Source organism: Alkalihalobacillus deserti, from assembly GCF_020734105.1.
GTDB classification, from domain to species: Bacteria; Bacillota; Bacilli; order Bacillales; family Bacillaceae_D; genus Halalkalibacter; species Halalkalibacter deserti.
In genome coordinates this window covers 1-57,671 of record NZ_JAJAFR010000020.1, presented here as the reverse complement: position 1 = coordinate 57,671, position 57,671 = coordinate 1, and the positions used below count along the sequence as shown (strand labels likewise).

Sequence of the window (57,671 nt, the reverse complement as noted above, 5' to 3'; positions counted from 1 at the left end):
AGCAAGGTGTTATTGACGGAGTTGAAGCTCACTACTCTGCGATTTATGGAGCGAGGTTACCGGAAGTTGTTTCTTCCATTTCAAAAACTGGTCATTTCCAGCTCCTTACAGGGTTAACGGTTGGAATGAGCTGGTTTAATAGTTTACCAGGAGAATATCAAGCGATTGTAGTTGAAGAAGCAGCTAATGCAGGTGCGTTTGCAACTAATATTAATGTTGAAAAAGAACAAGAATATGAGGAGCAAATTAAAGCTGAAGGTGTCGAAATTATTGAAGTAGATATCAATGAATTTAAAGAAATGAGCAATCAATTTTATGAGGATCTACCAGAATTAGAAGAGGTACGTGAGCAAGTCAATCAAGCACTTGGTAAGTCATAAAGTAATGGGGTAAATATATGGAAAAAGTGACCAAGATTTTACTAAACATTGAAGAAGGACTAGCTAAGGTACTTTTAGTTAGCGTTGTGTTATTGGTATTCTTAGCGGCAACTGGGAGATGGTTAGGTTTCCCGGTTGCATGGTCCGTAAATATTGCACAATTATTACTCGTTTGGATTATTTTTTTAGGAGCCAATATTGCTCTGCGGAACAATCAACATATTGGGGTAGATGTGTTTACGAGTCGGTTACCACTCAGTCTGCAAAAATGTATTGAACTCCTCATACTTCTTTTAATGGCTGGCTTTTTAAGCCTTGCGATCTATTATGGTACGATGTTAAGTCTGGAAAATTCTTCGCGGATTATTAGTAATACAACATTAAGCTACTCCTATATTACGATGGGCGTTCCGATCGGCTGTTTATTAATGTTGATTACGATCATAGCTAAAATCATACGTTCCATAAAAGGTTTGAAACAGCTTGGCAAAAAGACAAATCTGACGTCGCGCTACGAAGGTGATCAAAATGCTATTGGTTAGTATTGTCTTTATCATCCTACTTCTACTCAATATGCCAATCGCTTTTACAATCGGTATTTCTAGTATTTTATTTTTTTTGCTAGAACCTAATCTTCCGACTGCGTTGGCCGTTCAAAGAATGGTGAGTGGGACCCAATCTTTCCCATTACTAGCTGTTCCGTTTTTTGTACTAGCAGGCCATATCATGAATGCGGCAGGGATCACTTCTCGGTTAATTCATTTAGCCAATGTGTTAACGGGTCATTTAGTTGGAGGGCTTGCTCATGTTTCGATTGTATTAAGTGGATTAATGGGGGGAATTTCGGGTTCTGCCAATGCCGATGCTGCGATGCAAAGCCGTATTTTAGCACCTCAAATGATGGATAGAGGATATTCAAGAGGATATTCGATTTCAGTTATCGCAGTAAGCTCATTAATAACCGCTACGATTCCTCCAAGTATTGGCTTAATTTTATATGGTTTTGTTGGTGAAGTATCGATTGGGAAGTTATTTTTGGCTGGGATTGTACCAGGAATTTTATTGGTGTTTGTCTTAATGATTACCTCATATATGATTGCTAAAAAACGAGGATATGACTCGCAAGAAATTCCAGAAAGACCGTCATTTAAAAATGTTTTAGATAGTTTAAAAGATGGTATTTGGGCGTTACTTTTCCCGATTATCTTAATTGTAGGTATTCGTTTTGGGATCTTTACTCCGTCTGAAGGTGGCGCGTTTGCGGTCGTATATGCGCTCATTATCGGTATTTTTGTTTACCGTGAGCTAACTTGGAAAAAGTTTAATAAAGTTTTAACGAATACGCTCTCAGATAACGGCGTCATTATGTTAATTATTTCAACCGCAGCCATTTTGGGATATTTGATCACCTATGCACGCTTACCTCATAATTTGTCTGGCTTTATATTAGGGATATCTGAGAGTCCGACGATCTTGCTGTTACTTGTCTTATTATTTTTAGTGTTAGCTGGAATGTTTATGGAAGCAACGGTTAATGTATTGCTTTTAACACCTATTTTCCTTCCGATTGTCACACAAATCGGTTTGGATCCTGTCCATTTTGGAATTGTGATGATGCTCATCATTACGCTAGGTGGTATGACACCCCCTGTTGGGGTAACGATGTATACCGTATGTTCGTTGACGGATACCCCTGTAGATAAGTATGTGAAGGAATCGGCGCCATTTTTATTATCTGTTATTTTCTTGGTTGTCGTTTTAACATTTTTCCCAAACATCGTTCTGTTTCTACCGAATATGTTGATGTAAAACTATTTTGTTAAAGGAGTTTGAATATGACGAGAATACCTTATGAAACAATGAAAGCTGAAATTAAACGAATCCTTATCAAAAGGGGAATGACGGAAGCGCGTGCAGAAGAGTCTGCTACATTATTTACACAAGCAAGCCTTGATGGCGTGTATTCCCACGGGTTAAACCGGGTTCCTCGTTTTGCGGATTACATTGAAAAAGGATGGGTTAATATTGATGCCGAGCCTACGGTGGTAGATAAAGTAGGGATCATCGAAAGGTATGATGGCAATCTAGGACCTGGTGATTTAAATGCAAAATATTGCATGGATCGAGCGATTAAAATTGCTAAAGAAAACGGGATCGGATTAGTAACGATCAAGAATACAAGTCATTGGATGCGAGGGGGGAATTATGGATGGCAAGCTGCTGAAGTAGGCTGCATTGGGATTTGCTGGACAAATACTGAATCGTGTATGCCGCCGTGGGGAGCCAAAAATAGCAAAATGGGGAATAACCCAATGATATTTGCTGTCCCTTACAAAAATGGACACGTTGTGTTAGATATGGCCATGTCTCAATTTTCTTATGGCAAGTTAGAAGTTACTCGATTAAAAGGTGAGGAATTACCAATTGACGGAGGCTTTGATGAACAAGGTAATTTAACACGTAACCCTGCTGAAATTGAAAAATCAATGAGGATTTTGCCCACGGGATACTGGAAAGGGTCAGGATTATCATTTTTACTAGACATCATTGCAGGTATTTTGTCGGGTGGATTATCGACTGCCAAGATCGATGAAATTAAACCGGGTCCTACTTCATCTGGTTATGGAATTTCGCAAGTGTTTATCGCGGTTGACCCTAACAAATTGTCAGGAGCCGAGTTTGCAGAACAAATTGTAAATGATGCAATCACGCATTTACACGGAGCTGAAGCGGCAGAAGGGAATAGTGGTGTTTATTATCCAGGGGAAAGAACGGCAAAAACAAGAGAAGACAATCTGAAGAATGGAATCCCTGTTGATGACAGGGTTTGGAATACAGTATTGGAATTATAGATGGATTGCGCGTGTCTGTTCGGTAGTGACAGGCATGCCTAGAGAAACGTTCCTGAATACGTTATTCCCACAGTTTTCTTTTTATTATTTGTCGTTTAGGTGTCGAACGCTATTGATTATTTAATATTCTATATTTTTTTAGATATTGGAACGGAAGCACCGTCGTATATCTACAGAAACGTACCACAGGTATGTCTTCTGCAGATATAAGACGGTGCTTTTTTTGTTGCTTTATATAAAGTGGAAAAATGATTTTTAGCTTACCTAAAAAGTGATTAAGAAGGGGGTTAATTTGGCAAAATGCCAAGGGACAGGACAAGACTCTTTTCGTTGAGAATGAATTCCCCGAGTTTGGGCTGATAGACAAGTTGCCAAAACCATCTTCAGGCAATAAGTTACTTGTATAGGCTGAAGGGGGTGAGAAAATGGGTAGACGAATAAAATATACTTCCCGTGACGTAGATTCGTTAGCGAGGCTCATGCTGTCGGAAGCGATCGGTGAAGGAGCCCAAGGGATGAGCATGGTAGGAACAGTTGTGGCCAATCGGGTCGAGGCAGACTGTGCTCCGGACTTCAAAAATTTGCGCAATATCAGGCATGCGATTTATCAAACCATCCCTGGAACTGAAATCCCTCATTTCGAGCCCGTCTTAAATGGAGCTTTGTATACACAGCGTCCCGACGAAACTGACCTCCAGAGGGCCAGGGATTTGCTACAAGGTTACAGGGAACCTCGCGCCAGAATGAACTTGTGGTTTTTCAATCCCAGTCCGGGGAAACAATTCCGAGCTCCTTGTACCGCCACGATGCCAAGATCCCCTATGACGCAGTTCGATTTTGCGCACAAAAATCATTGCTTCTATGTCGGTGTACCGGGCTACTGCCCAGAGTTTTATCGCTAAATAAAAAAAAGGAGCTGATCTTCACATGACATTTGGAGACTCCAGTTATTATCCAACGAATTATTATCCTGATTATTATCCAGCTTCCATGACCGCACAACAACCAGGAGGATTCCCTATGAATATGCCTTCTGGACCGTCATATTCCGTCCCAGTGGTTCCTATGGGGACTGGGCAGCAACTTCCGACAGGCGTGGTGGAAGAATCATTTATCGAAAATATCCTGCGCTTCAACAAAGGGAAGGTTGGTACCTTCTATTTTACTTACCAAGGGAACAGCAGATGGAATGCAATGGTTTATCAGGGGCGCGTGGAAACGGCTGGCCGTGACCACATCATCATCAGCGATCCGTCCAGCGGGAAACGTTACCTGCTTCTGATGGCAAATCTCGACTGGGTAGAATTCGGGGAACAAATCAACTATCCTCACACGGAAGTTAGTCCGGATGTCGAGGCGTCCCTGGAGACATCAGAGTGAATTTGGAAGAACGCTAAAAACCCGCTTATTTCTTTCTGATATGCTCCCCTATAGGTAGACAGATTAAAAGTAAAAAATCTGGCTACTTAAGGGGAGTATTTATTATTTATAAAAGGTCCTACTCTGTAGAAGAAAAATACGAGATATTGAAAGCTCTTGAGGATGATAAATATTCAATAAACGAAGTGGCTTCAACGTATAAGGTACACCACTCCACAAATTTTGAATAGAATTTCACAAATTTGATAAATATGGGACGAAAGGTTTAAAGGAGTCTTCCTCTTGGAAAAAGTATTCTAAGGAACTAAAGCTATCCGCCATAAGAGATTATCTGACTGGTAATTATTCTATCTATGTATGTAAGCTGATTGTTGTAGTAACAGTTCAACTTAGGCTGAATGAAGTAACAAAATGAGGGAGGATTCGATCAGTATAGCTTTGAAATAAAGTTGGACCGTTTTGAATAAGAACTAAGATTGTGAAGTGCTTCACTTAAACTAACAAGGCAGCGTGACATTAGAGTACTGAGCCATAATCCAAACAAAAGGTTTGGGGGAATGATCCTACAGATCCTACAGTTATAGCCATGTGGATTCTTATTCCGTTAAAAGGTAGAAAAGTTGTTCCAAAATAGTCGAAACGGATTCTGGTTCCGCTAATCGTGTAAAATCAATGGAAAATAGGGTTGAAAAAGACAAATAACGGAACGAGGATCCAAAAACATCCCTCAAACAAGGAATTTGTGGCAAATAGCGGAATAAGGAACCGCTCCTATTAGCCAAGCGAATATTAAGCCCACACTTTATGAAAAGAGTCCTCTTTTTACTATATCAAAAGTTTAAAACTAAAATATTGTGAAGTGTTACACTTAAACTAACGGCATCCTTTTGTTCAATAAGGCTTTGCAATGATTTTCAACAATCAGGCGCCTTTCTTAGAGGGAGGCGTCCTGATTGAATCGGGCCATATAATTGAGTAAGTAAGACCTGTATTTAAGGGACTTTTCTCTAATTAAATCGTATTTGGTAAGTGTTCCCAACCTAATAAACTGGTGGTAAATGCTTTGATGAAAAGTTCATGTAAGTCTAGTTATTAGGTTGAATTTAGAATCCAAAAAACTACGGTTTACGGGTAGGAATCCTTATAGGAAAACCTTTATTAAAAGTTCTACTTCCACATCCTTTGGAATATACAGTAAACGATACATAAATAGGATGGAGGATTGATTATGCAGTATTATTATGGGAACCAGATGCCGTTGCGTGTTCTTGATGAGGCTGAGTTTTGGAAACATCAAGAAGAGGAACATACTGTTGTTATTAGAGAGCTTGTAGGAAATCTTGAACAGAAATATGTAAAGGCATTAATGGAATGGGAAAAAGAGTTTGCCAAGGCACATCACCGAGTAATAAGGTATATTGAAACGGTCAATCGTTCAAAGGGACAAGTTTCTCAGGCACTCTATCAAGATATTATGCAGCTTATTTCCTTTTGCTTACAGCAGAGTGAACAATTTATTAACTTTTGTCGTACAATTATGGAAGAAAGTGAACCTATTAGCGCCAATCCAACAGCCAAAGTTGTTTTGAACCATATTATTGTTGAATCAGAGTATTTTATTGGAGTCGCCCAAACGATTTTATATCAGCAGTAAATTTTGAACCTAAGTTCTAAATGGGATAATTAGTTAGGTGATTACAATCTAGCAGAAAAGACATCAACCTCTTAAATCATTATTCAACAAAAGGGCGCTATTGATTAATAGACTTTGCGCCTGTTTAATACGAAAGCGATCTTTAATCATTAATTCTCTTCTATCATAAACTTGGTCCTTTTATTTTTGGTTCAAAACTAAGGTTAAAGGAATTCTATATATTTTCTTCTAAAGGGTTAACTTAAATATAAGAAAGCCAACGTTTGAAAATCGAATTTAACCCAAAACCAACCAGTCCATTGCTTGCTTCGCATTTTCAGATTAAATCTAACTTTGGATAATCGATCTAAGTAAAGGTAACCACTACAATTAAAGATTTTGTAGTGGTTTGGTGTGGGATGGTATCAATTGTGAATCAGCAGGAGCTTAGTGCGGATATAATGAGACATTAATAATATTAACCAATCATAAGTCGAGATACTTTAAAATGAAATGTTTTTGTTGTTGAATTTGTAAAACTAAAGTCAAAATAGAATCATCTATCAAAGCACGTTACCATTCCCTTTACATATACAGTTGGACCAACGAAGGGTTAATCTTACTTGGTGGATCTATCACGCAATTTTGTTAGGGCTCCATCTAATGTTAAAACAACATTTGATATCTGAACCAAGATAGATAATGGTGGTTTTTTTCGTTACCTGTTTAAAAAGGAAGAGCATGTAGATACTGATTACTCTGTTAGGATACTGTTAACCCAAATCTTACCTGTAATAATTGTTTGATTAGCTTGATTCACACCTTCAAACGAGATACGAGCATACGTTTCTTTCTGCTTAATCATTTTCCCAACAAGATGTAGGGAATCCCCAACTAAGAGTGGTTGACGAAATGAACTTTCATATTCGCTAATAATATAATCCTTTGATAACCACGGGGAAATGAGCTTTGTACTGATGCCCATTGTCATCATTCCATGAGCGATAATAGTTGGAAATCCAGCTTGTTTGGCTGCCTTTTTATCAAAGTGGAGGGGGTTGAAATCATTGGAAACGTTCCCGTAGTCAGTAATATGCTCTTCTTTGATTTCTGGGATATATATCGGTGGTAGTTTAGTTAGACCCATCATCTCACCTTACTTTTCATTTATGATTAGTGTGGTAATTGCCGTCGCATGAATGCAGTCGTTATATGCCACATTTAATTTATGATTGGATAATTGCATCATGCCATGTTTGTTTTGTTTTTTCTTAACACTTAGTAATTGAATTGAGCACACATAAGTACGGCTTGCTAAAAGCGGCTCTACATAGTGAAAGCTCTGCTTCCGGTGTATAAGAGGACCTGCATCTTGTAACCAAGGTACGTCAAAATATTGCCAAAAAATCACCGGCATAGTTGGTGGAGCAGGAATATCGTCATAACCTGCTCTTTTGGCGAATTCAATATCGACATAAATCTCTAAGTCTGTTTGAATCGAATTTGCGTAGGCCGCTATCATTTCTCTCGTTACTGTTATTTTTACAGGTTTTGTAGATTCTCCAGCCCATATTTGATCAATCATGTCGCTTCCCTCTATTCTATCAATTCTACTAAAGTCGCCAACCCTAAGCCTCCGCCTATTCCAAGAGTCGCGACTCCTCTTCTAAGGTTATTTCGCTTCATTTCTGTGTATAACCTCGTTATTAAAATGGCTCCTGATGCTCCGTACGGATGTCCAATTGCTAATGCGCCACCGTTTAGGTTTACTTTCTTAAAAGGAATCTGTAATTCATTTAAACTAGCTATAACTTGTGATGCGAACGCTTCATTAAATTCAACAATGTTGATGTCATCGATCGCTAGCTGTTGGCGTTCTAATAGTTTTGTTATCGCAGGGACGGGTCCGATACCGAGATAATTTGGATCAACTCCCGAACTTACTGCATCAACAAAGCGTAAAATAGGTTGCAATCCTAATTCTTTGCATTTATCTAAAGACATGATTAAGACAATCGAAGCCCCGTCATTAAGCGGACAAGAGTTACCTGCAGTGACGGTGCCGTTCTCTTTGAAAACAGGGGGGAGAGTGCTCAGTCTTTCAACCGTTATATTTTTTCTTGGACATTGGTCAGTCGTTTGCCCTTTGACTGGGACAATTTCTTCGTTAAAATAACCAGATTCGATGGCGTTAATAGCTTTTAATTGACTTTGAAAGGCATATTCATCTTGGGATTCGCGTGAAATCTGATAAGCTTCAGCAACATTTTCTGCAGCTAACCCCATATCTGGATCACCAATCTCGTCTGGAGAAAAACGAGCCCTCATGAATAGCTGCGGTCCTTTGGGGTCATGAAGAGAAGTAGGCTTGGTTAGTTTCCACGGAGCCTGACTCGTACTTTCGACTCCTCCTGCTAAATAGATGTCACCCGCTCCTGCTTGAACAAGCCTAGCTGCTAAATTAATAGCCTCTAATCCTGAACCGCACTGTCTATCTACGGTCACTCCTGGAACAGAAACAGGTAAACCAGCTGAGAGGGCACATAAGCGTGCGATATTGCCTCCTGGCCCAACTGCGTTTCCGAGGATGACTTCATCAATTGATGAAGGGTCTAACTGAAATTCTGCCACTATGTGTTGAATGAGGGGAGTAGCTAAGTGTTCAGGAGAAACGTTTTTAAATATGCCTCCTGACTTACCAACTGCGGTTCGTTTGGCTGTTACGATAACGGCTTCTTTCATTCGTTTCACGTCCCTTAATATTCGTTTTGTTTTTCGACTAAATCCATTACTTCTTTTCTAGCGATTTTTTGACTAGTTGTATAGGGGAAAGAGTCAAGCTCGATAAACTGTTGAGGACATTTATAAGTTGCTAGCTTTTGTTTGCAGTGTTGTCTTAACTGCTGATCGGAAAGTTTGCTTCCTTTGCGCCATTTTAGTACAGCCACTAATTTTTCACCCCAATAGGTGTCTTCTAAGCCAATTACGATGACTTCGTCGATTTCTTCGAGAGAAGATAAAACTTTTTCTACTTCCTCTGGGTAGATATTTAATCCGCCGCTAATGATCATGTTCTTCTCACGACCTGCAAGAGTGATGTAGCCGTGCTCATCAATAAAAGCTATATCGCCAACTGTTGCCCAGCTCCCAAGAAAGACCTCTTCCGTTGCTTTTGGAAGGTTGTGGTAGCCACTAAATATAAGCTTGCTTTTCACGAATAGCTTCCCTAATTCGCCAACGTCTGCTTTTGTGAAATCAGGTCTTCGAATCGAAACCTCTACTCCTGGGACTGCTTTTCCGACAGATTCGGGGTTTTCCGTGTTCCCTTTTTCGTCTAGAACACTGATTAAACTTAATTCAGAAGCCCCGTAAAATTCAAATACTTCAGCGTTCGGAATGAGGAACTTAGATTTTTTCTTTAATGCTGGCTGCCATTTAGCTCCAGCTGAAATGACTTTTTCTAAAGCATCAATTGATTTCTTGTTTTTCTCGTATACTTCAGTTATTGCTGAAAACATAGTAGGAACGAGATATAAAATTGTAATAGGAAAAGTGATTACGGTCTGATAGACAGATTCTGCTTTAAATTTCCTTGTTATGTAGACGGTAGCTCCTATATGAAGTCCGTGTAGGGCTGCATATAAGAAGTGTGAATGTACGAGTGCACCAGGTGCAAAAATAATATCTTCTTTATTAATATCAAAAACGAGATCACTAGCTGAGAAGCTATTGATCCATGAAGAGTGAGTCCGTAAATAACCTTTTGATCTCCCAGTAGTCCCTGATGTATACCCAATATAAAATAGATGATCATCTGAAATGTTGTGTGTAGGCAAGGTTGTCTTTTTCTGCTTCATTAGTTGTACGAGAGATAGGCAGAGCACATTTGTAATCATATGATTAGATAGTAAAAGATCAGGGGCGCAATCGGTCACGATAAGCTCCATATCATTATTGCTCCATTTAGGATCAATAGGAATTGCAATTGCGCCAGCTTGAATAATGGCTAAAAAGAGCACTAAAAAATAACTGTCATTATTAATTAAAAAAGCAATTTTCTTTTTATGTAGAGGACCGAGAACCGTGACAAGTTGTTGTTGGATCGAAATAATCATTTCATTTATTTCTTTGTATGTTATTTGAGTTCCATCGCAATTTACTGCGATTTTGTCTGGGTGAATTTGGGCTGTTTGTTTAATGGTTTCACAGATTAACATATGATTACGTTCCTTTCAGAGTTGTTTTAAAACTAATTTAGAGCTTCACTTATTGTTTTTTTCATATTCAAGAGGTGAAAATCTACGGTTCATTTAGCAAACTTTTATGATAGAAAAAGGGGTTGTCCAGTGGACATCCCTCTTCATCATTTGTTTTATGCAGCCTTTTTCTGTTCAACTGGTTTCTTAATAAGTGGATATGCTTTTTTGATTTGCATCGCAATAACGCCAGCGATCACGGCTTTCGTTACATCACCTGGTACATAAATAAGTGCCTGAAAAGCGGCTGTTGTCCAAGGGATTCCCGTAGTGAAGGAAAGGTAGGTAACTCCAGATGCATAAACTAGGAGGATTCCCCCAATGATGTTAAAGAGAATAAAACGGGCTGTGTTCATCTTATTCCAATACCTCTCCACTAAGGATCCAATAACAAAAGCAGCAATTGGCCAACTTAGGATATACCCTCCGCCTGGACCAAGTAATACGCCAAAACCGCCGCGGCCACCTGCAAGAACTGGAACCCCAAATGCAACAAGTGCCACAAATATTCCTAGACTGAGTGCGCCGTAACGGGCTCCTAAAATAGCACCAGCTAACATAACCCCTAACGTTTGGGCTGTCAAAGGTACTGGCGAGATAGGAAGGGTGAGAGGTGGTAGGATTCCAAGGGCACCGACAAGTGCGGCAAAAAGAGATGCATACATCATGTTTGTTAGTTTCATGTTCATTCACCATTTTCTGAATAGTTTAAAGACATTTTTTTTAGTATAAGGGGGAGATTAAGAAGTGTCAACTTTTAAAATATTTGAGTTAACAATTAAAAGAGAGTTAAAGCTTCGGTCAATTCAGTCGTCCACAAGTAGACATGCTATAGGAGCAAAACTCGCATTGCCAGAAAAACCAATTGTTTGTTTAACGGGAGATAGATGTATGTTCATACATGGAGCAGAAGTATCCGTGGCAGGAAATGAAGAAGTTCCCGTTAACATGATATCTTCGAGAAGTAATTGTGTTGTGTTCAGAAAAGGACGAGTTTTGGAACATAATATGATGTAAAAAGAAAAATAAAAAGCATGACTAAAAGTGAAAGATACACTTTTAGTCATGCTGGATTGGGAAATATTATATTTATATATATGTTGCATCTCAAATGACAAGCAGTAACACTAAAATTTTGCATTGTTGCTTGTGAAGTAGTCTAAGCGCAAAATAACACTTAAAAAATGTGCTAAATATCGGTCTGACATTTAAGGAGCCATAAAATGTTTGTTTTCGTCTAATTACTCGTCTACTCCTAATTTTAGTATAGGCGTCCAAGCAGCAAAAAGTAAAAGCTAAAAGCATACAACTAAAGGTTTCCTATTGATCTAACCCACTCTATTTTAATAGATTCACTCCATTGATTGAAATCGTGTGTAAACTTTGCTTCTTTTTCATTTAACACTTGCGCCTTACATGAAATTATTTCGTTTTTATAATGTAGTTTCACTTCGTATTTTCCAGGCGCTGGTAATGAATAAAATGGCAATAATCCATACTGGGGGCACCAATTCACTGAGTAGAATTTCCCTAATAACTTTCGGAGTATGGAAATATTCCCTTTGGCTAAAGCTTGACGAATACGTGTGGAACTAATTTTCTCTCCGCCATATTTCATTAGCTCTACGACAGACACTTGGAAATGTCCCTCTCCTTGTTTTATTAATGACTGTGTACTTCCACTACCTCGCGCTCCATAGTGAAAATCACCCCCGCATACAACATGCATTGCATTTAATCCTATCAAAAAGCTTTGTACGAAATCAGCAGACGGAATGCTTGCGATTTCACTATCAAAGTGAACTAAAAACAATGTATCAATACCAAGCTCCTCAAGTACTGCTTGTTTTTCTTCAAGCGGCATTAAATATTGAAACGAAGTTGGTTGATCTGTTAGTATCGTTTTCGGATGGGGGAAAAAGCTCATTACCGCTACTGGAACTTTATAATCACTAGCTAGACGTTTAGCCTCTTGAATGACGGATAAGTGGCCTTTATGCAAACCATCAAAAAAGCCTATAGCAACTACTTGCTGTTGAAATTGATTTTGCTGTTGCGACATATTTTTACTTGTTAAGTGAATTGTTTGCATAAAATACCCTCCCGCACCGCACTAATTTTGAACTGCTATTCTCTGAGCAACATCATAAATTAAATCCTCTTGACCACCAACAGCCTGCATACGACCTAGTTCAACCAAAATATCGCGTTCGTCAACACCAAAACGTTTAGCGGCAACCTGTGTGTGTAAAAGAAAACTTGAATATACACCTGAATAGCCCATAACCAAGCTTGAACCTGTTACTTCTTGTGGTCTTGGCATAAATTTTGCTACAACATCATTTGCTACATCCATAACTTTATAAAAATCAATGCCTGTTTGATACCCAAGACGTTCAAGAACGGCAACCATTACCTCTGTTTGTGTGTTTCCACTTCCAGCACCTAAAGCACGTAAACTACCATCGATAAATGTAGCACCTGCTTCAACTGCTGCAACCGTATTCGCCATAGCCATTGATAAATTATTATGCCCATGGAAACCGACTTCACAGCCGACTGATTGCTTTAATGCAGAAATACGATTGGTAACATCCTGAGGTAACATATAACCTGCAGAGTCTGTTACATAAATGACCTCCGCACCGTAGCTTTCGAATAGTTTTGCTTGTTCCACCATTTTTTCTATGGATGCCATATGAGACATCATTAAAAAACCAACTGTTTTTAAACCTAGCTCACGCCCTAATGCAATATGCTGAGCTGCAACGTCTGCCTCTGTAACATGTGTTGCTACACGCACCATTTTTGCGCCAGCTTTTACGGCATTTTGTAAATCACTTTTCACACCGATACCAGGAATTAACAGTACTGAGATTTCCGCCTGCTTACACTCATCCGCTGCAATTTCGATTAACTTTAACTCGTCATGTGTAGACAGACCGTACTGTAAAGACGATCCGCCAAGGCCGTCTCCATGAGATACTTCAAAATAGCGGACGCCCGCTTCATCTAGCCCTCTTGCTGTTTCACGCACTTGTTGCGGAGTAAAAGCATGCGACATCGAGTGGCTTCCATCACGAAGTGTTACATCTAATATTTCAAATGATCTTTTTTCCATTTGTCCCTCTCCTTACGCGTTTGTCGCTAATAATTCTTTTGCCATTTCATTGGCTACTTTAGCAGCTGCAGCGGTCATAATATCCAAGTTACCTGAATAGGCAGGGAAGAAATCGCCTGCACCCTCAACCTCTAAAAAGACCGATACACGCTGCCCCTCAAATTGTGGTGCCCCTCGTAAACGATAGCCTGGCACATATTCTTGAACTTCTATTACCATTTTCTCAATTGAGGCGATAATTTCAGCTTCATCGAAATTCGCATCCTTGATTAATGCATTTACTGTGTCACGCATAATAACTGGTGGCTCTGCAGGGTTTAAAATAATAATTGCTTTTCCCTTTTCAGCTCCACCAACGTCTTCAATGGCTCGTGCTGTTGTATGTGTAAACTCGTCAATGTTAGCACGTGTACCTGGACCAGCGCTTTTACTAGCAACAGTTGCCACAATTTCCGCATACTCCACAGGTACAATTCGACTAATTGCATGAACAATTGGAATCGTTGCTTGACCACCACATGTAACCATGTTGACATTTGACGATTCGAAATTAGCTTTTAGATTAACAGGTGGTACAGTAAATGGACCGATTGCTGCTGGCGTTAAATCAATCACTTTCTTTCCAGCTGATGTTAGTAAGTCGCTATGCGCTTTATGTGCATATGCACTCGTCGCATCAAACACGATGTCGACTAAATCTAATCGCTCCATTAAACCATCAATTCCATTTGAAATGACTGTATATCCTGCATCTTGCGCGCGTTTGAGTCCTTCAGAATTTAGATCAATCCCTACCATGACACTCATTTCTAGTGAATCGCAGCGTTCGATTTTATACATTAAATCCGTCCCGATATTTCCTGAACCTATTATCCCTACTTTTAATTTGTTCATTTTTTCACCTCTGCCGCTTGAAATGAAATACTTACTTCCCCTAACTCACCGAAGTCTGCCTTAAAGTGGTCGCCATTTGTAAATGGCATTGCTTTGGATAATGCACCTGATAAGACAAACATGCCTGGTTGAATACTAATATCATAACGACCCACTTCATTTGCTAACCAAACTATAGCATTTAGTGGGTTTCCTAATACCGCATCACTAGTCGCTTTGTCAGTGCATTCATCATTTTTATATACCGTCATACCTATATTAGCGATATCAACATTCGATAATAGAGTTTTTCGAGTACCTAATATTGCGCCAGCCGATGATCCATTATCTGCGACTGTGTCTTCAAACTTAATACGCCAATCTTCTATTCGACTATCAATAATTTCAATTGACGGTACTACATAGTCCGTAGCATGAATCACATCTTGTATCGTCACATTCGGTCCTTTTAGAGATTCCTTAAAGACAAAGGCGATTTCAAATTCTACTTTTGGTTGTATAAATTGTTCCTTATCTATAGCAGTATGTTCTTGAAAAACCATGGTATTTAAAATAAATCCATAATCTGGTGTATGCACATTTAACATTTCTTGCATCACTTTGCTCGTTAAACCAATTTTTAGGCCTTTTACAACGGCTCCTTCACTTACTTTTTGCTGTATTTGATGCAATTGAATTCGGTAGGCATCATCGGCAGTAATATGTGTATCTTTTTCAGTTAAAGGAGCAATGGGCTGTTTTAACATCTCTGCATCTAGTAATTTCCGTGCTATTGCCTGGAATTCCATTGTCTCACCTTCTTACGATTTTTTTGTTTCAAGGGTTGTTATTTCACAGTATTGTCCAGTATAAAAGAGGAGAGGATTTTTTTCTTCTAGCTGAATATCGGTTACTTTCCCAATAAATAATGTGTGGTCCCCTTCTTCATATACAGATGCGACATCACATGTTATTTGTGCAATTGCACCCTCTATTACTGGTAGGCCATCTAAAGTAGCAAACTGTACTTCTCCTTGTGGCTTTCCAGAAAAATGTTTTGAAACCTGTTCTTGATCCTCAGCTAAAATATTGACTGCAAATCGCTTCGATCGTGTTACCTTTTCTAAAAAACGTGCGTGATGCCCGATTGAGATCACAACTAATTTGGGATTTAATGAAACAGACATGAAGGCATTCGCTGTCATTCCGTGAATATCCCCTTCATGATTTGTTGTTAATACCGTCACACCCGTTGCAAATTTGCCCATTGCTTTTCTAAATAATAAATCATCCATTTTAAATTCTCCTTTACATTGTGATATTTTAGTTAGATACTGAAAATGTAATCGCTTACTTCTTTTAATTTTCGGACTTTTTTTAATAGTTAGTGAATCTTACATTTCGAGCATAGCATCTTAATAAGTTTAAAAAAACAACTGTAAAGTAGCTATTTTTTATTAATTTTAGTACAAAATGTTTAAATGTTTTTTTAGAATACTAAGCCATTAGGAAACTATGAGTATTTTAATAGTATAGACATTCGGTTGATTAATACTTTCTATCTTCTTATTGATCCATCATGCATCAACAAAAGATATTACGAAATAGCAATTCTTGTTTCGCTAGCTTCTAGCAAATAACGCGTATTGAGATAGAAGGTCAAAACAATCAAAGCAAGGAGTGAAATAAAAATGCAATTTAATCAACAATCATACTTAAAAGATGCGTTTGACTTTCAGAAAGAAACCGTTATAAAAGGGCTTTATGAACGCGTGATTACGATACCGATTGAAGCAAAAACAGCGTTAAAAAAAGAGCTTATTACAGTAATTGGTGAAGAAAGAACAAAAGGTGTATTTACACGATATGGCTGGCATTGTGGTGTAAGTGATGGGGAAAAATCGAAGCTGTTTAAGTGGGAAAGCGTTTGGGATGCAGTATATGCTGGACCTAAATTTCACATGTTACATGGTTATCTAGATAAAGTAGAAATTCTAGAAATGCGTACTGATAAGGAACAGCTTGAATTTATTGAAGTACTGTGGATTAATACATTTGAAGCAGAGGAACATTTAAAAACAAACGATTTGGGTACCAAACCGGTTTGTCATACATTATGTGGCTATGCCAGTGGTTACTTATCAACAGTCTTACAACAACCAATCCTAGTAAAAGAAATAGAATGTCGTGCTATGGGTCATGAGCATTGTAAATGTGTTTGTATGCCTATTGAAAAGTGGGGAGACGAAATTGCAAGTGAACAAGTTTATTATCAAGCTACTAGCATCATTAAAGAACTGGATGAAATTACAGAAAAACTTAAAATCGAGCGCGACCATTTAACGAAAGCTAATGACCTCCATCAGCGTTTAATTGAGGAATTGTTATCAAAACAAGGAATTCAAAAGGTGGTCGACATTTTATTTGAAACCACGGGTTTAACTACCTTTATAGAAAATGAAAATCATCAAATTCTTGTTCAAGCAGGTCATCTAGATGCACCGCTTGATTTACAACTTTTCAAATCAAAACATACTACTTTTACGCGCTATTCAGATGATCTTTCATTGTTACGCACACCTATTTTCTATGAACAGCAAATAAAGGGTTATTGCTCATTTCTTTATACCGGAGAAGATCAACCTAATGAACTTGACTATATGATCATTGAAAGAGCAGGATTGACATCTGCGATTATCTTACTGAATGAAAATATTAAAATTAATACAGAGCAAAATATTAAACGAAATTTTTTAAATGATATTTTAGAGCGTCGTTTAAAAGAAGAGGAAATGTATAAAATTTCTTATTATTTGAATTTTAATTCCTCTTCAGCATACTGGATGCTCACACTCGATCGTAATATGAAGGAAGCCGAATACGAAATTGCATTTAATGAGGAGTTAATTCGATATATTAACTTGTTTTTAAATGAGCGCAATATTAATTCGATTGTTTCACAAAAGCTCGATAAAATTATAATTTTAATTGAATACCCTACTTTTGAAAATTTGAATATGACGCAATCAAAATTTATCGATCAATTATTAAAACATTGCTTGCGACGATTTTCTAAATATAGATTCTTCATTGGCGTAAGTACAGTGATTCAGAAGTTTATGGATATTACGGTGCTTTATAATGAAACTTTAGCTGCCTTACGTGCCACAAACGAACAAATAAATATCTCTTATTTCAAAGAACTTGGTATTGAAAGTGTATTGTTCCAAATACAAGATGAAGTTTTAATTGAGCGTTTTGTAAATCAGCATATTGGCAAGTTATTAGTGATAGATAAAGAATTCGATTTAATCAAGACTCTTTACGCTTATATAGATAATGGCAATAGCATTAACAATACAGCAAAGAAGATGTCGATGTCTATTAGTGGTTTACGCTATCGACTTACTAAGATTAGTGAAATCTTAAATCAGGATTTGACTGATACACAAGCTTTATTTTCTATTTACTTAGCCATTAATATTTTAAAATCAAAAGGGACAATTAATATTTAAATTAAGTAGTCTTGCCTCTCATTAACGTGGCAAGGCTTTTTTATGTTGCAATCGGTAAAAAATCATCATACTTGTTCAAATTTTCATTTATATTAAAAAAACATTATGGCAATGATTATAACTTATAAAGTATTGATACTACATTATTAGACATTTTCTAACTCTTCAAAAATTATATATTAGAAAAACATTTAAAAGTAAATGTTTTAAAATACACTAATTTTCCATAGATTTCATATCTATTTTCTGATTTTTCTGTTTGTTATGATGTATTTAATTCTAAACCGCAGATAAACGGGTTTGGAAACGCTTACAAAAAGGAGGAATTGAAATGTCAATCAATCAATTAGAAGTACAAAAAACGACAGTCAACCGAGATGAACTACTCGAAAAAGCAAAGCAAATTGGGCTTATTGCTGAAAAATATTCTTCAGAAGCAGAACAAAATTCCAGACTTTCCGATGTTGTTATCGAAAAAATCAAAGAAGCTCAATTCCATAAGTTACTACGTCCAAAGGCATATGGTGGACAAGATTTAGATTATTTCACGTTTGGTGAAATGATTCGGACTATCTCCAATTATAGTGTGCCAGCAGCTTGGTTAAGTTACTTCTTCGTAATACATGAAACATGGCCAGCTTTTTTACCAAAAGAAAGTCGTGATTTAATGTTTAATCAAGGTGGTTTAATGGCGGATGTATTTGCACCTGTTGGAAAAGTCACAGATGACGGAGAAGGTTATCGTTTATCTGGTCAGTGGAACTTCTGTAGCGGTGTTTTGTGGAGTGACTGGATTGCATTAGGTGCCATTGCGAAGTTAAAAGATGGAACAGAGCCAGAGTATAGTTTGTTTATCGTGCATAAAGATGACGCTGAAATCATTAACAATTGGGATACATTAGGACTACGCGGTACGGGTAGTAATGGTGTTCGATTAGATAACGTCTATATCGCACCAAATCGTGTATTCAAAATGTCACGTGTGTTGGCCGGTGAAGGGCTTGGCGAAGATAATTATGAACCAGATTATCAAATTGCGAATGTACCATATATGCAATTCTTTTTAATGGGCTTCCAATTTATCCAAATCGGGGGGGTCGAACGACTCATTCAAATTTTCCAGGAAAAAACAGAAAATCGTATTCGTATTTTTAATAATAGTCAAAATGAAAAAGAGGCTGCTAGTAGTCAACGTGTGTTAGCAGAATTGAAGATCCAGCTAAGTGCGTTAAAAGGCTTGGCGAATGAGTACGTTGAGAAGTTAACCTACTATCAAAAAAATAGTATTGTAACTTTGGATGAAGAGGACCGTGAAAAATTATTCGCAATTCGTGGGTACGTTTCGAAAAATGCAGCAGAAATGGCGTTACGTATTATGCTAACTCTTGGCGGTAATTCTGTATTTAAGAGTGATCCGACAGAAATGTTTGTTCGTGATATTATCACTGTCGCAACGCATCCAACGCATCTTTATGAAGATTCCATGGCAGCTTATGGAAAATCCATTTTCGGCTTTAAAGGAAACCCTGTGTGGTAAAAATTTGAGGAGGTAAGGAAAATGACAAATGAACCGATTTTAGATGTTGCACAATTAGCACATGTTGAAATTTATAGTACAGATATTGAAGGATCTGTAAAGTTCTTTAGAGAGATTTTAGGGATGGAAGAATCACATCGTCAGGGTAATTCAGTTTATATGCGCGCTTACGAAGACTTCTATCATAATACATTAATCATTACCGCAAATGATGAGGCAGGATTAGGGCATATTGCTTGGCGTGCAACTTCTCCACAAGCTTTAGAACGCCGTGCACAAGCGATTGAAGCATTAGGTTATGGTATTGGCTGGATTGATGGGGATATTGGACATGGCCGAGCATATCAGTTCAAAACACCAGATGGCCATAAGATGGAGATTTTATGGGAAGTGGAATATTTCCAAGCATCAGAGGAACAAAAAACCCCACTTTTAAACCGTCCTCAAAAGCGTCCGGCTCGTGGTATACCAGTACGTCGCATTGACCATGTGAACTTATCAGCTAGCGAAACAAATAAAAATGTAGAGTTCTTAGAAGAAGCACTTGGGTTTAAAGTGCGCGAGCGTATCTTAGATGAGGATAATAAAGATATAGCTGCATGGTTAAGTGTAAGTAACTTAGTACATGACATCGCAATTATGGGCGATGCTTTAGGTGAAACAGGTCGTTTACACCATATTTGCTACTGGTATGGCTATCCACAACACTTAGCGGATGTTTCCGATCTATTAATTGAAGCCGGATTCAAAATTGAAGCCGGTCCAGGAAAGCATGGTGTAACCCAAGCTAACTTTCTATATGTCATAGAACCAGGTGGTAACCGCGTTGAATTATTCGGTGATTCAGGCTACCAAATTTTTGATCCAGATTGGAAAACAATCGAATGGAAAGGTGAAGATTTAGAGCATGCGATTATTTGGCATGGCTCAAACTTACCTCAGGAATTCTTCGAATATGCAACACCTGTTAAGCAAAAGTCAAAAGTTTAATTAATGATTAAGTTTAATACATTTAAAAAATGAAAAATGAATTTCTCGACATTTGCTAGAACAGGCTAGAGGAAACTATTAATAGTTTCTTCTAGCTTGTTAGATTGGAAGGAGCAAAAATGATGACAACTATCACTTCAAAATATATGAACATAAACGGAATTAACACACATTATCACGAGGAAGGTTCCGGAAAAGAAAAAATTATTTTAATTCATGGATCAGGTCCCGGTGTATCTGCTTTTGCAAATTGGCGCTTAATTATCCCTCCACTAAGTGAGAATTATCAGGTGTTTGCACCAGATATTATCGGATTTGGTGAAACAGATAAATTAGAAAATAATCAATATACCGTTGATTTATGGGTAAAGCATTTAATTAGTTTCATTGAAGCGGTATCTGACGAATCTGTATATTTAGTCGGTAATTCAATGGGTGGTGCTTTATCCCTTCATGTTGCCGCGCAAAGACCAGATCTTGTAAAAAAAATAATATTAATGGGAAGTGTTGGTATCCAACATCCCATTTCAGAAGGATTAGAACGCGTATGGGGCTATGAAGCAAGTTTAGAGTCTATGCGCGAACTAATTAAATTATTCTCATATGATCAAAAAGCAGCAAATAATGAAGAGTTAGTTCGTCTACGTTATGAAGCGAGCATGAGATCTGATGTAAAAGAATCTTTTGCGGCAATGTTCCCAGAGCCACGTCAACAAAAACTAGATGAATTGGCATTGACAGATGAACAAATTCAAAATATTCAAGTGCCAGCATTGCTATTCCACGGTTTGAACGACCGAATTATTCCAATTGAAAAAACAAGTTACAGACTTATCGAATTGTTACCACATGCAGAGCTCCATGTTTTTAATGAGTGCGGACACTGGACACAAATCGAAAAAACCGAGCCGTTCGTGGAGCATATTTTAACATTTATTAAATGAATAGAAAAAAATATACTAACAATAGTAGTACAAACTAAGGATATGGTTTGTACTACTATTTTTATAGTAGGTGTATCAACAAAATTTCAGAAATTTTGTACGTATTACTTAAGCGCTACTGTCTCCTTATCACTAGTTAGAATGCTAGTTTAAATTCTTCCGAAATAGTAACCTTTGATCGACCAAAAACTGTGCCACGCTGCCGTTTTCGCATTCAATCTCATTCTTTTTCAGCTATCCACGAAAGAATCTGTAATACAATATCTGCATGGATGTTCTTTGTAATGTCGTTCCACTCGTTCAAAATTTCTTCTTTGTTCCTACCAAACCGATCACGATTAGTGAATTAATTCCCCGTAAACAAAGTAAAAGTATCCGTTCCGAGGATGTATTAGTAAAGACCTTAAAAACCCGTATCCAATGAACAAGCTGAGCAACCAAGTGGTTCAAATTATCCTGAAGAAGATTTAGAATGGACTATTGCATTTGGCCCTGGTGGTGGTAATGACCTAATGTCACGTACAATTGTTGAAATTCTACAAAAACATCACCTCTACGATGGTAATATTCTTGTAGAAAATAGAGAAGGTGGAAGTGGAGCGGTTGGTTGGAATTATGTTAATCAACAAAAAGGATATAACTACGCAATTACATCAACAAGTGGAAACTTCATCACGACTCACTAGTATCGGATACAGAATTTAATTATGCATCTTTTACACGAATTGCACTAATGGCAAATATGATTTTCCTTGTGAATGCAGATTCCCCATACAATCTTTGCTGAAAAAGTTAAAAGCAAACTCTTTAAAGGCTGCTGCACAAGATAACCTAGCTGACTCTCTCGTTAGTATTGGTGCGTTTATCGGTATATTAGGTTCACGGTTTGGTTTGGCATGGCTTGATACGATTACTGCGATTGTAGTTGGATTAATTATCATTAAAAAAGCAATTGGAATATTTAAAGAGTCTGTTCTTGAACTTACAGATGGTTTTAAAGTCGAAGAATTAGATGAAACTAAGAAAACGATTAAAGATAACCGAAATTAAAAAAGTTAGAAGTATTAAAGCGAGAATGCACGGAAACCAAACATTTGTTGATATTATTATTGTTACAGACCAGACTCTTAGTGTATTTGAAAGTCACCAAATTACTGAAGAAATTGAGAATAGTCTTTTAGTAAAAAACATGATATCGAAAATGTTCATATTCATATTGAGCCAAAGTGGGATCTATGGACACGAATTGAACAAAATTCATCCTCAGAGTTATGTATAGGAAATTTGGCAACTCATTTATTTTAAGGTTAATGACACAGATTAGTAAAAAAAGGTATATTGTTTATTGAAGTTACTATGTAAGAGGGTGTAAATACTATGATAAATGTCATCGGAGTTACTAATGAAAATCATTTAGAAAAAGATATTTCTATATACAACGCAAACTTCGCTAAATATAAATGGTTTTGGGTTGATTTTAATGAACCTACTGATGAAGAGATAAAACATTTAGCGAATACTTTTCACTTTCATCCACTTGCTATTGAAGACTGCGTACAGAGGCTTCAGCGTCCTAAATTAGATTATTACGACGACCACACTTTTTATGTTACACATAATGTTCGTGAAGAAGAAAAAGATATTATTAAAGAGGAGTTAGATTTTTTTGTGGGGGAAAATTTCCTGGTCACTTTCCACCGAATGCCATCAAAAGAAATTACTTATGTTTGGGGTAGATTGATGTCTGGAAAAAATTATGAGAATTGGGATACATTTTATGTGTTTTATGAAATTCTGGACAAGATTGTTGATAACTACTTTCCACTAATTTATAAAATTGAAGATGAATTAGATAAGATTGAAGATAACACGCAGAATAAATCTATGAGTGATTTAATGACTGAATTATTCGATACACGATACATGCTGTTAAATCTTAGGCATACAGTCAATCCAATGCGTGATTTACTTTACCGGATGTTAAACTCTCACCATTTGAATGGCATTAGAGAAAGAAGAGAGTATTTTTCTGATATATATGACCACCTCCTAAAACTATCGGAAATGGTTATGTCTAATAGAGAAGTTACTGCAGATATAAGAGACAGTTATCTCTCATTGAATTCACATCAAACAAACAATGTAATGAAAGTTCTCACAATTATTACTTCTATTTTTGCTCCTTTAACATTCATTGCAGGGATATATGGGATGAACTTCGAAAATATGCCAGAGTTAACGTGGAACTACGGTTATTTTCTTACACTTAGTTTAATGGGGATAATGGGTTTATCAATGTATCTTTGGTTTAAGAGAAAGGGCTGGTTTAAATAGTGGAAATAGTGTGAACGTATGCAATAGTAAAAAAAACTGTTGCTCTTGTTTGTTCAACTATTTACTAGCAAAGCATAATAGAAAGAACAGAATAAAATTGATGGATGATAGCAAAAGCTAGCAAATAAATTTAATGAAAAAACCGCAGAATAAGTTATATAACCATAAAAAGCTTCTCATAAGTTCACTGAACTTGTGGGAGGCTTTTTTCAATGAATGACCGAGGGGGGAGGTACCGATTTTAATAATTTAGTAGTTGCAATTTTCCTGATGGTTTAACGTTAAAGAAGGTCCGATTTACATATTCATCTCTGACCGTCGTAATGGCTTTTTTATGAAATGCTAGTTTTCCTTTATAAATTATTAATACAAATTTTCAAAACATTTACACTTAGTTCATAATTCCTTAAATATAGTATTTTATACTCACTCTTGTAAGCAAATAAACAAAACAAGCAGGGGGAAATGAAAAAATGAAGTTTTTCAAAAGCTCGTCAGCAATTCTAGCAATATCTAGTTTAATGGTTTTGTCAGCATGTGGAACTGAACAAGAAGAAACATCTGGGGCAAGTACAGATGCAAGTGCAAATGCAAGCACAGACACAACTGCAGATGCTGAAGTGACTGTTGAACAACTTGAAGGGGAAATTGCTATTGATGGCTCATCAACGGTGTTTCCCATTTTAGAAGCTGTTTCTGAAGACTATTCAATGGAACAACCAGGTGTGAAAGCCCCTGTTGGTGTCTCTGGTACAGGTGGTGGCTTTGAACGTTTTGTTGTAGGTGAAACAGATATGAGTAATGCTTCACGACCTATTAAGGAAGAAGAGGCTGCTCTTGCAGCAGGAAATGGCATTGAATATATTGAATTAGAGCTTGCTTATGATGGACTTTCAGTAGTAGTAAGCAAAGATAACGATTTCGTTGATTATTTAACAGTTGATGAATTAAATAAAATGTGGACAGATGATACTGTTGAAACTTGGGCTGATGTACGTGATGGTTGGCCTGAAGAAGAAATTAAGTTCTTTAGTCCAGGACATGATTCTGGTACGTATGATTACTGGAGTGAAGTCATTTTACAAAAAGAAGATATCCGAAAAGATGCTCAATTATCAGAGGATGACAATGTTCTTGTAAATGGTGTTGCGGGAAGTAAAAATGGAATTGGCTATTTTGGTTATGCTTACTATATTGAAAACGCGGATAAATTAAATGTAGTTCCTGTTGACAATGGAGAAGGTCCTGTAGAGCCAAGTGAAGAAACGATTAACAGTGGAGAATACGCACCACTTTCGCGTCCAATGTATCTATATGTAAATGTAGAATCATTGCAACGTCCTGAAGTACTTGATTATATTACATTCATGAACGAAAACGTAGGGGATCTTTCACTTGAAGTAGGATATATTAATATGCCACAAGGGACATATGACAAGAATGCTGAAATTATTGAAGCAGCTATAAAATAAGAACTAGTAGAGGGTGCTCAAATAAAAGAATCTAACTTTCTGGGAAACTGTTGAGGAAATGGTGACCTATAACAGAAGTTAGAGGCTTAAGAGACACCCTCTTTCTTTTTAAAGGTTTGAAAAAACAAATATTTGCATATATAACTCTACTTAATGGTAGATGCTGTTCAAGGAAAATGGGGGCATTACGAATGAAGAAATTTATAAATAGAGAGAAATTCAATAAGGGTATAAATAGTAAAGAAGAAGACTGCAAAAAAGGAGATAGTAAATGTAGAGAGGCATTTTTCCCATCATTTTTCATTCAGTACGAGATTATTGATTATTTTTCTAAGCATTTTGATTCTATCTTTAGGTACGATTGGCTTTATGAGGTATACGCGGCAAAAGATATGTTAATTGTTGCAAATGAAAAGAGAATTGAGAGAGAAATTAGAGTTAGTCAAGAAATGGCGCAGTATTTGAAACTTTCATATATAAATGATTTAGAACAGTTTGAGAAACAATTTGAGTATGACATTCGTGCTCAAGCAGTCGAATTGATTCAAGACGGTTTAAATGCTGACTTTTTTCAAATTGATGAAGAAGGTACGATTAAGCCATCTAATGTAAGTAAGACGACATCGCTTGAATTAGATGAAAAGATACTTTCGAATATTTTACATGATACAGAAGGGAAGATATACCACAAAAGTAAAGGTGAGGATTACATAGTAGGCCATTTATATGTTCAAGACATAAGAAGTACCATCGTGATCAGGGTACCCACCGAGAAACTAGATGAATTATCAAGAAAATTAAAACAGTTAACGAACCAATTTAAGATGTAAATAGAGCACTTTGTGTGGGAGACCGAATAATTTAAGCAGACAAAGTGCCCAATTTTAAAATGCAACTTTTACTCTCTTCGCTTGTTATGATTGACACTATTAATAAAATATCCTAGATGAGTGATGTCATCACTTTCATTGTCTCCATAAAATTCACGTTGAATCTGTTTATTAACATCCGTGGCAGAATTATTCTTCTTTTCTCTTCGACGCTTTTTATTGTCCATATTAAGCTCCTTAATTTCAATCTTAAAAATATATTTATTACAATCCCTCGTTTTCCTCCTACTATACATGCTAGAAGAATATAAAAGAAAATAACAAAGGTTGTTTAATTTTAATGCAATAAGGAATATTAAGCGTAATAACTTGTTAATGTTTAAAATCCAAGATATTCGTTCATTCGACAAAATTTACAAAACCTTTACATTGAATCCACAATTCCTTAAAAAAAAGGGTCTATAATCGGTCTTGTAAATAGATAAAAATTTTTTCAGGGGGATTTCAAAAATGAAATTATTCAAACGTTCTTCAGCATTACTAGTAATTTCCAGCTTCTTCGTCTTAACAGCATGTGGAAATGATCAAGGGGCGCCTGAGAATGATGGGGAGCAACTTGAAGGGGAAGTGGCGATTGATGGTTCATCTACCGTATTTCCAATTTTAGAAGCTGTTTCTGAGGATTATTCCATGCAACAACCTGGTGTTCGAGCGCCTGTAGGGGTATCTGGTACTGGTGGTGGCTTTAAGCGTTTTGTCATTGGTGAAACAGATATGAATAATGCTTCACGTCCTATTAAGGAAGAAGAAATTGCCCTTATGCAAGAAAATGGAATTGACTATATTGAGTTAGAAGTAGCTTATGATGGACTCTCTGTTGCTGTAAGTAAAGAAAATGACTTTGTTGACTATCTTACAGTTGATGAATTAAATAGAATGTGGACGGACGGTAATAACATTGAAACGTGGGCTGATGTTCGTGAAGGTTGGCCAGAAGAAGAAATCGAGTTCTTCAGTCCAGGACATGATTCAGGTACGTATGACTATTGGCATGAAGTTATTTTACAAGATGCAGACATTCGAAAAGATGCGCAAATGTCAGAGGATGACAATGTTCTTGTAAATGGTGTAGCTGGTAGCAAAAATGGAATTGGCTATTTCGGATATGCTTACTATATTGAGAATTCAGATAAATTAAAAGTAGTACCAGTTGATAATGGAGACGGTCCTGTAGAACCATCAGAGGAAACGATTAATAGTGGAGAATACGCCCCGCTTTCTCGTCCAATGTATGTATATGTCAACGTGGAGTCGCTACAAAAACCTGAAGTACTTGATTATATTACATTCATGAATGAAAATGTTGGAGAATTATCTCTTGAAGTAGGATATATTAATATGCCGCAAGAGAAATATGATGAAAATACTAGCAAGATCGAGGAAGCTTTACAATAGGACAAACAAGGGTAAGTTGTAATAATTCTTACAACTTACCTTTAACCTGTTAGGAGGGTTAAAGTTGGGGAACAGTAATGGTAAAAAGATTCAAGATATCATTGCAGAAAAAAAGTCATCAAATAAAAGTTTTGATGTAATAGTAGAACGAGCAATGCCTAAATTATTTTTAATCTGTGCAACGATTTCTATTCTGACAACAATTGGAATTGTTTTTACACTCTTATTTGAAACTATTACCTTTTTTAATCACGTTTCAATTATTGAGTTTATAACAAGTAAAGAATGGTATCCCATGCACTCTGATCCAAGCTTTGGGATATTGCCTTTAGTATCAGGTACTCTGCTCATTGCTCTGATTGCGATGGTTATAGCTATTCCAATGGGCTTAGGTGCAGCTATTTATTTAAGTGAGTATGCTTCAATGAAAACAAGAAAAATCATTAAACCAGTATTAGAAGTTTTAGCTGGTATTCCAACAATTGTCTATGGTTTCTTTGCTTTAACATTTGTTACTCCTTTACTGAAGAACTTCATACCAGATCTCTCCATTTATAATGCCTTAAGTCCTGGTATAGTTGTTGGGATTATGATTATCCCAATGATTGCTTCATTATCAGAAGATGCTATGAGTTCTGTTCCACGTTCGATTCGTGAAGGAGCTTATGCAATGGGATCTACCCGGTTTGAAGTTGCTATTAAGGTTGTACTACCTGCTGCTCTTTCAGGTGTCATGGCATCATTTGTGCTAGCCATTTCAAGAGCGATTGGAGAAACGATGATTGTAACAGTTGCAGGGGGAGCGAACCCTGTAGCTACATTAGATGTAACCTCAGCCATCCAAACAATGACAGCTTACATTGTTCAAGTTAGCTTAGGGGACGCTGGTTATGGAACAACTGTTTACTACAGTATTTATGCTGTAGGTATGACATTGTTTGTGTTTACCTTGATCATGAATTTACTCGCTTTCTTTATTTCAAGGCGCTTTAGGGAGGAATACTAATGAAGTTGGTTAGTGATAAAGAACTAGCGTCAAAAATGTCAGGGCGACTAATGAAAAATAAATTTTATACAGGGCTCTTTTTTGTCGCTACTTCGTTCGGTTTAATTGTATTAGCTGTTCTTTTGTTTCGGATTTTCTCGCAAGGAATAGGATATTTGAATCTTGATTTTCTTACTAATTTCGCTTCAAGAAGACCAGCAGATGCAGGTATTAAATCAGCGATATACGGTACGGTATGGTTAATGGTTGTAACAGCTCCCATTGCTTTTATATTAGGAGTTGGAACGGCGGTTTATCTAGAGGAATATGCCAAAAAAGGAAAATTTACTCGCGTTGTCCAAATGAATATCACCAATTTAGCGGGTGTACCGTCTATTGTTTTCGGTTTATTGGGTTTAACGTTATTTGTCCGTGGTTTGGAATTGAATAGAAGTGTTTTAGCAGGGGCTCTTACAATGAGTTTGCTTATTTTGCCTATCATCGTCGTTGCTTCACAAGAAGCTATTCGGGCTGTACCTCGAGAATTACGTGAGGCATCGTTAGGGATGGGGGCAACAAAATGGCAGACGATTCGTCGGGTAGTATTTCCGGCAGCACTGCCAGGTATTTTAACGGGTAACATATTAGCTTTATCAAGAGCAATCGGAGAAACAGCACCTTTAATTATGATTGGAGCACTTACGTACGTTGCCTTTGTGCCAACCAACTTACTTTCTCAATTTACAGTCATGCCTATCCAAATTTTCAACTGGACTAGTCGTCCACAAGAAGAATTTCATTATGTAGCTGCAGCTGGAATTATTGTGTTATTAGTTATGCTACTTATCATGAATTCAATCGCTGTTTATATAAGAAACAAATTCCAAAGACATTATTAAATCTTCTCATATAAAGGGGTGTTTTATCTTGGCTACGGCGGTTATAGAAAAGAAAAAAGAGGAAACAAAAGGGAAAGAGAAGGCTCAGATTGAAAACAAGGCGGGTGATCACCAAACAATGGATAACTCTGTTTTTGATATTAAAAGTTTGAACTTATGGTACGGACAGGATCAAGCTTTAAAAAATATCACATTTGGTATCCCAGAGAAAAAGGTAACAGCGATTATTGGACCATCTGGATGCGGAAAATCAACCTTTATAAAAACGTTAAATAGAATGGTGGAAATGGTTCCAACTGTTAAAACGGCTGGTGATATTCTTTATCGAGATCGTAGTATCTTTGACCCGAAATTTCGTGTTGAGGAATTAAGAACAAAAGTAGGTATGGTCTTTCAAAAGCCTAATCCGTTCCCTAAAACAATATATGAAAACATTGTTTATGGACCGAGAATTCACGGGATTAAGGATAAAAAGCTTCTTGATGAAATTGTGGAAAAGAGTCTAAAAGGTGCTGCAATTTGGGAAGAAGTAAAAGATCGACTCCATGAAAATGCTTTTGGTCTTTCTGGGGGGCAGCAACAAAGAATTTGTATTGCACGCTGTTTAGCGATTGAGCCAGATGTAATCTTAATGGATGAACCAACTTCAGCGTTAGATCCAATTTCAACGTTAAAAGTAGAGGAACTAGTTCAAGAATTGAAAAAAGAATTTAGTATTGCAATCGTTACTCACAATATGCAACAAGCAGCTCGTATCTCTGATAACACAGCGTTTTTCTTAAATGGAGAAGTGGTGGAATATTCTGATACTAGTACGATCTTCTCTAATCCAACTGATAAGCGTACAGAAGATTATATTACAGGTCGTTTCGGTTAATAAAGGAGGGAGATCTAGATGGTTATTCGTGCAAATTTTGATGCTGAGCTAAAAGAGTTAAAGGATCTTCTCCTAAAAATGGGGCAAATGGCTGAGGATGCTTTAAACAAGTCGATTGTAGCGTTAAAAGAACAAAATACTGAGTTAGCACTTGAAGTCATTGACAAGGATTATAAAATAAATCAACTAGAAGAAGAAATCAATGATAAGGGTATCTTAATGATTGCAAAGCAAGCACCAGTTGCAACAGATTTAAGAAGAATTATTGCAGCATTAAAAATCTCCAGTGACGTTGAAAGAGTAGCTGATAATGCGGTAAACATCGCTAAATCAACTATTCGAATTGGAGGTCAACCCTTTATCAAACCGATTATAGACATCCCCGAGATGGCGAAACTTACACAATCGATGCTTTCGGACTCTCTTAAAGCTTATTACGATGAAGATGTTGAACTAGCAAGAAATGTTGCTGAAATAGATGATCAAGTCGACAAAATGTACGGAAAAACAGTTAAGGAATTAATGGGATTAATGAACAAAAACCCTGATTCAATTGAGCAAATTACTCAACTGTCCTTTATATGTCGATATCTAGAACGTACAGCTGACCATTGTACAAATGTATCAGAAAGTATCGTATACTTAATAAAAGGTAAGCGATATGAATTAAATGAATAATAATAAAAGGATATTCACTTTTTGTGAATATCTTTTTTCATTGTTCTACAATCTGAATGGATGGTACCATTAATTCCTCTTAAAAAAGGAGTTTTTATTTTTATATCTCCTTTAATCATTAAATAAAAAAGGATGTGAGCTTAAGATCGAGCTCACATCAAAGGGGATGTTCTTCTTACAAATAGAAATTGTTCTACTTGATGGCAGGGATGATACCGTTCAAAAATAGTATAAATGAGAAATGTTAATTTAATATAAAACTAATGTAAAGAAAAGGTTAATTATCTTTTGGATACGGAATATAAGGATTGTAGACTGGGGAATTATTCGGTTATTTAGGTTCCTCCATTTTGTAACCAAGTCTTCGGACTGTCTTAATATAAACAGGCTTTTTCGAGTTGGACTCAATTTTCTCGCGAAGATTACTAATATGAACATCAACACTTCTCGTACCACCAACAAAATCATATTCCCAAACGGCATTCAATAACTGATCTCGTGTTATAACTCGTCCTTTATGTTTAGCTAAATAAACTAGCAACTCAAATTCTTTCGGAGTTAATTCAACCCGGCGATCCTGGACTCGCACCTCATGATGCTCAGAATTAATATTAACATCTCCAATTTTAATAGTACTGTCAACACTTTGTGGTTCCATTGTATTAACACTATGTAAAAAAATTGCTTGGGCACGTCTTAATATTGCTCTAACTCTTGCGATTACTTCACGAGGACTAAATGGTTTGGTCATATAATCATCAGCACCAAGCTCTAGACCCATTATTTTATCAAATTCATCAACCTTTGCTGTTAGCATTAAAATCGGTGTCAGCACTTTCCTTTGTCGAAGTTGTTTGCAAACTTCTAGACCATTCATTTTAGGTAACATGATATCAAGAATAATCAAATCAAAGGTTTGTTTAGTAGCTAACTCTAATGCAGATTCACCATTCATAGTCGTTACCACAGTAAATCCAGCCTGTTCTAGGTTAAATGTTAATAGAGTGAGTATAGCTTCTTCATCATCGACGATTAATAAACGTTGTGACATAATTGATCCTCTCCATTTACCATAGCGTACAAAAAAATATTTTTTTATTTAGTGTTAATCCCTTAAAAAATCACTTTATAAATTGCTCCAATGATAGTAAGCGTACTTTGTAATTGCTGTATCAAGTATAATGTTTTAAATTCTAGTTTAACAATTATTATTATGATATCCTAGAAAGTGGACTTATTAATCAGCAGTACTTAAAAAAATTTACGAAATCTTTACATTAAAACTATTTACAATTAATTTTTACTTCTATACGATATGTGAGGGGAATTTTTATTTGAAGAAAAATGTCGAATGAATAAGAAGAGGGGTTAATTAATGGATTTGAAAGAGCTACTTTTTATGTTTTTTGGTGGTCTGGGAATCTTTTTATTTGGGATTAAGTACTTAGGCGACGGTCTTCAAAAAGTTGCAGGTGACGGGCTTAGGGATATGCTTGATCGTTTTACAACAAACCCATTAATGGGTGTGTTAACAGGGATCTTTGTAACAGTCTTACTTCAAACAAGTACAGGATCAACCGTATTAACCATTGGTCTTGTAAATGCTGGCTTTATGACATTAAAGCAAGCAATCGGCGTAATTATTGGTGCTAATATAGGAACAACTGCAACAGCCTTTATCATTGGGATTAAAATCTCGGCGTATGCACTTCCCATTGTAGCAGTAGGTACATTTTTAATTTTCTTCTTTAAAAATAATAGAATTAACAATTATGGACAAGTCGTCTTTGGATTTGGTGCTTTATTTTTGGGACTTAATTTAATGGGTGATGGTCTAAAACCGCTTCGAGACGTACAAGCTTTTGCAGATTTAACAGTGAGTATGAGTGAGAACCCTCTTTTAGGTGTGCTTATTGGTACTATTTTTACAGTAGCGGTTCAAAGTTCATCAGCTTCAATCGGATTGCTTCAAACCCTTTTTGGGCAAGGATTGATGGATTTGAATGCGGCATTACCTGTTCTTTTTGGAGATAATATTGGTACGACCATTACAGCTGTGATTGCTGCAATAGGTGCTTCGATCGCTGCTAAGCGTGCAGCATTAACACACGTAATATTTAATTTAATTGGGACAACTCTTGTATTGATTCTATTAAGACCTTTTACTCTTTTAGTTGAGTACATTCAGGCTAGCTGGGGATTAAGCCCTGAAATGACAATAGCGTTTGCACATGGTATTTTTAATGTGTCGAATGCTCTTATACAATTGCCTTTTGTTGCAATCCTTGCATTGATTGTGGTCAAATTAATTCCGGGACAGGATACAGCAATTCCCTATAAAGCTCTTCATTTAGATGAAAAGTTTATTAGGCAATCTCCTGCTATAGCACTTGGTCAAGGGAAAATGGAAGTTCTACGTATGGCCGAATTATCGGAAAATGGTGTGAGAGAGGTAAGTTTTTACTTCAAGACACAAAGTAAGAAACATAGAGAACTCATTCCACAGTATGAAGATGCTATTAACAATTTAGATAAAAAGATTACAGATTACCTTGTACAAGTTTCTTCCCATTCTTTATCTGGTCAAGATTCAAAAATCCACCATACATTATTGAATACGGTAAGAGATCTTGAACGTATTGGGGATCACATGGAAAACATCATGGAGCTTGTTGAATATCAAATTACAAATAAGGTTAAGTTTTCTGAATCTGCTATTTCTGATCTAGATGAAATGTTTGATCTTACTTTATCTACGCTTAAACAAGCCATTAAAGCTTTAGATACGGAAGATATTAATGAAGCTCGATCAGTTCTTGAAAAAGAAGAGAAGATTGATAAAATGGAGCGCGACCTTCGTAAGAAACATATCATCCGTTTAAATGAAAACAAATGTACTGGACAAGCTGGTATTGTTTATGTAGATATTGTTAGTAATTTGGAACGTATAGGTGACCATGCAGTGAATATTGCAGATGAGGTAATCGGTGAAGAATAAAGGAAGAAAAACGACTAGAGGATTTGCTCTAGTCGTTTTTGGTGTTTTATTGTATTTTAACAGCAGTAGTAAATACCAAAATATTGATTTAATAACTTTGAGGTGGTTAAAGATGACAGATAAAAATGATCAAGCATTAATAAAGATCTATTTTCATTGGTCAGGAGGGAAAAACCGTACAGGAACGGGTGCTATAGGAACACTTCTCTCATTAGGGGAAGCAAAAACAAAAGAAGAAGCTGAAAAGATGGTAACTGAGATCCGGGCCTAAATTAGTATTAAGCCTAAAATGAAAGAAACGTTGAAGAGAATTTATAGTTAAGCTATTTATATAAAGATGAAAAAACGACTGGATGGGGTTCCGGTCGTTTTTTCGTTTGTCGAATGAATACCTTTTTGGATAAGGATTCGTTCATATTATATCCAGTAAATACTCTTGGTACAATGAAATTAACCTAATTTTAACACTCTTTACATAACTTTCACAATCTCAAGTTTCCATGTGAAAAAGGGGAAAGTTTTAACATAGGTCTATTGACCAAGTTAAGTTCCTCAATAAAGAAATAAATTAAATAAGACTTCTGTTACTAGTTCTACAAACAGTGAGACTCTTAACTATTCTCTTTAGTTACAAAATTCTCCATTTAAATTCTTTGCATTAAAGTAACAAATATTAACAATCGGTCAATATTGTCTAAACATTTACACTTTATAATAAAGCTTGTAATTAAAAAATTTAACAATGAGGTGTTCGAATTGTCTAAAGAATTTAGTCGGCGTAAATTTTTAACTTACATGGGAAGTAGTACTGCGGCATTGGTTGCAGCATCATCAGGGCTTGATATGCTAACAAATAAAGCTAGTGCTATGACAGCAGATCATTTAATGGATGGACAAGCAAAGGGTAGCGGTAAACCATTTACTGTTCCTTTTAAACCTGTTGAACGATCTTGGGAGAATGAGTTAATTTTGCCAAAAGGCTATAAATATAACATTATTGCCTCTTATGGAGAGGAGATTAACTCGAGAGGTGAAATTTTTGGCGATCAAGCAGACCTAACAGTTTACTTTCCGATCGATAGTTTAGAAGGTGGAACCAATTCAGATGAGGGGTTAATTTGGGTGAATCACGAATTCCCAGACCCAGGAAGCTATATGAAGATACTGGGAATTAATGAAGCGAATTTTGATAAAAAAAATCTAAAGAACTCTCCTAAGCTATTAAAAATGGAAAAAGAAGCAGTTGGTGGTTCTGTTATTCGTGTGAAAAAAGAAAAAGGAGAATGGAAGCTAATAAAAGATGATACATATAACCGTCGAGTAGATGGGACAACTACTATCGAATTAACAGGACCTGCTCGTGGAAGTGCTGCTGTCAAAGGTGCAAAAACAGTTAAAGGTTCTATTGGAAACTGTAGTGGAGGACGCACCTTCTGGAATACGGCATTATCTTGTGAAGAAAATACGGGTTATGCTAGTTCGTATGGATGGCCTGATTTTACTGAAGAACATTATGGCTGGGTTGTGGAAGTGGATCCATTTGATGCAACTAAACCTGTACGCAAGCATACAGCATTAGGTCGTTTTGCTCATGAAAATACAGCAATGGGCTTAACAGAAGACGGTAGAGTTGTGGTTTATATGGGGGATGATAAACGTGATGAGTGCTTTTATAAATTCATTAGTGAGAAAAAACTCAATCCGAATAACCGTGATGCAAATGTTGATGTTTTGGAAAAAGGAATATTATATGTAGCTAATCTTGGAAAACAACAATGGATCGCACTTGATTATGCAAAGAATTCAGCTCTTCAGAAAGAATTTTCTGATCAAGCTGATGTCTTAACGAATGTACGTGCAGCAGCTCGTGTTGTAGGAGCAACATTATTAGACAGACCAGAAGATGTTGAAATTCATCCACATGATGGAACTGTATTCTTAGCATTAACGAATAATTCGAATCACGGAAATTTCCATGGCCAAATTGTCCGATTTGTTCCTGAAAATGGTGATCATGGCAGTGATTCATTTACGTTTGAGGTATTTGTTGCTGGCGGACAACAAAGTGGCATCACTTGTCCTGACAATCTTCACTTTGATAGTAAAGGAAACCTTTGGGTTGTAGAAGACTATGGTGCTACAGAGGACAATGTATATGCGGCTTATAAAAACTGTGGTGTGTTCATGATCCCAACAGATGGTAAAAATTACGGTATCCCACAGCAATTTGCATCAGGTCCAAGAGGCTGTGAAGTAACAGGCCCATGGTTAACACCTGACGAAACGACATTGTTCTTAGATGTTCAACATCCTGATACTTGGAATCCGTATCCAGGGCATAGCTTTGGTCGTTCATGTTTAGTCGCCGTTCAAGGTGGTCGTTTTAAATAAACAGTTTGCTTCTATAATATAAATATTTTTAATTGGAGTGGAAGGAGCATTATGGATGATCATCGTATGTACTAAACATGTGAAGGAAGGTTTAAAGGTCATTCACCTTCCACATATTCATTTAATTTCTAATCAAGAGAAAAGATTTGGAAATGACAAATGTCAGATTTGTAATCAAAAAGCCGATTATAAACTGTTTAATTACTTTCCTCAAATGGAGCAGCGACTTAAAACTGTCATATGAATAGGAGGTCATTTTTATGTTGCAAAATATAGGCATTCCTGGTTTGATATTGGTTCTCATTATTGCATTAATCATTTTCGGCCCTTCTAAATTACCAGAGCTCGGTCGTGCGGTGGGATCAACATTAAAGGAATTTAAGAAATCAACACGAGAATTGGTTTCAGATGACGAGCCAGAACTAAAGCAATCAAAAGCTGAAAATGAGAGCACAATGAAATAAAATAAATCTTGTAAGATGTAAGTAGCTCATTTAAACTTACATCTTCTTTTTATAACCAGAGGTGTAAATAATGGAAAAAAGAGGTATGGATATTATTGGTCATTTGGAGGAAATGCGTAAGCGTCTTATCATTATAGTAGGTACTTTCATAGTTTTTTTTATTTTATCTTTTATTTATGTTCAAAATATATATAACTGGCTAATTAAGGACTTATCAATAAAGCTGGCTATTTTAGGCCCTAGCGATATTTTATGGGTATACTTAATATTATCCAGTGTGTTCGCTCTTGCAGGAACGATACCAATTGCAGCTCATCAAATATGGTTATTTGTCCGACCAGCATTACATAAAAATGAGCAAAAAGTTACTTTAGCTTATATACCAGCTTTATTTATACTTTTTATTTTAGGGATTTGTTTCGGGTATTTTCTAATTTTCCCGATTGTTTTTAACTTCCTTCTTTCATTGTCAGAAGATATGTTTATGAGCTTCTTTACGGCGGAAAAGTATTTTCGCTTTCTGATTAATTTAACCCTTCCATTTGGGATTCTATTTGAACTTCCAGTCGTTATTATGTTCTTAACAAGTATTGGAATATTAAATCCTTATCGCTTACAGAAATTTAGGAAATATGCTTATTTTGCCTTGATTTTGACTTCGGTACTAATAACACCTCCGGATTTTTTGTCCGATATTCTAGTTATCATCCCATTGCTCTTTCTATATGAATGCAGTGTTTTATTATCAAAGGGTGTTTATCGTCGAAAGCAAAAAACTGCTGAATTAATGGTCTAATTATTTAGTTGAGTATTAAGCAATGTTACAGAGGCCTAGTTTAGATTTAAACAAAGATAAGATATCGGTTCGATAGTATACTAAGCAAGAAAAGCACCGGATTTCCGGTGCTTTTTTAGGTGGGGAAATGTGAGGCGCGAGTTTTGTCTATTTGTGTCGAAAAGTTAAAGAGTCGCTATCGGCTCATTTTAGAAATTTGTAATTAGCAGATAAAACGCCAAATTAGCCAAGGAGCAAAAGGTGAGATTTTCTACTTAAGTATTTTCACGCAACAAAAGGAAATTGTCTCTTTATAGCGAATATTATCATAAATTGTTGAAAGGATGTGGTCGTAAATTGATCGTTCCCCCCCGCGAAAACCCACTTCGACTCAAAAAGCAGCAGGCTTTACCTTAGATATACCCCGCACCATCACGCTAAATATAAGTTGATAAAAGAGCAATTAGCAAAAGAATCAGCATTGTTTTAAAGGTGAACAATCTGTAAATTACCCTCTTAGGTTTCCTCTCAGAGACAACTCCAGAGCAGTGAGCACTCGTATTTGTATGGTATTTAGATGAAAAAAATAGTAACAAAGGGCTTGAGGTTCAATTCCTCAAGCCTTCAATTTTATTATGAACTTTCTGCTTCGTTCGCTTAAGAAGAATCTATTATAATAATCTAAAAAAGACATTAATACGGATATTCCAATCTTATCTCTCATATATTCTAAGGTCACGACTTTTGAATAAGCGCTTGTTTTTTTTATGTAGATGTTCCTTCTATTGAACTACTTTACGAAGTTTATCATTAACAATCGACTCCCAACCATTGTCCATGCGATTTCTAATTTCTACATTTGTTTGAGATGGTGCTGGGATAATGGCAGCAGACTACCCCCAACCAGCATGAATGAGAGTGAAATCCGTCTTGTTTCCTAAATCCTTTAGTTTAAATGTAACATTCCAGCCAAAGTCTCCCCAAGAAAAAACCAGAAGATTTGGTGGTTCTAATTCTAATATTTTACAAAGAGTTGGATTAAAAGGTGATTCGATCGTAAATTCATGACAAGTTCACTCTTGAAATCATTTGGCATAAATCAAGAATCAATACCTTCAGAGGTTGCTACGGCTCTCCAAACCTTTTGAATATCTGTATTAAATACAGCATTTTTATGAATTTCTGGTGTTCCTGACGAATTCTCGCTCATTTTTAACTACCTCCAAAGACGTTTTATATTTAGCCTACGGTTACTGCCGACAAAAATGATAATTGTTCACTACACGGTTCGCTAGTATTTCCGCAAGTTTCTAGATATTTCACTATAATTCACCAAATTACCTTCATTTTTCTAATCGATTATTGTTCACAATTAACCAAGAATAAAAGAGCTTATAAAGCTAAGAATGTGTTAAATTGTGTGAATTTTCCTGTGGAAGCGTGGAAATTAAGTAAGTTCCAATGTTCCCTTCAAGTGATCAAATCTACTTACAATATGTAGTTCAAGAATGAGAAGTCATAAGTTTTGAAGGGTTAAAGCCATAATAGATTTTGTATGTTAAGCCGAAAAAAATAGCGTAAGTAAAGAACATTGATATAGAGACTGAGGTTAAATACGCTAGAGCTAGTCTAATTCTGTTCTTCTTTGTTAAGCGGACGTAAAATAAATTCAAATAATGTGTAAATGGAAGAATAATGGAGATAATGAACGTTTTTGTATTTTTGTAACCGTTTTCAAGCGACTTTTAAGTATGGCAGTTATGTGATATGATTCCTTTTGTTAAATGAAACTGGTCTATATCAGATCAGGTTTGAGATGTTTCATGGGAGGAGTTTGCGAGAAATGACTAACATTAAGTCGATAGGATCAAGATTACATTTTTGGGGTTTAGGAGTCTTTTTCCTTACATTAAAAACATATATTCTTTATAAAATAGGGTTTAATATTCCAGCAGATAATTATCTACAGGAGTTTATTCTAATCATAAATCCTATCAGTTCGGCCGTCCTACTATTAGGACTCAGTTTATTTTTCAGTGGTAAAATGAGAAATGTGATGGTGATTGTTACTAGTGCTGTTGCCACCATTATTTTGTACTTGAATTTAGTCTATTATCGTTTCTTTTCAGATTTTATTACATTACCCGTGTTATTCCAAACGAATAACGCAAAGAATTTATCAAGTAGTGTGTTAGAATTAATGGCATTCCAAGATTTATTCTTGATTGTAGATTTGTTAATTTTAACATTCTTATTACTAAAAGGTAAAATTCCTACAGTGAGCAAAAAGAAAGTGGAAGCTTTTGCGATTGTTGGTTTAGCGTTTCTACTTTTCTTTGTAAACTTACAGATTGCTCATAAAGAACGTAGTGAATTATTAACAAGATCGTTTGATCGTGAATTGCTTGTGAAAAACATCGGAATGATCAATTACCATATATATGATGCTTTTATTCAGTCACAATCAAAGACACAACGTGTTTTTGCAAACGGTTCAGATATGGAAGAGGTCATTGATTATCGAAATCAGCTTTACAAAGAGCCGGATCAAGACTTATTTGGAATAGCTAAAGATAAAAATATCATTGTTCTCTCATTAGAATCGATTCAAAGTTTTGTTATTAATAAGACGTTAGATGGAGAAGAAATTACTCCTTTCTTAAATGAGTTAATCAAAGAAAGCTATTACTTTGATAACTTCTATCATCAAACCGCTCAAGGGAAAACGTCAGATTCAGAGTTCTTGTTGGCGAATTCCTTGTTCGGTCGAGATAGCGGTTCGGTCTTTTTTACTCACTCAGGTAATTCATTTAATGCCCTTCCTGAAATTTTAGGGGAAGATGGCTATCATACTTCCGTTATGCATGCCAATAATAAAAGTTTTTGGAACCGTGATGTCATGTATCAATCATTAGGGTATGATTCCTTCTTCGACATTAATTCTTATGAAGTCAATGAAGAGAATTCAATTGGTTGGGGATTAAAGGACAAGGACTTCTTTGAACAATCTATCGATCTATTAAAGTCGCAACCCGAACCTTACTTTACTAAATTTATTACGTTAACAAACCATTTCCCTTTTGAATTGGGAGAAGAAGATCGGTTGATAAATGAATTTGATTCGAATAGTGGTACGTTAAACCGCTATTTCCCAACAGTGCGTTATATGGACGATGCTGTTGAACATTTCTTTACTAGAATGAAAGAAGAAGGAATGTACGAGGATTCGATTTTTATTTTATACGGCGATCATTATGGGATTTCAGAAAATCATAATAAAGCGATGAGTATGTTTTTAAATAAAGAAGAGATTACTAATTTTGACACGATTCAATTACAGCGTGTGCCAATGATTGTTCACATTCCAGGCCATGATGTTCATGAAATCAAAAATACAGTATCTGGACAAATTGACCTTAAACCAACGGTCATGCACTTGCTTGGAATAGAGTCGGAGTATGATATTCAATTTGGTTCAGATTTATTTTCACCGGAGCGTGACTCCTTTGCTGTTCTTAGGGACGGAAGTTTTATCACCGACGATTATGTGTATACAAAAGGTGTATGTTATTCCAAGCCGTATGGATGGGAAACAATCACATCTAACTGTGAACCTTATATGGATAAGGCACAACAAGATCTAGGGTACTCAGATAAAATTATCTACGGTGACTTGCTACGTTTTTATTAAACAAATGATTTAAGATAAAAAGGACCGTACTAATTTCCAGTTAGTACGGTCCTTTTGCATCATGATCGTCAGTCTTAGATGTGAACAAATATTAGTTACCCGCAGTAAATAGAAGTTAAACATCATTTCTCATCCTTTTTTAATTTAATATAATGGTGTAGGAAAGAACAAAAGTAGAATATGAAGGAGATATTCAGGACCATGTCCATCAACACAGTAAAAGACGCAGAAGATTTAATCTACTATTCGTATATAAAAGCGATTAATCATATAACAGAAGTAAGAGACGAGAAAGTGAAAAAGCCTGAGTTAACTAGGCGTCTTCTAGATTTAATTGCCTCGCCTGATAAGGGACAAAAGTTCATCTTGGTCACCGGAAGTAAAGGGAAAGGCTCAACATCTAGGTTTATCTCTTCTTTATTAAGCCACCTCGGTTTTAGAGTCGGTCTTTTTACCTCTCCTCACTTAGTTGATTTTAATGAACGAATTCGAATAGATGGAAAGGCAATTTCAGATCAAGATTTGATCAGAATTAGTAATCAAATAAAGGGTGCTGTTGAAACAATAGAACAAAGTCTAGCAGATAACGAGTACCAGGGACCAATTGGGATTGCTCTTGCCATTGCATCCATTTATTTTCAAGAAAATAAAACAGATATTAATGTTATTGAATGTGGTCGAGGCGGAAAGTATGATGACACAAATGTCCTAGATAATGAGTGGGCTGTGATAACACCGATTATGGAAGAACACGTAACCCATTTAGGTCCGCATCTTTCAAACATTGTGACACATAAATTAGGAATTATAAAAGATCAGACAAAGTCTGTATTTATTAACAAACAATCTGAATTAGTATCGACTCTATTAAAGGATAGATTGCCAAACAATAAGGTATATAAATCTTATAAGAATGACTTCTTGATTGAGCATATCGAGATGACAACGAAAGGTACTCACTTTACTGTTCAAACGAAACGAATGACCTATGCTCAGTTATCAGTACCGCTATTAGGGGAATTTCAAGCATTAAATGCGGGAATGGCTGTAAGCATTGCTGAAGATATCGTAAATGGGCCAATAAATGAACATCTTTTAAGGGAATGTTTCACACACATTCAATGGCCAGGGCGCTGTGAAGTAATCCAATTAAGTCCTACGGTCATTTTAGATGGAGCCATCAATGAATTAACAGCTAATTATGTCAAAGAAGTAGTAAAGATAATAGATAGCAAAAGAGCAAAGAGAACGGTAACGATAATAGGTGTTCCGGCAAATAAAGATTATGAAGGTGTCATAAAGGTTTTAAGCGAGGTGTCTGACCTGATGATTGTAACAAAACCAGACATTAGTCATTTACCTTTTCCGAAAGATGACTTAGAGACCGCTCTTATATACAATTCGAACAGTGTTAGCTTTCCTGTTCTTCATGGAGCGCTAAATTATGTGAGGAAGGAAGAAGACGCGGAGCTGATAGTAATCATTGGTACTCAAACGTTCATTGGTAACGCCAAACGTCTTTTCGGTCACTCTTTATTGGATATCGGAAAATAATAAGAGGAAGATCTTCTTTTGAAGCTTCCTCTGTTCTTTTACAATTGTTTAAAACGTTCTAAAATCGCTTCACGATAGATAGCGGATACCTTTTCTTTTCGGCTGGGATCTCCTTTTATATATTCATCAAGCATCACTTGTTCGTTTACTTCTAATACGAGTAGACCATTCGTCGTGTCTAGTATATCGACTGAACAAAAATTTAATTCAAGCGCTTGAGCGGTGTCGATTGCAATCTTGGATAAGGACGGTATGAGAGCAGGAGGGACATCCTTGGACCGACTACCACCTATCAAATTGTGCTTCCAAGAAGTAGTTCGTTCTTTAGCTAAAAAAAGTTTAGGCTCCCCTTTGAGCGCGACAATACGGTATTCATATGTTGATGAATAGAAAGGGGAAAGACAGGCATTCAAATGCAAGGAAAACAAAGCTTTTAATTGGATCTTAAGCTCATCAGCTGAGGTGATTTTATAAACATTTTCGCCTTGAGAACCATCATCCTGCTTTAACACAACGCTCTCATTAAAAGAATGAAAATAGTCGGTAGCTAATTGATAAGAGTTGGTTTTTGAAAATCTGGAAGAATGATTTAATAAAAAAAGATGCTCTACGGCTGGAATTCCTGCTTTTTTAAGAACTGAGTAAGTTCCTGACTTACTACGAGCTAACTTTAGACTAGCACTATTATTTAAGCCGATTTCAACATCATGCATAATAAAGGACTTTTTCTCTCTTTGCGCACGATATAAATAATAGGGGGAAATCTCTTCGAACGTCACATCGTCTTTTTGGACTGATTCTTGAATCATTGCAAGATAAGGTCTATAAGTCAAATAAACATCTCCTTTATCGTTCCGTAATGATATGTAAAGTGGGGATATCGGCAGGTGCCCAGGTTAAATTCATTAACTTTTCTAAAGCAACCCATTCTAGCTGAGCATGTTCTTTAGCTACTGGAGTTCCTTTCTTGATTCTACATAAATAAGTATGCAGATGAACTCTAATGTTCTCATAATCATAGGTGACCTCAGTTATTTTTTCCTTCACTATAACATCACAAGCTAACTCTTCTTGAATTTCTCTTATTAATGCTTCAGGATAGCCTTCTCCTTTTTCTACTTTGCCGCCAGGGAATTCCCAATAATTAGGCAAGGACATAGAAGGAGACCTTAATGCACATAAGACACGCTTCTTTTCATCTTGAATCACTGCACCAACTACAATAACTTCTTTCATATGTCGTCTCCTTTCTTACGGTTTACGGTTATGTAAATGATATTCCCATCTTAATGAAATGTCTAATTTATTGGAAAAATTGTGAGACTCGCTGAACGTTAACTTTTTAGCAACTCGATTAGAGTAACTCTTAAACGCTGCACTGGTGTGCTTATGCTCTAGAGTTCCATTAACAATCCAAAATACTTCTTTTCATCAATTAGTAATCTTTGAAATTTATGACACCAAGGTAGAGAGCTGATATTTCCTCTCTTTTTTTATAATCACCAATTCATGGTTGTCACAAAACAAGGAATTGCTGAACAAGGGAAACACGAAGATTTAATAGAGAGAGAAGGGATGTATAGTCGCTTGCATTACGCACAATTTGGATAAAGCATCGGGCTCTCTGATGCTTTTTTAGATAAAATTAGAACGGAACAAATGTTAAATTCAAGTGATAAATGGCAAAATTTAAAGGAAAGGAACTTAGGTTGATACGGATGAACCTAATAGAAAGTACCGCACGAGCTGAAGTTTCAAGATAACATGCAAACCGCTCAATCAGTGATGAGTGGTTTTATTTTGTCTGGATCTTTTTCATAAGTCAGGCGTGTTACGACATAGATATTATCTATAGTCACAGTTTCAAAAAAGGAGTGTTGTAAAATATGTTCAATGGCAAGTCGCGCAAAGAAGCATTGAAAATGTTAATTAGAAAAAAGAAAAAGCGAGAACAACGAGATTGGCGCCTGACTATGAAGAGATTAAAAAAATTTCAAAGTGATGTATTGAATCATAGAACAAGTAATAGTAAGTAGATAAACTCCCTATATAAATGTAATAGGGACTAATAAATGCGTTAAGCAGCCTTTCTTTCGCAAAAATATCAGTAATTTATATCTAAGTTGTCATTAGTGTATTATAATAAATCTGGTAAATACAAAAAGTACTATAGTCGCAGGGGGATTATGAATGAAAAAAGTATTCACAGCTTTACTTGTAGCAGCACTACTGCTTTCACCTGTTGGAAACATCGTTTTTCAAGATCAACCAACAATAGTTGAAGCCAAAAAATACAATTCAGGTAAGAAAAGTTTTAATAATACAACGAATAGTACAAACAATCAGTCGAATATCCAAAATAAACAACAAGACACAAATGCAATTAATAAATCTACGACTACTAAAAATCCAAAAGGCGGATTTTTATCAGGTGGTTTAATGAAAGGATTAATGTTAGGTGGACTTGCTGGGTTGCTATTTGGTAGTTTATTCACAAACATGGGTGTACTAGGGTCAATTCTTGGCTTTATGATTAATGTTTTAGCGATTGTCGTTTTAATCGTTGTTATTCGTAAAGTTTTCGTGTTATTTAAATCTAAAAAGAAAAAAGAGGAAACTCATCCATGGAGAAGTTAAAACTCTCTGAGCAAGAGATTATTAATGCTGTATGTGTTTATATATCACGTAAAAAACAAGTAAAACCTGAAGAAGTTGAAGTGGAACTGATGTTTGATGATGACTATGGCTTTTCCGCGGAAGCTTTTGTAGAAGGACGAAAGCAAGTATTAATCACTGCAAACCTGATTGAGGCACTACGCTTATGGCTTGAAGAATATTTAAATTCTGATCCATTTGCTGGAATCAAGTTAGTACTCGATGATGATGAAGGTGTTATTGCTCACATTAACTAAAATGCTTGGGAATAAACAATTTGCTTATTAAATGGATTGTAAATCATACGCTAATCAAATAAAAAAACCTACTCAATCGACTAAACTTTTGAGTAGGTTTTTTTTGTAAGTATAACCATTTACAGAAAATGAGTACTTTGCCCGCCGATTTAATAACATCCATTTCTATTGTTAATTATGCGTTAACCCTTAATCGACACGTTGACAAAAGCTATTGCTCTGTTGTTACAATAACGAAACTATTTAGAGAGAATCAGGATGATAAGATAGGACCTAAATGGGGTAAAATGCTATACTAGCCAAGAGCGAGCGCGTTCATCGAAGTAAAAGGAAGAGTTTGGCAAAGGGGCGTCTCTAATGAATGAATACATACACAACAAAAACAATCGAATTCTGGTCGTAACTTCTGTTGAGGCTGAAAAACAAGCTGTATTAAGAGGATTAGGTCATATTCAGGGTGTAGAAGTAGCTGTTGTTGGGGTAGGGGTGGTTTCGGCTGCTGTGAATACGGCATTTATTCTAGCTGCAACTAAATTCGACTTAGTGATTAATGCTGGTATTGCTGGGGGCTTTAAAGGGAAAATCGATGTAGAATCGATCGTCGTATCGAGTGAGTTAATTGCTGCGGATCTAGGGGCAGAGACACAAGGAGGCTTCTCAAATTTAGAAGAATTGAATCTGGGTAGCACTTGTATTAAGGTAAATGAAACTCTATATACTTCTGTAACGAAAGCGCTGATTGAGCAAGGTCTGCAAGCTCGGTCAGGTCCTATATTGACACTCTCAACAGTGACTGGGACACTAGAAACAGCAGAGAAGTTGGCAAAAAAAGTACCGAACGCTGTTGCGGAGGCAATGGAAGGTTTTGGGGTTGCTGTTGCTGCGGAAAGAAAGAACATTCCAGTTCTTGAAATACGGTCAATTTCCAATATGGTTGGCCCGCGTGATCGAGATGCGTGGAAAATAAAAGAGGCACTAGTTGCTTTAGAAAAGGCTAGTTCTGTCTTACGAGAGGTGTTTAACTAATGGAAATAGCATTTTCCCCTTGTCCAAACGATACATTTGTGTTCCACGCTTGGGTACATGAATTAATATCTGGCGCACCTAAGCTAGATGTAACATATGCTGATATTGATAAAACGAATAATTGGGCTGCAGAAGGGAAAGGTCCTGAAATCCAAAAAATTTCTTACGCTGCTCTTCCTTGGGTGTTAGATAAGTATGCTCTTATCCCCTGTGGAGGTGCACTTGGAAGAGGATGCGGGCCGTTAGTGTTAACGAAAAGTAATATGAAGGGCCCGGCTGCGTTATCTGGGCGTCGAGTCGCGGTTCCAAGTGAAAGGTCGACTGCCTATTTATTGTTTCGTCTTTGGACCGCTCAAAATGTTCCTGGCGGTGTTGGTGAAATTGTTGTAATGCCTTTTCATGAGATTATGCCAGCCGTTAGAGATGGCATGATTGATGCTGGACTTGTCATACATGAAGCGAGGTTTACTTATCCATCTTACGAACTCAGCTTAATGGCCGATCTCGGTAATTGGTGGGAAGAGGATACAGGTCTGCCAATTCCCTTGGGAGCTATTATTGCCCATCGTTCTTTGGATATCGAAGCAATCACTAAATGGGTAAAAGCTTCTGTTAACTATGCTTGGGCCCATCCAGAAGTTTCTCAGACTTATGTGTTGGAGCATGCTCAAGAGCTATCCATTGAAGTTGCTAAGTCACATATCGACTTGTATGTTAATGAATTTACAGAAAAACTTGGAGAAGATGGGTATGCGGCTGTAAAGGCTTTGCTCGGCCGAGCGATGAAAGAAGGGCTAGTACCTGAGTTTGATTTAGACGCATTGTACCTGTGATTTGGATTTAGCATGAAAATCTAGTCTGAACCTATTCGAGTTCAGACTAGATTTTTAATTAGTTTTCCAAGTTGTTGCCTCGACTATAAAAGGGTGCTTTTGCTCAGCTTTTTAGTTGCTTGTTGTTAGACTTGTATTTTTCAAAGACGTCATCTCGTACTAGCCAAGCTCCATACTTACGTTTCATGTAACGTTCTGCTTCTTCAAAGGTTTTAAATCCATTTAAAATAATTTTATCTTGTTTAAGGACCCACTCTTGATCTGAATTCAAATAAATAAAATAGAAATGATCTTCTCGGTCCGTGTATAGGGATCCATCTTTCGTTCCTTTTAGATTAACTTGGTTACGTGGAGCGTCAATTCTTAATGATTCTAATGGGAATGTTTCTGCTATATATAATTTGAAGGCTTCTTCATTCATGCTGCATCCAGCAGCTTTTGCATGCCCACCACCGCCGAAATCATTCGCTATTTTCGATACATCAATTTCATCATGGATCGTTCGAAAGGCGATTTTTTTACCACCTGCATTTAAGATAGCGATATAATCTAGGTGAGGACTTTCCTTTCCAATGACATTTCCAAGTTCAGAATGATAGGACTCTGCATAGACAATCCCAACGCAATAACCACCAATAAATGTTTGTACTAGCTCTCTTCTTTTTCTTTGAATATAACGTTCGATTTTGTTGTCTTCCATATTTAAGATCTTCTCTTCGAAATCATCGAATGAAAAAGAGTTTGCTTTTTGAAGCCGCTGAATCATTCGATCTTCGAATTCATCAATCGCAATCATATAAAAGAGGTCGTTTAGACGTTTAGCTTCGATGGTGTTGTTCCTATCCCATTCCCACGTATCCCACTGTCTAACGAGGTCGACAAAAGTGTCAATCGCAGGATTGCCATCGATAAGATTATTTTCTTTTAAATAGTCGTAGAAGATCGAAGTTGCAGAAGCTAAGCGGCCGTCCTCATATTCCACTTTCACAGTTGCCCACTTGTATTTATTAAAATGAAGAGCGGTTTTGTGATGATCGAGTAAATTTACTTTTCCTCCTTTATTAAAGTAATGTTGGAGGCGCTTTTCATTTTCACTATGTACGGATAAATCAGTAATGAAGAGTACAGTATCGTTATGAGCTTTTTGTTCTAAAAAACGCTCTACTTGGAAATCAAGTCCTTGTACGGAGTTGTAACGTACTTCCACATTTTCTTGAAAGGATAACTTGGCTAAAATGCCACAGCTGACTCCGTCTAAATCGTTATGAGAGTATAAATGATAAGTCATATTTCCTCCTCCTTTTACTAAATAGTATGCACTAGAGAGGAGGAAATATCGATAATTCTAAAAGGATTCAATCAGAATTGAAATGTGAAGGAGAGTTTTCTACGCTTTTTTTATAAATGAGTTGATTTGTAATCAATGAAATTAGTAATGCAACGATCAATCCCAATAGTAATCCAAAGTAGCTAAATGTAGCAAATCCTATAGTGAGTCCAATGACTATGAGTGATAAGCAAAGACCCATATTACCCCTCCTTTTAGTTTTCATACTCAAACATGGTTGAAAGATAAATATATGAAATTTGAAAGAAAGTATACCGAGGAATTTTAAATATTGTGTTATATATATTCGATAAAACATTCTATATCCCTATCTACTCTCAAAAAATTGGTAATGCAATTGTAACGTTATTTCGAAAATGAAATGGTATGATGAAACTAGTTGTTTTTTTAGTAGAATGGAGGCAGTTGCATGGTGACATCGCGTGATCAAATAGAGAAAGTTATAACCAATATTGAAAAAGTCGTGGTGGGAAAGCGAAAAGAAGTTGAACTAAGCCTGGTTGCTCTTTTTGCAGGAGGGCATGTTCTTCTTGAAGATGTGCCAGGTGTCGGGAAAACGATGATGGTAAAAGCCATTGCGCGTTCACTTGGAGCGGAATTTAAACGAATTCAATTTACGCCTGATCTCTTACCTTCAGATGTGACAGGGGTTTCGATATTTAATCAGCGTTCGCAACAGTTTGAGTTTCGTGCAGGTCCTATTATGGCCAATATCGTGCTTGCTGATGAAATTAACCGGACATCGCCGAAGACACAGTCGGCTTTATTAGAATCTTTAGAAGAAGGAAGTGTGACCGTTGATGGGGAAACCCTTCAATTAGAGAAGCCGTTTTTTGTTATGGCGACTCAGAACCCAATTGAGTATGCCGGAACGTTCCCGCTACCAGAAGCGCAATTAGATCGATTTTTAATCAAGTTAAACCTAGGTTATCCAACCGAATTAGAGGAACTTGAGGTTCTAAATAGATTGCAACATCATCATCCGCTAGAATCCTTGGAAACTGTCATGTCTACAAATGAGGTTATAGCTATTCAAGATGAAATCACGAGCACGCTTGTTAGTGAAGAAGTGAAAATGTATATGGTTGATCTTGTTCATGAAACAAGAAAGGATAGAGCGGTTGAATTAGGAGTGAGTCCTCGGGGGACGATTGCGCTGATGAAAGCTTCTCAAGCTTATGCATTTTTACAAGGGAGAGAATATGTGATACCGGATGATGTCAAGCTTCTAGCTCCTTATGTTTTGGCTCATCGCATGACGTTAACAGCAGAAAGTAGAATGTCTAATCGGACAGCTAACGAAGTGATCCAATCCATCCTTGAACATGTGAATATTCCGGTCAATCAAAGAAAGTTAACTCGCTCGTGAATGTGAATTTGTTGGTAAAATTACGCCCTTATTTTAAGTTTTTATTTCTAATTGGTTTTGTCTTAACCGTTTTTTCCTATTCGATGTTTCAAGGTGGTTTTGTTAGCTGGTTTTTATTTTATAGTGTCATGACTGTTTTGGTTTCTACAATTTTAATTGCGATTTATCCGTTTCGGATCGATCGTCTAGAACGCCTAGTCAGTAAGGATGTTTTACAAGTTGGTGAAAAGCTTACGTTAACAATAACGATTCATAAGCGTGCATTTCAACCTTTTTTCTTTGTTCGTGTTCAAGATGTTATTCCTCGTAAACTAGGAAACTATAAAGAGTCTGGTTCGCTTTTTTTCTTCTCCTTTCAGAGGAGGCTAGTCTTTTCTTACACGGTGTATGATGTAAAAAGAGGAAGTCATACTTTTGAAAAACTGACAATGGTATTTGGTGATTTATTTGGGTTGTTTGAACGAACATCGACCATAAACTGTGAAACAACGGTCCTTGTCTATCCTCGTTTTCAGAAGCTGAAGTCAATTCCTGCTAACGGTAGTCCGAGGCAGTTGGAAGGACTTCAAGTTATGAAATCCTTTGAAGAGGATCGATCGCTTGCTGGTGTCCGGCAATATGTGCCAGGTGACCGACTGACGTCCATTGACTGGAAGCAATCTGCTCGCTCAGCTCATTTAATGACCAAGGAGTTTGAATCTTATCAAGGTGAAGGTATTATTGTTGCCTTTGACTCTTACTGTCAACCTGGATCAGAATTAATGTTCGAGCATTCAATCGAATTGGCAGCTTCACTAGTCGCTACTTTCTTGGAAAAGCAATCTCCACCTAGAATAGCTGTTCGCTTTCACGATTGGATGTCAGTAAGTGTCACGCAACGCTCTGTGGGACAAGGTTTACTTTTATTAGCAAAGGCTGAACCGATCAATCAAGCGGTTAATATCATTGATGTCATTTATCGTGATTGGAAAGGAATGCATGTATATTATGTGTGTTCGGAATTAAATCAGCAGGTTGTTAAAGCTTGTAAGACGATGTTAAACCAGGATGTCATTTTAACGATTTGTATGGTTTCGATAACCGATCAAGATCAAATTTTTTTGAAACAACTAGAGAAATTAGGAGTTTCAGTGTTTATGAAAAATGAGTAATTAAGAGGGGGGCGGAGTCATGCGTATAGAAAAAAGGCAAATGGAATCTGGAAGGGATTTCCTTCTTTATGGCCTTAGTTTCTTGCTTTTATTGGAATGGCTTTTGCCGCTCCCGCATGTAACAGATACTGGGTTTATCTACGTTTTTGTGTTAGTAACAGCGGTGTTCTTTTTTATTACTTTTTTACAGTTACCTGTTGTTCTTTCAATGCTGTTAAAAATATTTGTTATCTTCTACGGTTTATATTTAGTTTTTTTTGAAGGTCGATTTTTTTCATTAGACTGGCTTGGACTCATTGTGATTGATATTAAGGGTAATATAGAATTAATGCTTACTGGAGGTTGGCATGCGCTAACAGATATGTTTCGTAGCTTTTTATTCTTTGTACTCTTATCTATCATGAGTTATTTGTTGTTTTATTGGACGGTTCATGCTAGAAGAATCTTGTTTTTTCTTATTTTTACCGTTATTTATGTAACGGTCATAGATACATTTACTATTTATGATGCAACTTTTGCTATTATTCGCACCTTTATCATTGGATTTTTGCTACTAGGTTTAGTCACAATGTATCGAATGATTGAGCAGCAACCTTCTTATTCTGCTCCTAAGTTTTTGCCAGTTCGACTTGCTGTCTTGTTGGTCATCATGATAGGGGCAGGTGGAGTGCTAGGGTTGTTTTCTCCGAAGCTAGAACCGCAATGGGGCGATCCTGTACCCTTTGTACGTGCTGCTGTTGGTATGGGTGAGAGTGGCATTGGTGATCCGGTCCAAAGAATTGGCTATGGAGACAATGATGAACGGCTTGGTGGAGGTTTTTTGGATGACAACACGCCTGTTTTTTATGCAGCTTCTACCAAAGAACACTATTGGCGTGGAGAGACAAAAGACTTTTACACAGGTAGAGGGTGGGATACAACAACGCCTCTTGAGAAAAAAGAGTCAATGTTAGACATTTCTCCTTCAATTGCTACACATGAGCAGTTAGAGGTAGAGTTAGCTTTTACAAATGAGTCTGGTGGAATTCTCTTTGACCATTTATTTTATCCTGGTGAGTTGCTAGTTACAGATCAAATAAGGAATGCTGATCTGTTCCAAGATGCCTATACTGGTAAAGCTAGTACGTATAATGGCACGGAGGCTGTTCAACTTTCCAATTATCGTTACGAGTATAGGTATCCTAGTTACCAAATTGAAGGACTTCGTTTATCAAGTGAACAAGACCCGCAAGTGATTCAACAATATTATACGCAACTTCCTGATGATTTGCCTGAGCGAGTTACGAAACTGGCGCTAGAAATTACAGGAAATGCGGACAATCGATATGATCGAGCAAAAGCAGTGGAACTTTTCTTTGGTCTGGGAGATTTTCAATATGAGACAGTAGATGTCCCTGTGCCTAGAGAAGGTGAAGATTATGTCGATCAATTTTTGTTTGAAACGCAACGAGGTTACTGTGATAATTTCTCTACTTCTATGATTGTCTTGTTACGGACTCTAGATATTCCGGCGAGGTGGGCAAAAGGATTTACACAAGGAGAGGTAATTGAATCTCTTGACGATACAAGAGATGTCTATCAGGTGACAAATGGAAATGCTCACTCATGGGTTGAAGTTTATTTTCCTGAAGTTGGTTGGGTACCATTCGAGCCAACACGCGGGTTTGATAATAATGTTGATTTTATTGAGCCTGAAGTGGAAATTGAAGACGCAGAAACAGCGGTTGAACCAGGATCTGAGAATGAACCAGAGGTGGAAGATGTATTTGCTGACCTAGAGAGCGATGATGAATCATCTACGTCTTCAAATGGCGGAGCTTCTGGAAATTGGACTATCTCAGGTGGGCCGTGGATACTAGTAGCAGCAGTTGTTGGAATTCTTCTTTTTGTTCTGCTTAGAAATAAACGGATTGTCAGATACTATACATTAACAAGGTTTGCTCGTCGTGATGATGACAAAGCTTTTATTCAAGCTTATGAACGTCTACTTTGGCTGTTAACGTATCTTGGTTGGAAGAGACAAGAAGGTGAAACACTTAGGGAATATGCGGAAAGAATGGATAAGCAATATTCTGCAAATGAAATGATGAGTTTAACAGTTGAGTACGAAAAGATTATGTATGGTGGCCAATCAATGGATTCAAGTTGGTCGAATCAAAAATCTAACTGGATAACATTCGTTCGCAAAATCGATTCTTGACCGGGTGCGAGGTCACTGATAGAATTAATCAGAATGTGAATTGACGAATAAACCTTCGTATATCCTTAGGAATATGGCCTGAGAGTCTCTGCCAGATTACCGTAAACAATCTGACTATGAAGGCAGAACTAGAATTCTGCCTTTGTATTGTTTTGGACAATGGGTGGATTCTAGTTTTTTTATTAGGTAGAATGGATGAAAACAAAAAAAGGGTGGGAAAGTATGACGGATTTGAACCAAGAAATGATCATTGTCCTTGATTTTGGAGGACAATATAATCAATTAATCGCAAGACGAATTCGGGATTTAGGTGTGTATAGTGAGTTGCACTCAAATAAGATAACGGCAGAAGAAATTAAAGCGATGAATCCAAAAGGAATTATTTTCTCTGGTGGACCTAATAGTGCTTATGTGGAGGGTGCTCCTAAGTGTGATCCTGCTATTTATGATTTAGGTATTCCTATTTTTGGTATTTGTTATGGTATGCAGCTGATGACTCAACATTTTGGTGGGAAAGTCGATGCAGCGGATCATCGTGAATATGGGAAAGCGACCATTAAAGTTGAAAACCAATCAAAGATTTTCAGAGGCTTACCAATTGAACAATCAACTTGGATGAGTCATGGGGATTTAATTACCGCTCCACCTGCAGGCTTTGTCGTCGATGCCTTTAACCCATCAACTCCTGTAGCAGCAATGAGTAATGAAGAACAAAGTATGTATGGAGTTCAATTTCATCCAGAAGTTCGGCACTCAGAATTTGGAAACGAGATGCTGAAAAACTTTGCTTTTGAAATTTGTGGTTGTAAAGGCGAATGGTCGATGGAGAACTTTGTGGAAGTCGAAATGGAAAAAATTCGTGAACTAGTAGGGGACAAGCAGGTTCTTTGTGCGTTAAGCGGCGGTGTTGATTCATCGGTTGTAGCTGTTCTGATCCATAAAGCAATTGGTGAACAATTGACTTGTATGTTTATTGATCATGGACTTCTTCGTAAAGGGGAAGCTGAAAGTGTGATGGAGACGTTTAGTGAAGGTTTTAATATGAAAGTGATTAAAATTGATGCACAAGACCGTTTCTTAGGTAAATTAAGAGGAGTTACGGATCCAGAACAAAAACGTAAAATTATCGGAAATGAGTTCATATACGTTTTTGATGAAGAGGCTGGAAAGTTAAAAGACATGGATTTCCTAGCTCAAGGAACACTTTATACTGACATTGTTGAGAGTGGTACGGATACAGCTCAAACGATTAAGTCCCATCATAATGTAGGTGGTCTGCCTGAAGATATGCGCTTTAAATTAATCGAGCCGTTAAATACTTTATTTAAAGATGAAGTTCGAAAACTTGGAGCGGAACTCGGAATAGCAGATGAAATTGTTTGGCGTCAACCATTCCCGGGTCCTGGTTTGGGAATTCGTGTGCTTGGGGAAATAACGGATGAGAAGTTAGAGATTGTTCGTGAATCAGATGCCATTTTACGTGAGGAAATCAAAAAAGCAGGTCTTGAACGTGAAATTTGGCAGTACTTCACGGCTCTTCCTAACATGAGAAGTGTAGGGGTTATGGGTGATGCTAGAACATATGATTACACGGTAGGAATCCGAGCAGTTACGTCAATTGATGGTATGACTTCGGATTGGGCGCGTATTCCTTGGGATGTTCTTGAGATCATTTCAACAAGAATTGTCAATGAAGTAAAACATGTAAACCGTGTCGTTTATGATGTAACTTCGAAGCCACCAGCAACAATTGAGTGGGAATAAAAGTATAAACACGAACGATTGATAAAAAAAAGCAGAAAACGTTCGTATTTTTTGTTGACAATGAATAGATTGATTGATACAATTCTGCTCGTGAAAGAATAGTATTCTTTTCGTATAATTGCAGGGATATGGTCTGTGAGTTTCTACCGAGCATCCCGTAAAGAGCTTGACTACGAAAAAATCAATCTGTTCCATTTGTGGAATATACGATTTTTTGTTAGTTAAGCTTCCAAGCGAGATGCATGGGAAGCTTTTTTTTTGTTTATATTACGAGTAAGACTAATTTATTGGGGGAAACAAAATGGATCGTTATTTTGGGTTTAAAGAACATGGTACGACATATAGAAGAGAGTCGATAGCTGGATTAACAACGTTCCTATCAATGGCTTATATCCTATTTGTTAATCCGATGATTTTGTCAGATGCAGGAATGGATTTAGGTGCTGTTTTCACTGCTACGGCTTTAGCTGCAGCGATTGGAACATTAATCATGGGGGTATTAGCTAAATACCCAATTGCGCTTGCACCAGGTATGGGGTTGAATGCATTCTTCACTTACTCGGTTGTTCTTGGCATGGGGATTGAATGGCAAGTTGCATTATTCGGTGTTTTTGTTTCGGGTATTATTTTTATTCTTATTACGTTATTTAAAATTCGTGAGGTTATTATAAATGCCATTCCTTCTGAGTTAAAATACGCGGCTTCAGCCGGTATTGGATTGTTTATTGCTTTTATTGGTTTAAAAGGGGCTGGCATTGTTGTTCCTGATGAGGCGACTGCTGTAAGTCTAGGGCATATGCTTTCTGGGCCGACTTTAGTTGCTGTTTTTGGTATAGTGATTACCGTTATTTTTATGGTGCGTGGGATTAAAGGTGGAATTTTCTACGGTATGGTTCTAACAGCTATTGCTGGTATGGTAACGGGGGTCATTGCACCTCCTCAAGCAATTGTAGGTGCAATACCGAGTTTGGCTCCAACTTTTGGTCAAGCATTTGCGCTTGATTGGTCAACTATTTTCACTTGGCAGTTACTAGTCGTTATTTTAACGTTCTTATTCGTAGACTTCTTTGATACTGCTGGAACGCTTTATGCAGTTGCGAATCAAGCTGGATTTGTAAAAGATAATAAGCTTCCGCGTGCTGGTAAAGCATTACTTGCAGATTCTAGTGCAACTTCAATTGGGGCCATCTTGGGGACGTCTACAACGACAGCGTACGTTGAGTCGACTTCGGGTGTAGCGGCAGGTGGACGAACAGGGTTTACATCTGTTGTGACATCATTATTGTTCATAGTTGCCTTGTTCTTCTCACCTTTACTTGCTGTTGTAACTGCGCAGGTAACAGCCCCGGCGTTGATTATTGTAGGTATTTTAATGGCTTCTTCGCTAGGTTTAATTGACTGGAAGAGATTTGAAGTTGCGGTACCTGCTTTCTTAACAATTATTGCGATGCCATTGACATCTAGTATTGCTACAGGTATTGCAATGGGCTTTATATTATATCCAGTAACAATGTTAGCAAAAGGAAAAGGAAAAGAAGTTCATCCAATTATGTATGCTTTGTTCTTTGTTTTCCTTGCTTACTTCATTTTCTTATCAGAGTAAACGTTTTAGAAAAAGAACAGCCTTTATATGAAGGCTGTTCTTTTTCTGCTCTAGTTAACTAGACGAGGGTTATGTCTTGAATCATTAATAAGAAAGAATGAGAAGTTTAAAATGATAGCAAAAATGCTTTGCTACTGGGAGAGGTTGAAGTAAAAACCTCTGTTTTGGAGATGGTAGGAGATTTGAATTAAAGATGAAAAATGGCACAATTAATAATCTCTTGTAAAAAAGCATTGACTATTTGATGAGATAATGATAAATTTAATCTCGTTGTTCAAGAAAGTATCTTTTATCTCAGAAAAAAACTTTCAAAAAAATGTTGACTTTTATTACATTGATTGATATGATATTAAAGTCGCCAAGAACGACAACGAGTTCTTTGAAAACTGAACAAAAGCCAAGCGAAAAGAGAAAACATGATTTTCTCGTCAATTTTAAGTGATTTGGTAAAATTACAACGTATCGTTAGCGATACAGTTTGAGCACAAATCAAGCACTTTTATGGAGAGTTTGATCCTGGCTCAGGACGAACGCTGGCGGCGTGCCTAATACATGCAAGTCGAGCGAACTAATTAAGAGCT

The 57,671-nt window shown here is 36.8% G+C and carries 55 protein-coding genes, 1 rRNA gene, 2 pseudogenes and 2 riboswitches (1 of these 60 running past the window's edge); of the genes and pseudogenes, 41 read left to right on the top strand and 17 right to left on the bottom strand.

Annotated elements, in window-relative coordinates:
- The 7 genes from LDX58_RS21535 to LDX58_RS21505 all read left to right on the top strand — a co-directional run.
- Window positions 1–380, top strand: partial view of a C4-dicarboxylate TRAP transporter substrate-binding protein gene (locus LDX58_RS21535; RefSeq protein WP_227939290.1) — the final stretch only. The gene continues 625 nt to the left of window position 1, outside the view; only the last 380 of its 1,005 coding nucleotides appear in the window; the start codon falls outside the window, past its left edge; it ends in the stop codon at window positions 378–380.
- 17 nt (window positions 381–397) lie between these two features.
- Window positions 398–922, top strand: a complete 525-nt coding sequence (locus tag LDX58_RS21530; RefSeq protein ID WP_227939289.1) for a TRAP transporter small permease — start codon at window positions 398–400, stop codon at window positions 920–922.
- Window positions 909–2,189 carry a TRAP transporter large permease gene (locus LDX58_RS21525; protein ID WP_227939288.1) on the top strand — a complete coding sequence of 427 codons (1,281 nt, stop codon included), beginning with the start codon at window positions 909–911 and terminating at the stop codon, window positions 2,187–2,189. The genes LDX58_RS21530 and LDX58_RS21525 overlap by 14 nt, the downstream gene beginning before the upstream one ends.
- 26 nt (window positions 2,190–2,215) lie before the next feature.
- On the top strand, window positions 2,216–3,232 hold the full coding sequence (gene yiaK, locus LDX58_RS21520) for a 3-dehydro-L-gulonate 2-dehydrogenase (protein ID WP_227939287.1): 1,017 nt from the start codon (window positions 2,216–2,218) through the stop codon (window positions 3,230–3,232).
- Between the two features lie 425 nt (window positions 3,233–3,657).
- Window positions 3,658–4,134, top strand: coding sequence for a cell wall hydrolase (locus LDX58_RS21515; protein WP_227939286.1), 477 nt, complete (start codon window positions 3,658–3,660; stop codon window positions 4,132–4,134).
- 25 nt (window positions 4,135–4,159) lie between these two features.
- Window positions 4,160–4,612, top strand: coding sequence for a spore coat protein GerQ (gene gerQ, locus LDX58_RS21510; protein WP_227939285.1), 453 nt, complete (start codon window positions 4,160–4,162; stop codon window positions 4,610–4,612).
- A gap of 1,228 nt (window positions 4,613–5,840) precedes the next feature.
- A complete protein-coding gene (locus LDX58_RS21505) occupies window positions 5,841–6,266 on the top strand; it encodes a DUF2935 domain-containing protein (protein WP_227939283.1) in 426 nt (141 codons plus the stop codon).
- A gap of 733 nt (window positions 6,267–6,999) precedes the next feature.
- Here the strand turns inward: LDX58_RS21505 and LDX58_RS21500 are convergent.
- The 5 genes from LDX58_RS21500 to LDX58_RS21480 all read right to left on the bottom strand — a co-directional run bounded on the left by LDX58_RS21500 (window position 7,000) and on the right by LDX58_RS21480 (window position 11,184).
- Window positions 7,000–7,392 (bottom strand): MaoC family dehydratase, encoded by a 393-nt coding sequence (locus LDX58_RS21500; protein ID WP_227939281.1) that lies wholly within the window; start codon window positions 7,390–7,392, stop codon window positions 7,000–7,002.
- 9 nt (window positions 7,393–7,401) lie between these two features.
- Window positions 7,402–7,830, bottom strand: coding sequence for an FAS1-like dehydratase domain-containing protein (locus LDX58_RS21495; RefSeq protein WP_227939279.1), 429 nt, complete (start codon window positions 7,828–7,830; stop codon window positions 7,402–7,404).
- An 11-nt stretch (window positions 7,831–7,841) separates the two neighbouring features.
- The gene (locus LDX58_RS21490; RefSeq protein ID WP_227939277.1) at window positions 7,842–8,987 is read right to left on the bottom strand and encodes a thiolase family protein; all 1,146 of its coding nucleotides are present in this window, start codon (window positions 8,985–8,987) and stop codon (window positions 7,842–7,844) included.
- Window positions 8,988–9,001: 14 nt separating this feature from the next.
- Entirely contained in the window at window positions 9,002–10,462 is a 1,461-nt protein-coding gene (locus LDX58_RS21485; RefSeq protein ID WP_227939275.1) for an AMP-binding protein, read from the bottom strand.
- Between the two features lie 155 nt (window positions 10,463–10,617).
- Window positions 10,618–11,184 carry a biotin transporter BioY gene (locus LDX58_RS21480; protein WP_227939273.1) on the bottom strand — a complete coding sequence of 189 codons (567 nt, stop codon included), beginning with the start codon at window positions 11,182–11,184 and terminating at the stop codon, window positions 10,618–10,620.
- A gap of 64 nt (window positions 11,185–11,248) precedes the next feature.
- Between LDX58_RS21480 and LDX58_RS21475 the strand changes: the two genes are divergently transcribed.
- Window positions 11,249–11,518 carry a thiamine pyrophosphate-dependent enzyme gene (locus LDX58_RS21475; protein WP_227939271.1) on the top strand — a complete coding sequence of 90 codons (270 nt, stop codon included), beginning with the start codon at window positions 11,249–11,251 and terminating at the stop codon, window positions 11,516–11,518.
- A 292-nt stretch (window positions 11,519–11,810) separates the two neighbouring features.
- Here LDX58_RS21475 and LDX58_RS21470 read toward each other — a convergent pair whose 3' ends face one another.
- Genes LDX58_RS21470 through LDX58_RS21450 form a run of 5 tightly spaced genes read right to left on the bottom strand, consistent with a single transcriptional unit; the run spans window position 11,811 to window position 15,790 of the window.
- Window positions 11,811–12,593 (bottom strand): FAD synthetase family protein, encoded by a 783-nt coding sequence (locus tag LDX58_RS21470; protein WP_227939269.1) that lies wholly within the window; start codon window positions 12,591–12,593, stop codon window positions 11,811–11,813.
- Window positions 12,594–12,614: 21 nt separating this feature from the next.
- A complete protein-coding gene (gene dmpG / locus LDX58_RS21465) occupies window positions 12,615–13,622 on the bottom strand; it encodes a 4-hydroxy-2-oxovalerate aldolase (RefSeq protein WP_227939264.1) in 1,008 nt (335 codons plus the stop codon).
- 12 nt (window positions 13,623–13,634) lie between these two features.
- Window positions 13,635–14,516, bottom strand: a complete 882-nt coding sequence (locus LDX58_RS21460; RefSeq protein WP_227939262.1) for an acetaldehyde dehydrogenase (acetylating) — start codon at window positions 14,514–14,516, stop codon at window positions 13,635–13,637.
- On the bottom strand, window positions 14,513–15,304 hold the full coding sequence (locus LDX58_RS21455) for a 2-keto-4-pentenoate hydratase (protein WP_227939260.1): 792 nt from the start codon (window positions 15,302–15,304) through the stop codon (window positions 14,513–14,515). Before LDX58_RS21455 ends, LDX58_RS21460 begins: the two co-directional genes overlap by 4 nt.
- Window positions 15,305–15,316: 12 nt before the next feature.
- Entirely contained in the window at window positions 15,317–15,790 is a 474-nt protein-coding gene (locus tag LDX58_RS21450) for a flavin reductase family protein (protein ID WP_227939258.1), read from the bottom strand.
- Window positions 15,791–16,186: 396 nt separating this feature from the next.
- On the opposite strand from LDX58_RS21450, the gene LDX58_RS21445 reads away from it, so the two are divergent.
- The 4 genes from LDX58_RS21445 to LDX58_RS21430 all read left to right on the top strand — a co-directional run bounded on the left by LDX58_RS21445 (window position 16,187) and on the right by LDX58_RS21430 (window position 21,481).
- Window positions 16,187–18,010 carry a helix-turn-helix domain-containing protein gene (locus tag LDX58_RS21445; protein WP_227939256.1) on the top strand — a complete coding sequence of 608 codons (1,824 nt, stop codon included), beginning with the start codon at window positions 16,187–16,189 and terminating at the stop codon, window positions 18,008–18,010.
- Window positions 18,011–18,341: 331 nt separating this feature from the next.
- Window positions 18,342–19,547, top strand: a complete 1,206-nt coding sequence (locus LDX58_RS21440; protein ID WP_227939254.1) for an acyl-CoA dehydrogenase family protein — start codon at window positions 18,342–18,344, stop codon at window positions 19,545–19,547.
- A 21-nt stretch (window positions 19,548–19,568) separates the two neighbouring features.
- Window positions 19,569–20,537: a catechol 2,3-dioxygenase gene (locus LDX58_RS21435; RefSeq protein ID WP_227939252.1), complete on the top strand. Its 969-nt coding sequence runs from the start codon at window positions 19,569–19,571 to the stop codon at window positions 20,535–20,537.
- Between the two features lie 122 nt (window positions 20,538–20,659).
- Window positions 20,660–21,481 (top strand): alpha/beta fold hydrolase, encoded by an 822-nt coding sequence (locus tag LDX58_RS21430; RefSeq protein WP_227939250.1) that lies wholly within the window; start codon window positions 20,660–20,662, stop codon window positions 21,479–21,481.
- A gap of 223 nt (window positions 21,482–21,704) precedes the next feature.
- Here LDX58_RS21430 and LDX58_RS21425 read toward each other — a convergent pair.
- Window positions 21,705–21,815, bottom strand: a pseudogene (locus LDX58_RS21425) (recombinase family protein); the annotation flags it as partial.
- Window positions 21,816–21,993: 178 nt separating this feature from the next.
- Between LDX58_RS21425 and LDX58_RS21420 the strand changes: the two are divergent.
- The 6 genes from LDX58_RS21420 (at window position 21,994) to LDX58_RS21395 (ending at window position 26,117) form a co-directional block, all read left to right on the top strand.
- Window positions 21,994–22,167 carry a hypothetical protein gene (locus LDX58_RS21420; protein ID WP_227939248.1) on the top strand — a complete coding sequence of 58 codons (174 nt, stop codon included), beginning with the start codon at window positions 21,994–21,996 and terminating at the stop codon, window positions 22,165–22,167.
- Window positions 22,168–22,261: 94 nt separating this feature from the next.
- Complete coding sequence (locus LDX58_RS21415) at window positions 22,262–22,531, top strand: cation efflux transmembrane domain-containing protein (protein WP_227939246.1); 270 nt, start codon at window positions 22,262–22,264, stop codon at window positions 22,529–22,531.
- Window positions 22,494–22,760: a cation transporter dimerization domain-containing protein gene (locus LDX58_RS26855; RefSeq protein ID WP_227939244.1), complete on the top strand. Its 267-nt coding sequence runs from the start codon at window positions 22,494–22,496 to the stop codon at window positions 22,758–22,760. The genes LDX58_RS21415 and LDX58_RS26855 overlap by 38 nt, the downstream gene beginning before the upstream one ends.
- Before the next feature lie 98 nt (window positions 22,761–22,858).
- Window positions 22,859–23,815, top strand: coding sequence for a magnesium/cobalt transporter CorA (corA, locus tag LDX58_RS21405; RefSeq protein ID WP_227939242.1), 957 nt, complete (start codon window positions 22,859–22,861; stop codon window positions 23,813–23,815).
- Window positions 23,816–24,288: 473 nt separating this feature from the next.
- On the top strand, window positions 24,289–25,287 hold the full coding sequence (locus LDX58_RS21400; RefSeq protein ID WP_227939239.1) for a PstS family phosphate ABC transporter substrate-binding protein: 999 nt from the start codon (window positions 24,289–24,291) through the stop codon (window positions 25,285–25,287).
- 191 nt (window positions 25,288–25,478) lie between these two features.
- The gene (locus tag LDX58_RS21395) at window positions 25,479–26,117 is read left to right on the top strand and encodes a hypothetical protein (protein WP_227939238.1); all 639 of its coding nucleotides are present in this window, start codon (window positions 25,479–25,481) and stop codon (window positions 26,115–26,117) included.
- 68 nt (window positions 26,118–26,185) lie between these two features.
- On the opposite strand, the gene LDX58_RS21390 is transcribed toward LDX58_RS21395, so the two are convergent.
- Window positions 26,186–26,344, bottom strand: a complete 159-nt coding sequence (locus LDX58_RS21390; RefSeq protein WP_227939237.1) for a hypothetical protein — start codon at window positions 26,342–26,344, stop codon at window positions 26,186–26,188.
- Window positions 26,345–26,627: 283 nt separating this feature from the next.
- On the opposite strand from LDX58_RS21390, the gene LDX58_RS21385 reads away from it, so the two are divergent.
- The 5 genes from LDX58_RS21385 (at window position 26,628) to phoU (ending at window position 31,011) form a co-directional block, all read left to right on the top strand.
- A complete protein-coding gene (locus LDX58_RS21385; RefSeq protein WP_227939235.1) occupies window positions 26,628–27,572 on the top strand; it encodes a PstS family phosphate ABC transporter substrate-binding protein in 945 nt (314 codons plus the stop codon).
- 64 nt (window positions 27,573–27,636) lie between these two features.
- Window positions 27,637–28,578 (top strand): phosphate ABC transporter permease subunit PstC, encoded by a 942-nt coding sequence (pstC, locus tag LDX58_RS21380; RefSeq protein ID WP_227939233.1) that lies wholly within the window; start codon window positions 27,637–27,639, stop codon window positions 28,576–28,578.
- A complete protein-coding gene (gene pstA, locus LDX58_RS21375; RefSeq protein WP_227939231.1) occupies window positions 28,578–29,456 on the top strand; it encodes a phosphate ABC transporter permease PstA in 879 nt (292 codons plus the stop codon). The genes pstC and pstA overlap by 1 nt, the downstream gene beginning before the upstream one ends.
- Window positions 29,457–29,574: 118 nt before the next feature.
- The gene (gene pstB / locus LDX58_RS21370; RefSeq protein ID WP_227939293.1) at window positions 29,575–30,333 is read left to right on the top strand and encodes a phosphate ABC transporter ATP-binding protein PstB; all 759 of its coding nucleotides are present in this window, start codon (window positions 29,575–29,577) and stop codon (window positions 30,331–30,333) included.
- A gap of 18 nt (window positions 30,334–30,351) precedes the next feature.
- On the top strand, window positions 30,352–31,011 hold the full coding sequence (phoU, locus tag LDX58_RS21365; RefSeq protein ID WP_227939229.1) for a phosphate signaling complex protein PhoU: 660 nt from the start codon (window positions 30,352–30,354) through the stop codon (window positions 31,009–31,011).
- A 331-nt stretch (window positions 31,012–31,342) separates the two neighbouring features.
- Here the strand turns inward: phoU and LDX58_RS21360 are convergent, their stop codons facing one another.
- Window positions 31,343–32,062: a response regulator transcription factor gene (locus LDX58_RS21360; RefSeq protein ID WP_227939227.1), complete on the bottom strand. Its 720-nt coding sequence runs from the start codon at window positions 32,060–32,062 to the stop codon at window positions 31,343–31,345.
- A gap of 324 nt (window positions 32,063–32,386) precedes the next feature.
- On the opposite strand from LDX58_RS21360, the gene LDX58_RS21355 reads away from it, so the two are divergent.
- From LDX58_RS21355 to tatC, 6 genes are all read left to right on the top strand, one after another.
- Window positions 32,387–34,009 carry a Na/Pi cotransporter family protein gene (locus tag LDX58_RS21355; protein WP_227939225.1) on the top strand — a complete coding sequence of 541 codons (1,623 nt, stop codon included), beginning with the start codon at window positions 32,387–32,389 and terminating at the stop codon, window positions 34,007–34,009.
- The gene (locus LDX58_RS21350; protein WP_227939223.1) at window positions 33,999–34,280 is read left to right on the top strand and encodes a hypothetical protein; all 282 of its coding nucleotides are present in this window, start codon (window positions 33,999–34,001) and stop codon (window positions 34,278–34,280) included. The genes LDX58_RS21355 and LDX58_RS21350 overlap by 11 nt, the downstream gene beginning before the upstream one ends.
- Window positions 34,281–34,765: 485 nt before the next feature.
- Window positions 34,766–36,400 (top strand): PhoX family protein, encoded by a 1,635-nt coding sequence (locus LDX58_RS21345; protein WP_227939221.1) that lies wholly within the window; start codon window positions 34,766–34,768, stop codon window positions 36,398–36,400.
- 55 nt (window positions 36,401–36,455) lie between these two features.
- A complete protein-coding gene (locus LDX58_RS21340) occupies window positions 36,456–36,644 on the top strand; it encodes a hypothetical protein (protein WP_227939220.1) in 189 nt (62 codons plus the stop codon).
- Window positions 36,645–36,660: 16 nt separating this feature from the next.
- Window positions 36,661–36,864, top strand: a complete 204-nt coding sequence (locus LDX58_RS21335) for a twin-arginine translocase TatA/TatE family subunit (protein ID WP_227939218.1) — start codon at window positions 36,661–36,663, stop codon at window positions 36,862–36,864.
- Between the two features lie 70 nt (window positions 36,865–36,934).
- Entirely contained in the window at window positions 36,935–37,660 is a 726-nt protein-coding gene (tatC, locus tag LDX58_RS21330) for a twin-arginine translocase subunit TatC (protein ID WP_227939215.1), read from the top strand.
- A 761-nt stretch (window positions 37,661–38,421) separates the two neighbouring features.
- Here tatC and LDX58_RS21325 read toward each other — a convergent pair.
- Window positions 38,422–38,849 (bottom strand): annotated as a pseudogene (locus tag LDX58_RS21325) (SRPBCC family protein).
- 633 nt (window positions 38,850–39,482) lie between these two features.
- Here LDX58_RS21325 and LDX58_RS21320 point away from each other — a divergent pair.
- On the top strand, window positions 39,483–41,330 hold the full coding sequence (locus LDX58_RS21320) for an LTA synthase family protein (protein WP_227939213.1): 1,848 nt from the start codon (window positions 39,483–39,485) through the stop codon (window positions 41,328–41,330).
- A gap of 201 nt (window positions 41,331–41,531) precedes the next feature.
- Window positions 41,532–42,884 carry a bifunctional folylpolyglutamate synthase/dihydrofolate synthase gene (locus tag LDX58_RS21315; RefSeq protein WP_227939211.1) on the top strand — a complete coding sequence of 451 codons (1,353 nt, stop codon included), beginning with the start codon at window positions 41,532–41,534 and terminating at the stop codon, window positions 42,882–42,884.
- 38 nt (window positions 42,885–42,922) lie between these two features.
- On the opposite strand, the gene LDX58_RS21310 is transcribed toward LDX58_RS21315, so the two are convergent.
- Window positions 42,923–43,717, bottom strand: coding sequence for an ATP-grasp domain-containing protein (locus LDX58_RS21310; RefSeq protein ID WP_227939209.1), 795 nt, complete (start codon window positions 43,715–43,717; stop codon window positions 42,923–42,925).
- A 13-nt stretch (window positions 43,718–43,730) separates the two neighbouring features.
- Window positions 43,731–44,120: a (deoxy)nucleoside triphosphate pyrophosphohydrolase gene (locus LDX58_RS21305; protein ID WP_227939207.1), complete on the bottom strand. Its 390-nt coding sequence runs from the start codon at window positions 44,118–44,120 to the stop codon at window positions 43,731–43,733.
- A 954-nt stretch (window positions 44,121–45,074) separates the two neighbouring features.
- Here LDX58_RS21305 and LDX58_RS21300 point away from each other — a divergent pair.
- The 4 genes from LDX58_RS21300 (at window position 45,075) to LDX58_RS21285 (ending at window position 47,655) form a co-directional block, all read left to right on the top strand.
- The gene (locus LDX58_RS21300) at window positions 45,075–45,521 is read left to right on the top strand and encodes a hypothetical protein (protein ID WP_227939205.1); all 447 of its coding nucleotides are present in this window, start codon (window positions 45,075–45,077) and stop codon (window positions 45,519–45,521) included.
- Window positions 45,509–45,796: a YxcD family protein gene (locus LDX58_RS21295; RefSeq protein ID WP_227939203.1), complete on the top strand. Its 288-nt coding sequence runs from the start codon at window positions 45,509–45,511 to the stop codon at window positions 45,794–45,796. The genes LDX58_RS21300 and LDX58_RS21295 overlap by 13 nt, the downstream gene beginning before the upstream one ends.
- A gap of 357 nt (window positions 45,797–46,153) precedes the next feature.
- The gene (locus LDX58_RS21290) at window positions 46,154–46,822 is read left to right on the top strand and encodes a futalosine hydrolase (protein ID WP_227939202.1); all 669 of its coding nucleotides are present in this window, start codon (window positions 46,154–46,156) and stop codon (window positions 46,820–46,822) included.
- Complete coding sequence (locus LDX58_RS21285; RefSeq protein ID WP_227939201.1) at window positions 46,822–47,655, top strand: 1,4-dihydroxy-6-naphtoate synthase; 834 nt, start codon at window positions 46,822–46,824, stop codon at window positions 47,653–47,655. Before LDX58_RS21290 ends, LDX58_RS21285 begins: the two co-directional genes overlap by 1 nt.
- Window positions 47,656–47,758: 103 nt before the next feature.
- On the opposite strand, the gene LDX58_RS21280 is transcribed toward LDX58_RS21285, so the two are convergent.
- Window positions 47,759–48,943, bottom strand: a complete 1,185-nt coding sequence (locus LDX58_RS21280; protein ID WP_227939197.1) for a DHH family phosphoesterase — start codon at window positions 48,941–48,943, stop codon at window positions 47,759–47,761.
- Window positions 48,944–49,412: 469 nt separating this feature from the next.
- Here LDX58_RS21280 and LDX58_RS21275 point away from each other — a divergent pair, with 469 nt between their 5' ends.
- The 6 genes from LDX58_RS21275 to LDX58_RS21250 form a co-directional block, all read left to right on the top strand.
- Window positions 49,413–50,372, top strand: a complete 960-nt coding sequence (locus LDX58_RS21275) for an AAA family ATPase (protein ID WP_227939195.1) — start codon at window positions 49,413–49,415, stop codon at window positions 50,370–50,372.
- Between the two features lie 11 nt (window positions 50,373–50,383).
- Window positions 50,384–51,523 (top strand): DUF58 domain-containing protein, encoded by a 1,140-nt coding sequence (locus LDX58_RS21270; protein WP_227939193.1) that lies wholly within the window; start codon window positions 50,384–50,386, stop codon window positions 51,521–51,523.
- Window positions 51,524–51,542: 19 nt separating this feature from the next.
- Window positions 51,543–53,723 carry a transglutaminase TgpA family protein gene (locus tag LDX58_RS21265; RefSeq protein ID WP_227939191.1) on the top strand — a complete coding sequence of 727 codons (2,181 nt, stop codon included), beginning with the start codon at window positions 51,543–51,545 and terminating at the stop codon, window positions 53,721–53,723.
- Between the two features lie 35 nt (window positions 53,724–53,758).
- Window positions 53,759–53,860: riboswitch (purine riboswitch) on the top strand.
- Between the two features lie 85 nt (window positions 53,861–53,945).
- Window positions 53,946–55,487 (top strand): glutamine-hydrolyzing GMP synthase, encoded by a 1,542-nt coding sequence (guaA, locus tag LDX58_RS21260; RefSeq protein ID WP_227939189.1) that lies wholly within the window; start codon window positions 53,946–53,948, stop codon window positions 55,485–55,487.
- 90 nt (window positions 55,488–55,577) lie between these two features.
- A riboswitch (purine riboswitch) is annotated at window positions 55,578–55,680 on the top strand.
- 108 nt (window positions 55,681–55,788) lie between these two features.
- Window positions 55,789–57,090 (top strand): NCS2 family permease, encoded by a 1,302-nt coding sequence (locus LDX58_RS21255; RefSeq protein ID WP_227939187.1) that lies wholly within the window; start codon window positions 55,789–55,791, stop codon window positions 57,088–57,090.
- Window positions 57,091–57,588: 498 nt separating this feature from the next.
- Window positions 57,589–57,671: ribosomal RNA gene (locus tag LDX58_RS21250) — 16S ribosomal RNA — on the top strand; the annotation flags it as partial.

Bases quoted from the DNA above. Each gene is read 5' to 3' on its own strand.
- LDX58_RS21530 (WP_227939289.1), top strand. From the start codon at position 398: ATGGAAAAAGTGACCAAGATTTTACTAAACATTGAAGAAGGACTAGCT.
- LDX58_RS21525 (WP_227939288.1), top strand. From the start codon at position 909: ATGCTATTGGTTAGTATTGTCTTTATCATCCTACTTCTACTCAATATG.
- yiaK (WP_227939287.1), top strand. From the start codon at position 2,216: ATGACGAGAATACCTTATGAAACAATGAAAGCTGAAATTAAACGAATC.
- LDX58_RS21515 (WP_227939286.1), top strand. From the start codon at position 3,658: ATGGGTAGACGAATAAAATATACTTCCCGTGACGTAGATTCGTTAGCG.
- gerQ (WP_227939285.1), top strand. From the start codon at position 4,160: ATGACATTTGGAGACTCCAGTTATTATCCAACGAATTATTATCCTGAT.
- LDX58_RS21505 (WP_227939283.1), top strand. From the start codon at position 5,841: ATGCAGTATTATTATGGGAACCAGATGCCGTTGCGTGTTCTTGATGAG.
- LDX58_RS21500 (WP_227939281.1), bottom strand. From the start codon at position 7,392: ATGGGTCTAACTAAACTACCACCGATATATATCCCAGAAATCAAAGAA.
- LDX58_RS21495 (WP_227939279.1), bottom strand. From the start codon at position 7,830: ATGATTGATCAAATATGGGCTGGAGAATCTACAAAACCTGTAAAAATA.
- LDX58_RS21490 (WP_227939277.1), bottom strand. From the start codon at position 8,987: ATGAAAGAAGCCGTTATCGTAACAGCCAAACGAACCGCAGTTGGTAAG.
- LDX58_RS21485 (WP_227939275.1), bottom strand. From the start codon at position 10,462: ATGTTAATCTGTGAAACCATTAAACAAACAGCCCAAATTCACCCAGAC.
- LDX58_RS21480 (WP_227939273.1), bottom strand. From the start codon at position 11,184: ATGAAACTAACAAACATGATGTATGCATCTCTTTTTGCCGCACTTGTC.
- LDX58_RS21470 (WP_227939269.1), bottom strand. From the start codon at position 12,593: ATGCAAACAATTCACTTAACAAGTAAAAATATGTCGCAACAGCAAAAT.
- dmpG (WP_227939264.1), bottom strand. From the start codon at position 13,622: ATGGAAAAAAGATCATTTGAAATATTAGATGTAACACTTCGTGATGGA.
- LDX58_RS21460 (WP_227939262.1), bottom strand. From the start codon at position 14,516: ATGAACAAATTAAAAGTAGGGATAATAGGTTCAGGAAATATCGGGACG.
- LDX58_RS21455 (WP_227939260.1), bottom strand. From the start codon at position 15,304: ATGGAATTCCAGGCAATAGCACGGAAATTACTAGATGCAGAGATGTTA.
- LDX58_RS21450 (WP_227939258.1), bottom strand. From the start codon at position 15,790: ATGGATGATTTATTATTTAGAAAAGCAATGGGCAAATTTGCAACGGGT.
- LDX58_RS21445 (WP_227939256.1), top strand. From the start codon at position 16,187: ATGCAATTTAATCAACAATCATACTTAAAAGATGCGTTTGACTTTCAG.
- LDX58_RS21440 (WP_227939254.1), top strand. From the start codon at position 18,342: ATGTCAATCAATCAATTAGAAGTACAAAAAACGACAGTCAACCGAGAT.
- LDX58_RS21435 (WP_227939252.1), top strand. From the start codon at position 19,569: ATGACAAATGAACCGATTTTAGATGTTGCACAATTAGCACATGTTGAA.
- LDX58_RS21430 (WP_227939250.1), top strand. From the start codon at position 20,660: ATGACAACTATCACTTCAAAATATATGAACATAAACGGAATTAACACA.
- LDX58_RS21420 (WP_227939248.1), top strand. From the start codon at position 21,994: ATGTCACGTACAATTGTTGAAATTCTACAAAAACATCACCTCTACGAT.
- LDX58_RS26855 (WP_227939244.1), top strand. From the start codon at position 22,494: ATGAAACTAAGAAAACGATTAAAGATAACCGAAATTAAAAAAGTTAGA.
- corA (WP_227939242.1), top strand. From the start codon at position 22,859: ATGATAAATGTCATCGGAGTTACTAATGAAAATCATTTAGAAAAAGAT.
- LDX58_RS21400 (WP_227939239.1), top strand. From the start codon at position 24,289: ATGAAGTTTTTCAAAAGCTCGTCAGCAATTCTAGCAATATCTAGTTTA.
- LDX58_RS21395 (WP_227939238.1), top strand. From the start codon at position 25,479: ATGAAGAAATTTATAAATAGAGAGAAATTCAATAAGGGTATAAATAGT.
- LDX58_RS21390 (WP_227939237.1), bottom strand. From the start codon at position 26,344: ATGGACAATAAAAAGCGTCGAAGAGAAAAGAAGAATAATTCTGCCACG.
- LDX58_RS21385 (WP_227939235.1), top strand. From the start codon at position 26,628: ATGAAATTATTCAAACGTTCTTCAGCATTACTAGTAATTTCCAGCTTC.
- pstA (WP_227939231.1), top strand. From the start codon at position 28,578: ATGAAGTTGGTTAGTGATAAAGAACTAGCGTCAAAAATGTCAGGGCGA.
- pstB (WP_227939293.1), top strand. From the start codon at position 29,575: ATGGATAACTCTGTTTTTGATATTAAAAGTTTGAACTTATGGTACGGA.
- phoU (WP_227939229.1), top strand. From the start codon at position 30,352: ATGGTTATTCGTGCAAATTTTGATGCTGAGCTAAAAGAGTTAAAGGAT.
- LDX58_RS21360 (WP_227939227.1), bottom strand. From the start codon at position 32,062: ATGTCACAACGTTTATTAATCGTCGATGATGAAGAAGCTATACTCACT.
- LDX58_RS21355 (WP_227939225.1), top strand. From the start codon at position 32,387: ATGGATTTGAAAGAGCTACTTTTTATGTTTTTTGGTGGTCTGGGAATC.
- LDX58_RS21340 (WP_227939220.1), top strand. From the start codon at position 36,456: ATGATCATCGTATGTACTAAACATGTGAAGGAAGGTTTAAAGGTCATT.
- LDX58_RS21335 (WP_227939218.1), top strand. From the start codon at position 36,661: ATGTTGCAAAATATAGGCATTCCTGGTTTGATATTGGTTCTCATTATT.
- tatC (WP_227939215.1), top strand. From the start codon at position 36,935: ATGGAAAAAAGAGGTATGGATATTATTGGTCATTTGGAGGAAATGCGT.
- LDX58_RS21320 (WP_227939213.1), top strand. From the start codon at position 39,483: ATGACTAACATTAAGTCGATAGGATCAAGATTACATTTTTGGGGTTTA.
- LDX58_RS21315 (WP_227939211.1), top strand. From the start codon at position 41,532: ATGTCCATCAACACAGTAAAAGACGCAGAAGATTTAATCTACTATTCG.
- LDX58_RS21305 (WP_227939207.1), bottom strand. From the start codon at position 44,120: ATGAAAGAAGTTATTGTAGTTGGTGCAGTGATTCAAGATGAAAAGAAG.
- LDX58_RS21300 (WP_227939205.1), top strand. From the start codon at position 45,075: ATGAAAAAAGTATTCACAGCTTTACTTGTAGCAGCACTACTGCTTTCA.
- LDX58_RS21295 (WP_227939203.1), top strand. From the start codon at position 45,509: ATGGAGAAGTTAAAACTCTCTGAGCAAGAGATTATTAATGCTGTATGT.
- LDX58_RS21290 (WP_227939202.1), top strand. From the start codon at position 46,154: ATGAATGAATACATACACAACAAAAACAATCGAATTCTGGTCGTAACT.
- LDX58_RS21285 (WP_227939201.1), top strand. From the start codon at position 46,822: ATGGAAATAGCATTTTCCCCTTGTCCAAACGATACATTTGTGTTCCAC.
- LDX58_RS21280 (WP_227939197.1), bottom strand. From the start codon at position 48,943: ATGACTTATCATTTATACTCTCATAACGATTTAGACGGAGTCAGCTGT.
- LDX58_RS21275 (WP_227939195.1), top strand. From the start codon at position 49,413: ATGGTGACATCGCGTGATCAAATAGAGAAAGTTATAACCAATATTGAA.
- LDX58_RS21265 (WP_227939191.1), top strand. From the start codon at position 51,543: ATGCGTATAGAAAAAAGGCAAATGGAATCTGGAAGGGATTTCCTTCTT.
- guaA (WP_227939189.1), top strand. From the start codon at position 53,946: ATGACGGATTTGAACCAAGAAATGATCATTGTCCTTGATTTTGGAGGA.
- LDX58_RS21255 (WP_227939187.1), top strand. From the start codon at position 55,789: ATGGATCGTTATTTTGGGTTTAAAGAACATGGTACGACATATAGAAGA.